This is a genomic window from Planctomonas deserti, assembly GCF_003067705.1.
GTDB lineage: Bacteria > Actinomycetota > Actinomycetes > Actinomycetales > Microbacteriaceae > Planctomonas > Planctomonas deserti.
The window spans coordinates 285,799-341,876 of record NZ_QANL01000002.1; the positions used below are offsets into that span (position 1 = coordinate 285,799).

Genomic DNA, 56,078 nt, shown 5'->3' on the forward strand with positions numbered 1-56,078 from the left:
CCGGCTCGAGTCCTGAAGCGCAGGAGTCACGAGGTGGCGGGCCACAGCTCCCAACGATTGGCGCGTCCGCGTTTCACCACGGCATCGGGATATTGCGCCTGAAGCTCGGAGAGACGCTCTATTACCTCAGCGATGGGGAGCGTGCCGGGAAGTGAGGCGAGCGGCTGAGGCGGGGGAGCCGGCACCGTCTTCGAGCCACCATCGATGCGCTCAGACGCGGAGCGCAGGATCTCCCACACCCGCTCCATCCGCGCGGCATGAAGGGGCCACCGTGGGCAGGGGCGGGACTCGTAGACGTCGCCGCCCGAGACATGCTGGTACTGCGGGGTGTAGCAGTCTGCGCACATGGCCTCTGCTTCGAGTCGGGGCACGGCGAGCAGCGCACTGAGACTACGCTCCTCCGACCCAAGGCGCCCCTGGAGCGTCCCGTTCTCTTTTCGATCCTTCGTTGCCTTGAGCTCGTCCCGCAGCTTCTCGGTCGACTCCATCAGCTCCTCGACCCGGCGCTTCCGCTCGATCCGATACCAGATCACGTTCCAGGTGCGTCGGTCGCGGGGGAGTTTGCCGTCCTCATCGACGACATCCTCGGGATCGCCCACACGTTCCGTCAGCTTCGCGATCGCCTCGGCGCCGCCGCCGAGATTGGCCCGCAGATCTGCGACTTCCTTAGCTCGTCGCTCCGGCGCCATCCCTGGGTAGCGTTCGTCGCTCTGATACTCCGCGAGCTCGCGCGTGGTGTGCCCGTGCATCGCCTGTCGTTCGAGCAGCGCGAAGCGGGCCATTTCGCGTTCCGGGTCGTACTGCTCCTTGTCGCGCTCCCAACGAGCTTCATCCGCCACGCGGGCGGTGCGCACCTTGCGGGTGATCGCGGATCTTCTCGCTCCAACTTGACGAGCCGTCAGCGGGCGGAAGTCCGGTTCCGCACGCTCCCACTCGTCGAGGACTTGCTCGCATCGGGCCTCCAGCGGCGCGAGCTCATCTTTGCGCCAGGGGTTCCAGTCCAGCTCCCAGAAGAGTTCGAGCCAGTGGCCGCGTTCGTAGATGTACTCGTCGAACGAGGATGACGCTCCCGGCTTCGCGCGCCAGAGAATCCCTTTGTGCTCGAATACCTGAGGTGCCCGATCCGTGACTGTCGCCATGAGTCCACGATCCGCTCACGGACGAGCGAGTGCCAGTGAACAGTGCATGACGAGCAACTCGATGGTCGTTTCGACGAGCTGCGGAAGGTCGATTTCGCTGACGAGATCGTCATCGCCCACCCCGAGATCTACTTCGAGGACGCCACCGACCACACGACTTTGCCTGTGGATAACTGAATCTTGACAACGCCTTCGCCTGTGGATAATGACACCGTTGTAGTTCGCGGGGTCTCCCTCACGCCGGAAATGGCCCGGAAAACGGCCTGTAAGCGCCTGTGACGCGTTTAAACGCAGGTAGGGCGCTGCTTTTATATAACTCGGATTCCGAGCGCTCACGCGGGCGTACAGCGTGCGCGATGTCGGTGGCATCGTCTAGACTCTGAATGCAAGCGAGCCCCGATCTGCCGAGAGGAAGCGAAAGGCTTACTTGCAGCAGATCAGGGCTCGAGGTGTCTTGGTAGGACCTCTCGACTCTAGAGGCTCAATGGCCTCTACGCGAGTTGGACACGTTGTCCGCTCGGGTGTATCTGCTTCCTCCACTGCGGAAGGAGCGCACCATGGCGAAGTCGTCGTCGCGGTCGTCCGGGAAGCCCTCGAAGGCCTCGCTGAGCAAGGCGGGTCGGACGCTCGCGTCCAACTCGTCGAGCAAGCCGGCCAAGTCGAAGGCTGGCTCGACGCTCGGTAAGGGCTAGTGAGCCGGGGAGGCCGATCGACCCGAAATCGGCCGGCCTTCCCTCCTCGCCAGCCTGACGACATCCGCCAGGTGTGCTCCTTGCTCCGCAGGTATCGACCCGAACGGGCGAGAAGGCAGTTCCAGCACCATGAAGCTCAACATCAAGTTCGACCAGGCCGCACTGCGGCGCGAAATCCAGGCAGGCCTCGACCGCGTAGCGCGTGAGCAGACGCGTGACCTCGACCGGCTGCGCCAGCAGTACACCGGGCATCCGGTGGCGGAGATCAAGCCCGCACTGCAGCGCCTGTTCGCCCGCTACGACGGAAAGATCACCGACCCCGAGCTGAGCGAGTGGGCACAGCTGATCAGCGACGGCACCCGCATCGAGATGAAGCCCGGAAGGATTCGGTGACGCCGGCCATGAGCGAGATCGATCCCGAGTACGTCAAGCATCAGTACCTCTACGTCCCGTGGACGGACAAATTCGACAGCTTCGGCGTCGGGAAGGCGCTCGCGCGTCACGTCGCGAACCACTTCCGCGCCCGGCTCACCGTCGTCTGCCCGCAGAAGTCGAACGCGCAGTGGCACGACGAACTCGCCAAGCTGCCAATCGTCACGGAACGCACCGGCACCGTCGTTGACGGCGGTGTCGTGCTGGCCTTCGTACCGACGCGCAAGGTGATGGCGAAGGTGCACCACCTCTCCGAGAGCATCGTCATCATGGTCGAAGATCCCTCGGAGCGGTTCGAAGCCTGGGCTCGGCTGGTCGGCGCCTACAACGTGCTGACGAGGAAGGTCATGTCCTCCGGACTCTCCGAGGCCGGCACGAAGGCACTCGACGGTGTCGTCTGGGAGGGCTACAACGGCTGGCACGACTCCATCGCCGAGACCATGACGATCAAGCACCTGCGTGACCTTGCCGAAAGCGACGGCTACGACCGCGCGATCGTCCTCGAGTACGTCGCGCAGCGGAAGGGTGAGTACGCCCTCAAGCGCCTCGAGAAGATCCTCGACACGTTCGAGCGCTCGGTTCCCGCCGTCGCGTAGTACCCAGACCGCGGCCGAGCGCGGTCAGTTCCGATTCAGCCCGAACCGTACTGAGTCCAGCGCCTGCTTGAAGTGGCTCTCCGCAGCGTAGATATCCGCCTTCGGCGTTGCCGGGTCGAAGACCCGGAGGAGCGAGAAGCGGAAGCTCGACGGGTCGAGACCGCGCAGCTCGACGTTCCCTCCGTGCCCGTTGGTCGCGTACGCGCTCCAGCGCTGCCGGATGCTCTCCTCGCCATCCGCCTTTCCAACGTAGTGTCGTCCGTCCCGGGTGTCCGTGATCAGGTAGACCCCAAAGACTGATGACAGCGCCGTACGCCACGACGCGTACCGGTGCTCGCGCATCACCGCCTGCAGCTGGACGTGGCTGAGCACGAGCCGGTCGAAGCCTGGGAACGGGATCGGCTCGGCGTCCGCAATACCCACGACCGGATAGCGCGCAGCGGTCGATGCGCTCATCTTCCAGGTGCGCGGCGACTTCCAGCCGATTACAAGGCGACTGCGGAGGTCTGCCATGAAGTCGGTCTCCGCAACCTCGAAGGTTCGAATGATCCCGTTGTTGGCGATCTCCCCACGGTTCTCCACCACCGACCACAGCCGCGCCTGATCGCCGCCCTCCTTGATGAAGACCACCCAAATGGGCGGGGGATCGGCCGGGAAGCTTCGCGTACTGGCCGACTGGTTCCGCGTGTACTCGAATATCTCCGCGTGGGTCGAGTTGGCGTGGAGGCCCGTCAAGCCGCTCTCTTCGGACTCCTGGGCGAAGGCGTGACGGATCACGAGCGCCTGGGCCGGGTCGATACCTGCATCGGTTAGCAGAGGGCCAAGCGTCAATGGCATGAGGTAGATCTCCTCCTTGGGTGCTGACTCACGTTATCGGCCGTCGACGACGAGGTGCTGCCCGCAAATGCAGGGGTCCATCTGAGTCCGGGATGTCGGCGCCGGGCAATACCCTGATCGCCATGGAGACACTCTTCCCCCGTGTTGCTGCATCGTGACTGCCGCGGAGGTTCGCGTGCTGAGCAACGAAGAAGTCCTACAGCTCCCTGTCGACCGCTTGGCGCTGCTCGTGCTCGCCGACGCGCTGCGCGTGAGTACATGGAACTGGCGGAACTGGGCGCTCGGCTTTGCGCAGGACCGTCCGCGTGCTGGCCTGGCGGAGGCGCAGAACGCGATCGCTGAGGCATGGGGCTGGCTGATGGCGAAGGCCCTCATCTCGACGAAGGGCACAGGCGGCTCCTACGACTTCCACGACTTCTTCGTGACGCGCGCCGGGCACCAGGCGCTCGAGCGGGGTCTTTCGTATGTCCGTGCGGCGATCCGCCTCGACGTCGAGCTCGTGGAACCTCTCGAACAGAAGGTGCGTCCCCAGTTCCTGCTGGGAGACTTCGAGCTTGCGGGGTTCGCCGCCATGCGCGAAGTGGAGATTGCGGTCCGAGAGCAAGGCGGTCTCGGGACGGAGCTGGTCGGTGTCGCCCTCATGCAGAACGCCTTCCGCGAGGGCGGGCCCCTTCACGATCCTGAGGTGCATCCGGCCGAGTCCGTCGCGCAGATGAACCTTTTCGCCGGCGCGATGGGACTGTTCAAGAATCCGGCATCACACCGCCGGGTGGACTATCAGGATCCGGGCGAAGCGAGCGAAGTCATCCTCCTCGCCGACCTCCTGCTCCGGATCCTGCGGCGCCAGGCGGAGTAGTTGCGATGCTGACGATGGAGCCCGAGCACCGCCAGGTCCTCACAGCGGCGCTCCTTCGGGTATTGAAGGCAGCCGACACGCTCACAAGGGACTGCGTCCATGGCCCTTTGACGGCGTGGAGCTGGTCGGCCGAGATCGCGGCTTCCAACCTCAATCTCGCCCCCGCATGGGACGGCAACGTGCTCCACACACGGCTTCGCGCCGACACCGCGCGCGGCGCCGAGGCTGCCCGTGAGCATGGGCTGGCCCTCTTCGAGTTGGCGCGTTCGCGTCGCGAACTTGCCGTGCCGCTGGCGACCGTCACACGGGCTGCCATCGAAGCGTATGGGCGCGTCTACTGGCTCCTAAGCGCCGAGACGGCCGAGGAATGCGTCAGTCGCCTTGCGTCGCTGGAGTACCTGGCGTTGTCATACCCGGAGCGGGTCGGTGCGCTCCTTCGGCGGCTGCCCTTCGAAGTCGAGGCGACGAAGCCGGTCGACGCACATCGACAGAACCTCGCCGCCTGGGCGAAGGCACGTGGCGTCACGCTTGGCGGCGGCGCGCCGGGCGTGCTCGCGATCGCACTCTTGGAGGTCTTGTATCCGGAGCATGGTGCCTATACGTACGCAGGCCTCTCTGGAGCCGCGCATGCAAACGAATGGGCGACGGCGAACTTCTTCGACTTCCAGTCGGGCCGAATCCGTCGCGACGACAAGATGCTCATGGAGTACTGCATGTACGTCATCGAGGCGACCAAGACGATCTGCGATCTGCTTGTGCAGCGGTTCGAGCCTGACGTCGCGGTGACCCAGCGCTGGTCGCAGGCGTATGAGGGAGCCCAGCGGAGCATCGCAGGGTTCATCAACCGCACGCCGGATGCCTGAGGTGTTGTCGCGAAGACGTAGGGCGTCGTTCGCATGTGATCTACGGAGGTAGCACGTTGTGAAATGAACAACGGGTATTGACTTTTCTGACCGTTCGTTCATAATCGCTCGTCCACTCCTCGTCGGGGTGCGGTGTAGAGGATCCCAACCGGGGATCATCCATCGCTTCCGATGAGGAGGCTCAGCATGGCTGAGAACGAACCCGAAGTGCCGGCCTCGGCACTCGGACCAGTCCGCCCGTTGTCCATCAGGATCACGGACGGCCTGCGGGCGCAGCTGGACGTGATCGCACAGCTGAACGACCGCAGCGTCACCGAGGAGATCCGTCTGGCCCTGGAGGCTTGGGTCGAGACCAGCAAGTCCGATCCGAAGGTGCTCCAGCGCGCCGAGACGGTGCGGGCCGAGATAGAGCGCGAGGCGAAGACCAAGCAGAGCGCGATCGAGGCCATCTTCGGCGGTGCCACCGGCCGCGGAGCGAAGACTCCTACGCCCCGCGGCACCAAGTCCGTCTGAGCTCCCATCCGGATCGCATGCGGTCGGTCGAGCTCGGCGACAACCTCCCTCCCTCGTTTCTGGGGGCTCGGGGAGCGGGGCGGCTGTCCCGGAGGTCGAGTGCGATGCGCACTCCCTCCGGGCGGTTGCCCTAATCACCCACCTCGTTGCTGCCTCGCGGCTTGTCAGGGAACCCCGCAGGGTTCCCGGTCGCGACAACAGTAAGGAGGTGGGAAGGATGGTGCGAAGCATCGTCATCCCGCATGACCAAGCACGGCCAGCGCACGTCTGCGAGCTGGCCGACCTCGGCGCCTTCCAGGCAGCCGTGGACGGCAGCCTAGAACCGCTGGAGATCCCTACCCTCGACGTCACGGTCTACATGAACGAGGACGCCCGTCGGGAGCGCCGACCGCTGAACGTCCGCGCGACGGCGCTGTGGTGGTACTACAGCGCCGTGCCGACCGAGTTCCCGCTCATCCTCGGCGACGTCGCCCTGGCCGGCAGCGCCCACGACCTCACGGGGGACAGCGGGGACATCCCGCCGTTGGTGGAGCAGCAGATCTTCGGATCCGATCTCTACCGCGTGCAGGGCACGCGTGGCTGTGATCGGCACACCTGGCTGGACACCTACGCCCGGTTCGACAACCTGTTCGATGCGGCCACCTGGTGCACCTTGTTCCGGGCCACCATGGGCCGGGCATCGCAGTTCCGACTCAGCTCGGAGCCCGCTCTTTTCGACAGCCGCTCCTTCGGGGGTGAGCAAGCATGGTGAAGGCACTGCGCATCCCGACCGACGCCGACGAGCCGATCACGGAGCTGGAAGTCTCCAAGCTCGAGGACTACCAGGCCGAGGTGGGTGGCTGGATCGAACCCGTCGACATCCCGGAACTCGGGGTGACGGTCTACGTCCACGAGGAAGGGCTCATTCTCAACCTGCCCTTGAACTCCCGCGCCACGTTCCTGTGGTGGTACTTCGTCCCCGGGGCTCGTCAGAAGGCGATGCTCGTCGGCCCGGCGCTCATCGTCGGGCTACCCGACCGAAACGGTGACAGCACGGACATCCCGGCGCACGCCGCCGAGATGTTCACGCAAGCCGGGATCTGGCGCGTCGAAGTGCAAGTGGTCGACGATCCGACGTGGTACCGCAACCAGGCCACCTACGACGACTACTTCGAAGCACTCGTCTGGGCCATGGTCACGCTCGAACGCTGGACAACCGCCGAAGACGTCCGCGTCGTTCCCGTGACGAGCGAAGAACTCGCCGGGGGAGCGGACCTCACCGAACCCGCCGCCTGACGGCATCAGGCACCAACACACGGCGGCGACTGCCCGGACTTTGAGAATCACGAGTTCTCGTCCGGTGCGGTCGCCGCCCTTTCATGTTCCGGAGTACTGCCTGCCAGGTTGACCCGCGTACATGGCAGGCACGGATCTCGCTCGGCGATGGGCTCCGGTCTTGAGCCCACGAAGTCGATCTGGACGCACACGAGTGTGGCGATGAGCGGCACGCGTCGGTGTACGCGGGTGCGGTGCGGCGACGCTGAGCCGAGTTCAGTGGGTTGTGGTCGGCTACACATCGAAGACGGCGTCCGGGTCCTCCATCGCCCGCTTGAGTTCGGCGATGTTGCCGATGCCGGAAAGCGGCGAGGTCTTTGCCACCTCAACGATGCCGCCGACGATCGACTGCAAGGCGTCGGTGTCTCCCGCCTCCAGAGCGATGTCGAGGCTCGCGAAGAGTCGAGCATGCGTTTCCTGGCGCTCGGCGAAGATGCGGTCGAAGTACTCCTTCAGCACTTTCTCGGACGACTTGATGCGTCGTACTTCGGTTTCGCGGTAGGTCTTGAGCTTCTCGCGCTTCGTGCTTTCGGTCTCGTGAATCTCGATTGATTCACGCGCTGCGTTCACCAGCTGCGTCAAGGCAGCGAGCGCATCAGGCCCGCTGATCTCTCCCACCATCCGCTTCACTACGCTCTTCTGCTGGTCAGCCATTTGCTTGCTCCTCGTACGTTTCTCGATAAGTGAACATCAGTTGTTCGGTCTTCATGTTGATGTTCCCGTCCTCGTCCGCGACGGGAGCGGTAGCGAGCTCGCGAACGCCTCTCACGAGCATGAGTGCCTTCTGGAGGCGCTCGGCGTGGATCGTGATGTCGAAGGGTTCGGACTCCAGCGCGTCGAGTGCGTCGGTGGCGCGCGACATCATGCGAGTGAGCAATGCGTAGAGTTCTCGTGTGCGCTCCTGCACGCCCCGGAGCAGTTCATCTCGGGTGTCGAAGGTCGCGATTGCGATCTCGACCTCGGTGCGATGCCGATCCGCTTCCGTGCGGGCTTTGGTGCCCTGGTTCTTGACCGCAAGCCCGGCTACGAGGATCGCTGGCCCGACGGCCGCCGCCCCGCCCGCAGCCTTGCCGAGCTTCATCCCGCCCCCGCCGCTCTTCAAGCTGCCTCCGCCGAGAAACGCGAGGCGCGCCTTCTCGGCTGCCGCGCCGCTGAGCTCCGAGATCGGGGTTCCGGTGCTTGCGCTCGCAAACTTGATCACCGCTGCACTGATCGTTAAGGGTGTGGCGACTCCTGTGCCCGCAGCCGAAACCACACCGCGCACCCAGCCAGCGACGTCGGGGTCGATCTTGCTGAGGCCCGTAACGTGGACGGCTCCGCCGTCGACGCCATCGAGGATGAGGTGCTCATGCGCGCGCACCTGCTTGGCATGGCGTACGAGGAAATCCCTCATGCGGAAGATGACGTCACGCTGCGCACGTTCTTGGATGCCACCGAGCTCCTGAAGCGCTTCGTTGGTTAAGCCCACCATTTCGAGGTGGGCGGCGTAGCGTTGGTCGTGGCGATCGCCCTGGTGCCGGATCCGCTTGCGTGCCTTGCCGATCTGAACGCCACCGGCCGTGCCAGCGACTGCGCCGCCGATGGCCGTTGCGCCGCCAACGATGAACAGGCCGACTGGCACGCTGCGGTTCGCCATTGCTCCATCCCCGGGCCTGCCGACGCTGCGGCGTTGACGCTGTACAGCGAGCCATTCTGGCATGGAGTCGTTGCGCTTCCGAGTCGAGAGCGCTCGAAGCGGAGCCGCCAGATTCGAGAGGCGGCTGCACTCGATCGATACGGTGCGAATGTGAGTGATGACTTCAGAGAGGTTGCCCGCCGTATCGAGGCGAACCCGCTCGGGCGTCTCATGTACGGGCAGCGTGAGCTGTTCCATTCCAACCTCGTCGGCTGGTTCTTCGATCAGCTGCCCGAAGCCGCCGACGCGACGTTCAGTCCGCTCGCCGGGGCGGGGGCCGACTCGCGCCGGTTCGTGGAGCGCGAGCGCGGCCACATGGATCTCGTGTTCCACTGGCCAGACCGTGCACCACTGGTGATCGAGAAAAAGGTCTTCTCGCTCCCGCACAGGGATCAGCTCGAGGAGTACCAGGCGGCATTGGCCCACTGGCCGCACGCGCCGGCCTCGTCCTACTCCCGGTCAGCGCACCGGACTTCGAACTGGGGGAGTGGAGCTACCTCAGCTACGCCGAGTTCGCCGCTCGGATCCTTGACGCGCTTCCCGCGGACTCGTCCTACGAAGTTGCGACGATGCGACGCTATGCCGCGCTTGTCACCGACCTCCATCATCTGGTGTCTGCGGTCGACCTGCAGTCTGACGATGAGCGGGTCTGGCTGCCGGACTCACTACTATCCGCGATTTCCAGCTCGCAGATGCGCGCCGCTCTCCACAAGGCGCGAGCCCAGCGCGTCGCCCGTGCGCTCAACAATTTCCTCCCCGACCTGGAGCAGCCCGCTGCGGGCGGGATGAGCAACGCCACCCCGTTGGTCGAATCATTCGAGTACGTCTACACCCGCGGCATGCATCTGCACCTCGGCTGGCAACTCCAAGGCAGTCAGTTCCGCCGCGCGGCGGTCTACCATGACCAGTCCATCTCCGGACGGAGCCAGGAGTCCCGGCGCCTGCGTGAAGACGTAAGCCGAGAGCACCCGGACTTCTATTCCTTCCCCGCTCCGCTGCCGCAGACGCTCGGCGGGCGGAAGGAGTTCAACCACTTCGCCCCCTCGTTCGTGTACAAGTACGTCAAGGCACCGAGCCTCACGATCTCCGAGCTGAAGGCTGCCGCGGCCGACGTGCACGCGGAGATCGAGGGGTTCCGGGCCGAGGGCGCCACCGAGGAGCGGGCGGGCGGGGCCGTGCGCAAAGCACCGTTACAGTCGTGCTTCAAGTGGCGCCCGCACCTCATCTCGGTGCGGGCGCTTGACAGCACTTTGCAATATCGCAAAGATAGCAAATATGACATCTTCGGCGACGGTACCGGAAGCGCTCCGGGCCATTAGGGCAAGTCTCGATCTCACACAGGCCGGGCTCGCGGAACGGCTCGGTGTGTCGTTTGCGACGGTGAACCGGTGGGAGGGCGGCGACGGTAGTACGAAGGTGCAGAGGGCCAAGTTGCAGAGCATCATCGCCCTCGCCGAGGAGGCTGGCGTGGACTTCGCCGACCCGGGCGACGCGCCCATCGTTACCACTGGGCGCCGCCGACGCACCGGTAAGGCTCATTCCAACACGACGAAGTCCATGGAGCAGATGCTCTGGGACGCCGCCTGTTCGATCCGCGGGGAGAAGGACGCGGCCAAGTTCAAGGACTACCTTCTGCCTCTGCTCTTCATGAAACGCCTGTCAGACGTATTCGACGACGAGATCTCCCGGCTGGCGGAGGAGTACGGCGACCGCGAGGTGGCCCTGGAGATTGCGGAATCCGACCACTCGTTGCTCCGCTTCTACCTGCCTCCTGAGGCCCGCTGGGCGATGATCTCTGAGCGGGAGACATACGAGTGGCCGTCGGACGAACGCGGTCGGTCGACAGCCCCGAAGGACATCGGGGAGCACTTGACCAAGGCCGTCCGTGCGATCGTCCGGCACAACCCGAGTCTGGCTGGTGTGATTGACATCGTCGACTTCGCTGAGGTGCGTAACGGCGAGCGCGACATCAACCCATCGAAGCTCAAAGACGTAGTCCAAGCCTTCTCAGACCCCCGCTATCGCCTCGGTTTGGCCGATGTACAGCCCGACTTCCTCGGCCGCGCCTACGAGTACCTGCTCCGGAAGTTCGCCGAAGGGTCAGGCCAGTCGGCCGGCGAGTTCTTCACGCCGACCGAGGTCGGATTCCTCATGGCTCGGATCCTGCGCGCCAAGCCGGGTGAGACCTGCTACGACTACGCCTGCGGCTCTGGCGGGCTCCTCATCAAGCTCCAGCTCATCTCTCGTGAACTCGACCCGACGAGCAAGGTGCCTCTCAAGCTGTTCGGCCAGGAGCTCCAGGCCGAGAGCTACGCCGTCGCCAAGATGAACGCGATCATCCACGACATGGACGTCGACATCCGTCGCGGCGACACGATGATCAACCCGAAGTTCCGCGACACTGCTGGCGGACTCCAGCGATTCGACGTTGTAGTCGCGAACCCGATGTGGAACCAGACCTTCTCACCTGAACTTTTCGACAACGACCCCTATGACCGCTTTACGAAGTCCGGTGGCGTCACGTCGGGCAAGGGTGACTGGGCCTGGCTCCAGCACACCCTCTCCTCAATGGGCGACGGAGGTCGGGCCGCGGTCGTTCTCGACACCGGCGCCGTGACGCGCGGTTCGGGCTCCAAGAACGAGGACAAAGAGCGCAACATCCGCAAGTGGTTCGTTGACCGTGACTACATCGAGGGCGTCATCCTGCTGCCGGACAATCTCTTCTACAACACCAGTGCCGCGGGGATCATCGTCGTCCTTAACAAGCGCAAGCCGGCGAGTCGCAAGGGCAAGATCGTGCTTCTGAACGCGTCCCGGCGAGCGCGCAAGGGCCGCCCCAAGAACTATCTCGTGGAAGACGAGCTCCAACAGATCTCTGACCTGTTCCGCTCCGACCATGTGGTGGAGGGCGAGGTGAACATCGTCTCGACCGAGCAGTTGCAAGACGCCGACTACAACCTCAGCCCTGCTCGTTGGGTCGCCCAGGCCAATGCTGCTGAGATGCGTCCCGTTAAGGAGATCTTCGCGGACCTCCTCACACTCGACGAGCGTGCGCGCCAGATCGACCAGACGCTCGCCGAGATGCTGGTGAAGCTGTGAGTACTGCCGACTGGCCGATGCGTCCTCTCGGCGAGATCTTCGACATCGCCGCGGGCAAGACTATGTCCGCGGCTGCGCGTGCTGGTGAGAACAAGCTGCCCTTCTTGCGTACCTCCAATGTGTTCTGGGACCGGCTGGACCTGGCCAGTCTCGATCAGATGGCCATGTCAGATGCGGAACTCGAAGAGAGGAATCTGCTACCGGGCGACTTGCTGGTCTGTGAGGGGGGCGAGATCGGTCGCGCAGCGATCTGGGACGGCAGCGTCGAACGCATCTCGTTCCAAAACCACCTGCACCGCTTGCGTCCGAAGCCGGAGATGATCGGGCGAGTCGATCCGCGGTTCTACGTCTTCTTCCTGCAGTCCGGCTTCACGCAGCAGGGAATCTTCGAGGGCGCCGGCAACAAGACGACGATCCCGAACCTCTCCCGTAGCCGGCTTGGCGCCCTGGACGTACCGTTCCCGTCGTTGGCTGAGCAGCAGGCCATCGTGACGGTGCTCGGACAGCTCCGAGAGGCGGTCGATGTCCAGGGCGTCTCGCTTGAGTTGGCCGAGGCGCTGCGCCACCGAGTGATGGCTGACGTCTTCTCCAAGGGGATCCGAGGCGAGGCCAGCAAGGATTCTGAAATCGGGGATGTACCAACCAGCTGGGACGTCGTCGAGTTTCAGACGATCCGTCAGGACCTGCGATACGGCACATCAGTGCGTTGTACGTTGGTGCCGGCGACCCACCCCGTCTTGCGTATCCCGAATATTCTGTCGGCTCGAATCGATGCCACCGAGCTGAAGTACTGCGATATGGACAGCCGGGAGGCTGAGCGGTACGCGCTCTCGGATGGAGACCTAATCTTCATCCGGACCAACGGTGTCATTGAGCGTCTCGGCCTGTGTGCCGTGTATCGGGGCACTCCCGAGAAGGCGCTGTTCGCGTCGTACCTGATTCGTGCTCGGTTGCTGCCGGGCGTCGACCCGGACTTCATCGCCTACTTCTTTGGGTCCGGCGTGGGCGTCAGCCTGATCTCGTCGCGGGCGACGCCGGCCGCGGATGGAAAGTACAACCTGAACACCGGCATCATCGATTCGCTTCTGGTCCCGATTCCGTCGTTGGACGAGCAGCGGGCGATTGCAGCAATCATCAGGGCATGCGACCAGAAGGTCGAACTTCACAGGAAGAAGGTCGCCATGCTGCATGAGTTCTACCTGCGCTTGCTCCGGGATCTCATGACGGGCGAGGTTAGGTCAGACCAACTCGCCGTTCCTGACGAAATGATTCGGAGTGCCGCATGACCACGCTCAAGATCGGCGAGGCGTACACCGTTCAGTTCCCCATGGTCGGGCACGCGGCGGAGGTGGGCTGGGCACCAGTGACGCCGTTCGAGTCCGAGTCTCTCCGCCACGGCCGCGAGAACATGCTCTTCACGGATGTGCTCGAGGAGAAGATCCTCGACTTCAATCCGTGGCTCAGCGAGGACCAGGCGCGCTCGATCATCGAGACGATTGAAGCGATCACGCCGAGCATCGAAGGTAACTGGGAGGTGCTCAAGTGGATGCGCGGCGAGCACATGTGGCGCGACGAGAACGAGAAGCGTGTGCGGCCCGTCCGCCTCATCGACTTCGATCACCCCGAAAACAACGCCCTGCATGTCACCTGGGAATGGCGTATCGACCCCGTCGTCCGAAAGGGCAACCGAGCTGACGTCATGTTTGTGGTCAACGGCATCCCCGTGACCATCGTCGAGCACAAGAATCCGAAGGACGGCGACGCCCTGACCCGGGCTATCAAGCAGTTGCGACGCTACGAGATCGAGACGCCGGAACTCGTTGCTCAGGCTCAGATGCACAACGCCACTCACCTGCTCGGCTACTGGTACGGCGTGACCTGGAACGTCAGTCGTCGCTTCATCTTCAAGTGGAAGCACACCGAGGACGAGGAGTACCGCTCGGCGGTTCAGGCGTTCTTCGAGCCGCATGACTTTCTGCGCACGCTCAAGGACTGGATCCTCTTCTACGTCGAAGACGGCGAGACCAAGAAGTCGGTCCTGCGCGAGCACCAGCGAGTGGCGGTCGACAAGATTGTCGCCCGCTGCGCAGACTCCGAGAAAGACCGCGGTCTGATCTGGCACACCCAGGGCTCCGGTAAGACCTTCACGCTGCTCACGGCCGCAAAGCAGATCCTCGAAGACCAGTCCCGCTTCGCGGGCTCCACGGTCGTGCTCGTCGTCGACCGCAACGAGCTGGAGGGGCAGCTCAACGGCTGGGTCGAGCGACTCGTCGGTGAGATGCAGTCAAGCGCCATCGCCTGGCGCCGAGCCGACAGCAAGGCCGACCTCCAGGACATCTTCGACTCGGACTTCCGCGGCCTGGTTGTCGCCATGATCCACAAGTTCGAGGACATCCGAAAGGACAGCTCGCTCCGCGACAACATCTACGTCTTTATCGACGAGGCGCACCGATCCGTGGCGGCAGACCTGGGCTCCTACCTGATGGGAGCCGTGCCGAACGCAACCATCATCGGCTTCACGGGAACGCCCGTCGGCAGCAGCCGGTCCGGCTCCGGTTCGTTCCAGATCTTCGGAGCGCAGGACGATGACGGCTACCTCGACAAGTACTCGATCATCGAGTCGATCACTGACGAGACGACGCTGCCGATCAAGTACATGTTGGCCCCGTCGGAGATGACTATGGCCACCGAGGATCTGGAGCAGCAGTTCTTCGCGCTGGCGGACGAAGACGACGTGACCGACATCGAGGAACTGAACAGGGTCCTCGACCGAGCCGTCGGTCTGCGGGCGTTCCTCGGCTCGGACGACCGCATCGACAAAGTCGCGAAGTTCGTGGCCGACCACTTCAAGGACAACGTGGATCCGCTCGGCTACAAGGCCTTTATGGTGGCGGTCGACCGCGAGGCATGCGCCAAGTACAAGCGAGCTCTGGACCGGTACCTGCCCAGCGAGTGGTCTGAGGTCGTCTACTCCAAAAACCCGAACGACATCGTCGACCGGCCCGACGTCCACGCCCTGCAGATCTCCGAGAGTCGCGAGGAGGACGTCCGTAAGCTGTTTAAGAAGGCTGACGAAGAGCCCAAGATCCTGATCGTCACCGACAAGCTTCTGACCGGTTACGACGCACCGGTGCTCTACACGATGTACCTCGACAAGCCGATGCGTAACCACGTTCTGCTACAGTCGCTGGCCCGAGTGAACCGGCCGTACATCGACTCCGACAACGTGATGAAGCGGGTCGGCTTGGTCGTCGATTTCGTCGGGATCCTGCGCAACATCACCGAGGCGCTCAGCTTCGACGCGGCCGACGTCAACGGTGCCCTCGAGGATCTCGATCTCCTGATGGTGAGCCTTCACGAGAAGATCGCGGCAGCCGCCTCCAACTATCTGGAGGTCGACGGCGCTCTCTCTCCCGATGCGCAGTTGGAGAGCGTCGTCTACGGGCGGTTCCTCGACCCCGAGGCGCGCAAGGTCTTCTACGACGACTACAAGGACGTGGAGGCGCTGTGGGAGATTCTGTCGCCCGACGCCCAGCTCCGTGACCACATCACGACTTACAAGCGGCTGAGTCAGCTATACGCCGCGGTGCGGGCGGCGTTCTCTGAGACCGGTTCCTTCCTTGGAGATCTTGAGCACAAGACCAAGCGCCTAATCGAGGAGGGTGCGATCCAGGAAGGTCTGGGTCGCTTCTCGAAGGTCGTCACGTTCGACATCGACGCGCTGGAGTCGCTCAAGACCGACGACAGCCCGGATGAGGGCAAGGTCTACAACCTCTTGCGCGGGCTGAAGAAGGAGATGGTAGACGACCCGGCTGGAGCCGTGGTGCTTCAGAGCATTCGGGTCAAGGCCGATCGCATCCTCCAGGACATGGAGACCCGAAAGATCGACGGACTCGCTGCAATGGACGAGCTGATGGCCCTTGCCCGTGAGAAGGCCGAGGCGAAGAAGCAGGCCGAGGCGAGCGGTCTGTCAGGCATGGGCTTCGCGGTGTTCTGGACGCTCAGCCACGAGAGCCACTCGGAAGCCGCAGGGTTCGACGCCATGACGGCGGCCAGGGAAATCGAGTCCGTGCTCGCGAAGTTCCCGACGTGGAAGGAGAACTCGGAGGAGCGTCGCCGGCTCCGAGCACAGCTCTACAAGCCGGTCCTGGCGCTACCCAAGGATGATCGTGCCGCGGCTATCGACAAGATCATGCAGGTGCTGGAGGAGACCAGCTGATGGTTGCAAAGTCGCCGCTCTATCCCGAGGACCAACTTCGACGCCGGGCCATGGGCTGGGCGATCACGCTCAAGGTCAACCCGGACCAGGTCCAGATCCGGCGCCTTCCAGGCAAGTGGGGCTCCTGTGCTCCTGATGGCATCGTGACATTCGCGGACGATCTTGCAGGTGAGGCCGAAGCCTTCCAGGACTGGGTCATCGTGCATGAGCTGTTGCATCTTCGCTACCGCGATCACGGCAAGCGGTTCAAGGCGCTAATGACCGCTCTCGTGCCGGACTGGCGCGAACTGGAAAAGCAGAGCAGGCACTCTGCCGACCGCGAGCCAGAGCGACGGGATGGTTGATCGATGCCGACGCTTGAAGGTCAGGTGCGTGCAGCCAGCGACGCCATCGAAACCAACATTTCCATGATCACCGCCGATCGTGGCTTCCTCTCAAAGAACGTCCTGCAGTACCTGCGCGATCTAATTGAGGCGATGATCGTGTGGGCGCACAGCGGCGATCCGTCCCAGCGCTTCACCTACCAGACGCAGTTCGACCCGGCACGCGACTTCGCGAAGTCGCAGGCGAAGTACCGGCCCCTGACGCGCTTCCACGCGATGCTGCAGGTCAGCGTGTCGCACTTCACGCTCGACGAGGACCCGTCCGAGCGACTGATGCTGAAGTACTACGAGTACCTGCTTCGCACTCGCCAGATCGCGAAGGATCACCTCGGCATCGAGATCCTGCGGAACCTCGAGAAGTTCCCGCTCGACCTCGACCCATTGCTGCGCGAGTACCACGAGAAGATCGCGGCCAAGATTGATGGGCCAGGGCTGATTCCGCCGGGCGGGCCGCGCCGCGACCGCTATTACGTTCTGAGTTCTCGACCGTTCTATGCGAGCGGGCGGATCTACTACGAGGTCACGTTCGCGCCGGCGCACAACCGGACAAGCAAGTTCGATCGCATCATCGGCTTCACCAACATCGAGGTCTCGGACTCCTACGCCGCGAACATGGAGCTGGAGAGTAGCTCGATCGACGTCTTCGGGCAGGCGATGCCGATCGTTCTGATTCGCTCTTGGGAAGTCTCGATCCGCCCCTGCGAGTTCAACAACTACGCACGCTTCTTCCGTCAGCAGACGAAGGTGGGCACTGGGCAGCTTGAGTACCGCAATCTCATGCAGTACCTCACCGCGACGAAGTTCAGTCTGCTCGACCTGATCGATATGCCGGATGCGGATTTCACGCGCATCCGGACCTGGGCGACGGACGGCATCAAGCGGGCCGACGAGATCTTCACGATGCTCCAGAGCTCGCGCGACATCATCCGACGGAACCGACCCGGCACGCGGATCCTGCGCTACCTGCTTCTCGGCATGAACAACAACGTGGTGCGTGCGCAGTACCAGCCCGACCGCTGCGGGTGGCTGTCGAACCTACACATCACGCCGATGTCGAGGCCGTTCGACACCATGCCGTTCTGCACCTACCCGCGCAAACACACACCCCGCTTCTACGACCTCGCAACGGCGATCGACTTCAAGGGGCGCGAGCACGAGTTCCTGGCCCGGCGCGTCATGAACAACGTCGAGCAGAACGGCATCATCTACACGCCCGATGCCGATCTCGAAGATCTCGGCGATCTGGACCAGCTGGTCGCTACCTACAACGGGCTGCTGCCACCTACCGAAAAGCACAAGCCGCGGATCATGGCCCACGACAAGGGGCATGTCTTCATCACCGGCTACGAGAACGACTCTGTCACGATTATCAACGAACTCCAGGGCATCGCTGCGAGCGGTCTCACCGACCACGAGACCGATGCGAAAGCCTGGCTCGACGCCAACCCATTCGAGATCGACGACGATCTGAAAGCCGACGCCCTCACCAGGCTATTCGCCGAGTCCAAGGTCGCTCTGATCTACGGCGCGGCCGGGACCGGGAAGACCCGGATGGTCGAGCACATCGCCGCGTACTTCGACGGATCTCGCCAGCTCTTCCTCGCCAAGACCAATACCGCTGTTGACAACCTCCGGAGCCGCGTCGAGACGAGTGATGCGTACTTCAGCACCATTGATAGCCACCTCGGCTCTGGACCGACGCGCTCACTGCGCTACGACATTCTCGTTATCGACGAGTGCAGCACGGTCAGCAACGCAGATCTGCTCAAGGTGCTCGACCAGACCTCATTCGACCTTCTAGTACTCGTGGGCGATGTCTACCAGATCGAGTCCATTGAGTTCGGCAACTGGTTCCGAACCATCCGCTCCTACATCACCCCGGATTCGGTGTTCGAGCTCACCGAGCCGTACCGCACCAAGGACGATGCGCTCCTAACCCTCTGGAACAGGGTGCGCACCCTCGACGACCGGATCGAGGAGTCCATCTCCGGGAGCGAGTACGCGGGCCCGCTCGACGCGTCCCTCTTCGCTCGCGCGGACCCCGACGAGATCGTTCTCTGCCTCAACTACGACGGCCTGTACGGCATCAACAACATCAATCGCTTCATGCAGACGAGCAACCCGGAGCCCGCTGTCGTGTGGGGCGACTCGATCTTCAAAGTCGGTGATCCCGTGCTCTTCAATGAGACGGATCGATTCCGGCCGGTGATCTTCAACAATATGAAGGGCACGATCACCAAGATCGACTACGCCCCCGGGCAGATCACGTTCGACGTCGACATCAAGCGCACCGTCACCACCGCGGATCTATGGGGAACGGACCTGCGTTGGGTCTCGGACACAGTCGTGCAGTTCGACGTCTTCGAGCGCGCGAACACCGACGACGACGACGATTCCGCGACGACGGTGCTGCCGTTCCAGATCGCATACGCCGTTTCAATCCATCGCGCGCAGGGACTCGAGTTCTCCAGCGTCAAGGTCGTCATCACCGACGCCAACGAGAAGCGGATCTCGCACAGCATCTTCTACACAGCCATCACCCGCGCCCGCCATTACCTCAAGATCTACTGGACGCCTGAAACGCAGAAGCGGATCCTCAGCCGCATGGTGGTGAGCGAGAACACGAAGGATGAGGCGCTGCTGCGTGCGCGGCGGGGGGTCGCCCCTGTTGCCGCAAGGCCGCGGATGCAACACGCACGGCAGGCACCCTGACGCGCAACCCCCCGCAACACCGAAAGGAGCGAAGCACACATGACCGCGAGCAAGGACCAGCAAGTGAAGGCCGTCGTGATCGGCATGGCGCTCGGCGTGCTCGCTCAAGGCGTGGACGCCGTGACAAGCAACAAGATGGCGCTCGAGTTCGCATTCAACTACGCATGGAGGCGCTGGTCGGAGGCGCGGCACTTCTCGAGTATCAAGGGCCACGATCCCGGCAATCTCTTCTGGATCGGGCTGCGTAAGTCCGAGCGCCGCGTTGGTGCATGTGCAGCGTGGGACAGCGGCCGATGGAGTGCGCCGTACATCACCCTCGACGATTGGACGGTGGAGGAAGCTCTCGACCTTCACGCCGACTCGGAAGTGACGGCCGATGACTGGATCGAGCTGGGCCGGCTTTTCGTGGAGTACTTCAAGCCCGAGGAGCTCCAGCGATCGTCTTGAGTGCCGTGACGCCGAGACTCGGTTTCCCGATGCTTGGCAGCTGCTCGGTGTCGGCGGTCTTGGCTAGCGTGATTAGCCCGTACCCGAGCCGAGGAGATGCGTGATGACGTCCGATGTGTACCAGTTCCCTGTCGCGATCTCGCGGCTCAGCGAGGGGGAGAGTTCGCGCGAACCGCAGAACATGCGGGCGATCAAATGGCTGCTTGATCAGCCCGGTCGATCCGTCGTCGTGGTCACGCCCCAGAAGCAGTTCCATGGCGACAGCTTGAAGCGGCTGCTGGCGCAGCCTGGCGTGTTGCACCTCAGCTGGAAGGGGTTCTCGACCGGTTCGCTCGCTGGACGTCGAGTGCTCTACGCCTGGCCAGATCGCCAGCACCTCAACGGGCTCTGGGGTGAGGAAGCCGACGCGCTCGTGGTGATCGAGTGGAATGAGAGCGAGACGGCCGAGTGGATCGAAGACGCCAACCCAGCTCAACTCTTGCGAGGCGAGACAGTCCCACCGGCCGCTGCAGCTTCCGTGCCCGAGCCGCGTGAACCGCTTCCGAATGGGGTCGACGGGATTCTTGAGCACATCGCCGCGATGGCGGCCGGCTACTCATCGGGCCTCAAGTGGAACGAGGAAGACAAGCTCAAGGCCGACATGATGAATCGGCCCGACCGCTGGTTGCCGATCACGCCGGAGCAGGTCCGCGCAAAGTGTCGAGAGTTGGGGATGCGGCCGAACGACATCGATACGGTCGTCGGATTCTTGCAGCGGCGTAAGGACGGTGGGAGGTTCAACGTGCAAAGCTCCTACCGAACGTTCCATTTCAACTGACCGTTGGCTCCGGCGGACTCGGGCCCCTAGCCGGTTTGCTCCGCGGGCGACGGGTCACGGCTCAGACGAGTTGGGAATCGGCGAACGCCGTTCTATGGACATACCAACGCGTCGCTAACTCCCCGGCGGTCTGTCCCGACTACTTTGTGAAGCGACGACCATCGGCGCTGATGGAGGGTGACGAGATGAGTGCACGAGGTGAGGAGCCAGCCCATGGCTGATCCCTCCTACGACTGGGCGGCTCTGTATCAGAAGCATCGCGATGCGATGTACGGAGTCGCCTACGAAGTGGTGCGCGGGAGCGGGCGTTGGGATCTCGCCGCAGACGCAGTCCAGGAGGCGATGCTGTCGCTCATGAAGGCGCCTCCGGCTGAGCCTCCACGTAATTGGGAAGCGTTGCTGGTGGCGACGTCGAAGCGGCGGGCGCTCGACATCGTGCGATCCGCCGCGGTCGTGCGGAGTGTGGAGTACTCCGAGGAGTACGTGCCCGGAGTGGCGGCGCCAGATGAAGATGATGCCGCGGAGTGGCTCGAGAAGATGGCCCGCGTGCGGCCGGCGGTTGCACTCCTCGACCCTCAGGAGCAGCAGGTGCTGGCGCACTACATCGTGCTGGACCGTCCGCGTGATGAAGTTGCGGCGGAACTCGGCGTCAGCGCTGGTCGCATCAGCCAGATCAGTACGAAAGTCTTGTCCAAGATCAAAGCCGCAGCGGAGGAAGGAGGGTGACCATGCACTCAGATGACCGAGACCAGGAGATTGCGGACATCCTTGACGCCCGCGCCGGTCGGTCGGCCGTAGTCTCAGGAGCGGACCACACATCGAACCAGCCCGAGCTTCAGGGGCTACTCGAGGCGGCCGATGTCGCCTGGGTTAGCCAGCAGAGCGCTCCGCCGCTTGCCGATGATCCGGTCGCGGCCATGCTCGGGCTCGTTCCTGACGCTGAGCTTGAGCTGGATGGCAAAGCACTGTCAACCGCTCGCAAACGCGCCGGGCTAACAGTCAGCGCGCTAGCGCAGCGCCTCGCCGCGCGTGGCTGGGACGTCACGAGCAAGGACGTCTTCGCTTGGGAGAGCGGCAAGAATCTGACTCACACCCCCGCGTTGATCAATGCGCTCGCGGAGGAGGCCGGCGTCGGCGCGGATCGGCTGCGCCGGAGCGCAGGAGTCGACCCTGAGCGTGCACGTCTGGCCGCTGTCGTTGGATCAGAAGCATTCAAGGCGCTGGCGCAGCGGTGGGCGCGGATCCAGGGAACCACCGTCGCGCTGGCGGCTTCCGCGTTGGAGTCGCGGATGCTGGTCGCGGTGCACCGAGGCGGCGCTCCTGAAGCCGATGTTCTGCTCGAGACGCTTGAGACGCTGGTCGAGTCCGTTGAAGGTGCCGAGGGTTCGTGAAGCTCGGACCGTGGATCGAGCGCGCCGTGAAGATCCTCGACCCCGCGGTGCAGGAGCAGTTTGTCCTGGACCCAAGCGAAGCACTCACCGCAGGTCTGCATCTGACGGTCCGTGCGGTGGACTCGCTGTCAAGCAGTCGTGGTGATGGTGGCTTCTGCGATGGCATGTCGTTTCTCGATGACGGGGTCATTCTGTACGCGCCAACACCGAACAGCCGGCGCCAGAACTTCACCCTCGCGCACGAGCTTGGCCATTGGATCGTGGAGCGAGACCAGGGCCTGTTTGACTGGATCGCTGACCAGTCGGATCCGCCCGCGCTACTCGAGACGGTGTGCGACCAGATCGCCCAGCGGCTCCTGCTGCCCGACGCGCTTGTTGCCGAAGTGGTTGGCGCGGATCTGGTGCGTGCCCACCACGTGCAGGATCTCTTCGGCAACAGTCAGGCCAGCTATCAGGCCTGCGCGATCGCGATCTCACGACGCATCCGAGGACTGGGCGCCGTCGTGCTTATCGACCACTTCGACGGTCAGGTCGCGCACGCGAGTATCCAACCGGAGCCTGATGATGGGTGGCCCGTCGTCTACCCATGGCGCGGACAGACTCTGCCGGACGCCCATGCCCTCCGGCAGATCGCTCCAGGAACGGCGTTCACCCGTCGGATCACGTGGCGTGACTCGTGGGGGAGGACCGCCGACTTCTACGCCGACGCTATCGCCGATGACCGGCGAATCATTGCGGTACTGGCCGGACATGACATCTGGAGGGTCGACCTCGGCTACATGATCCAGCCGCGCGAGTTCGACACGCGCCCGCTACTGACCGTCTTCTGCTGCGGCCAGAGTCGATCATTCCGCGGCTACCCCTGCCCCAAGTGTGGCCAGGGATTCTGCCCTGTCTGCAAGAGCTGTCAGTGTGACCGGGCTGCCAAGACCGAGGATGCGTGCACCGGCTGCTACATGCTCTTCCAGCGCCACCTGCTCGTCGATGGTCTCTGCGAAAGCTGCCGCTAACTCGATCGCCTCCTGCTCCGACTACTTGGTGAGGGGCTGACCGTCAGCCCCAGAGATGGAGCCGGAAATGGCGAAGAACACGGGACAGGGTCACCGCGTCGGTGCGGTCAAGGGGCGCAGCGAGTTCCAGGTCGGCAAGACCTGGTTCAAGCGAGACACCTCGACGGGCCGCATCATGAACGGCAGCCCCAACCAGCACAAGGGCGTCCGCAACGAGAAGTGATCGAAGCGGGGCCGGCCCGTGGTCGGCTCCGCTCGTCACCGCTTCATCTCACCCTCATCAAGAGAGCAAGGAACCATGGCAGATCGACGAGTGACCCATTCCCGCAAGAACCGCGACGGTGACATCACCGCCATCGGCACGCCCGGCCAGTACTGGTCGCCGCGTGCGAAGGCAGACGCCATCAGCGACATCGAGCTCCGCATCCACACGTATTATGTGCAGTGGCCTGAGAAGCGCACGGAGATCCGTGTCGTCAACGGCGCGACTGGCAAGTATCTCCGCACCGATCGGGACAACACGACCCGCAACAACCTGGACGACCTCCCGGACCTGTGACGGCGGCGCCGAACAAGTGAAGGACCGCCCCGTCTGTGGGGGTGCGGTCCTTCATCTGTCGGACGGTCGAACGGCAGCGCTACGAGGTCTTTGTTTTCGTCGGTTCACGCAGCACGACATCAGCCTCCAGGATGACTGTGCGTATCATCTTCTGGTTCAACTGGGGCATCGACGGTGTCCGCGACCGTCGCGTCCGCGTGCGGGACGCGCTTCTAGAGTTCACGGCAGATAGGACTCAGATCTGAGGTGTGCTGTCACTTCACCCTGGCAGGCCTGGCGGGCACTTAGCGCTTTCGTCTTGGCGCGCTCGCCCGCATTGCGACGCCGGATCGGTGGAGTGACCGCAGCACCGCGCCGTGCGACATGTTGTGCGATTGTTCCAGCTCCGCCATCGTGGCGCCGGCCGCGTATTCGGCAGCCATCGCCGCGGCCTCCTCGTCACTCACCTTCCGCTTTGAGATCTCAACGCCCTGCTCGCGCAGCATCCTGGTGAGCGCTGAGTTGGCTACGCCCAGTTCCCGAGCAAGGGACCGAACGCTCTCGCCTGCTCCGGCTCGACGAACGAGCTCCTCGACTTTGGTACTGCCCAGCCGCTTCGACAGTTCGTGGCTTCGGTACTCTTTTCGCTCGCTCAAACCCCCGCTGCGGTCGCCAGGAATCGCCAGTTTGCGCAGTTCCTCAGGGGTGAACGGCAGCCCTAAAGGGTTTGAGTAGAGGTCCGTAATGTCAGAGCGGACTGCGCCTCAAATGCTTTCGATCGATTCGTGGTCGGGCCGATCGGCGTGATCGACCGCCGTCTCGTCTGTCGAGGGATGAGTAGGCTTCACCCGGACGAGCCCGCATCGGTGCGGGGCCGCGCGATCGAGAAGGCGAAGAAGCCATGGAACAGTCATTCGCCGGGAAGGTCGCCCTTATCACCGGGGCCGCCAGTGGGATCGGGTACACCGTCGCGGCGCATCTCGCCGAGCGCGGGGCGCGCGTTGTCGGGGTGGACCTCAACGAGCGGGTGCATGAACTCGTCGCGGGGCTGCCGGGTGGCGGACACCACGGCATCGTGAAGAACCTCACCGATCCCGCCGCTGCCGGGGAGGCCATCGCGGAGACCGTCGATGTCGTGGGCGTGCCGCAAATCCTCGTGAACTCGGCGGGCATCGCGCTTCTGGATCCCGCCGTCGATGTTCCCGCCGATCGGTGGCAGCTCACGCTCGACGTGAATCTCAGCGGGACGTTCTACATGTCGCAGGCCGCGGGGCGGGTCATGCTCGAGGCCGGATACGGGCGCATCATCAACCTTGCTTCACAGGCCGCCGTGGTCGGGCTCGATCAGCACGCCGCCTACTGCGCCAGCAAGGCCGCCGTCGTCGGACTCACGCACGTGCTCTCCCTCGAGTGGGCGCGCCGCGGCGTGACCGTCAACGCGGTCTCGCCGACCGTCGTCGAGACCCCGCTCGGCAAGGCGGCCTGGGCGGGGGAGAAGGGCGAGAAGGCGAAGAGCGAGATTCCGGTGGGCCGCTTCGCGCAGCCGGAGGAGGTCGCCGCGCTCATCGCGTTCCTCGCCGGCGACGAGGCCGCCATGATCACCGGCAGCAATTACCTGATGGACGGTGGCTTCACCACCGTCTGACCGCGCTTCGTCGGCTAGGAACACCCGGAGCGACGAACGCGAAGCAGGATGACCCGCGTGGATGCGCGACCGCCCCGGCCCGAGTGATCGGGCCGGGGCGGAACGCGTCGGTCAGGGGCGACGAGCGCTGATCACTTCGGGTGGCGCCCCAGCAGGCTCAGGTCCGCCGCGCTCGCGCGGCCGTCGCCCGTGTTGCGCTGGTGCCAGTAGGGGTACGCGAGCGGGGTCGCGCTCGCCGCGTCGAGGCGGGCAATCTCCTCGTCGGTCAGCGTGACCTCGGCGGCGCCGAGGCTGTCGGTGAGCTGCTCCTCGGTGCGGGCTCCGACGATCGTGGAAGTGATGCCGGGCTGCGCGAGGGTCCAGGCCAGGCCGACCTGGGTCGCGGATGCGCCCCGCTGCTCGGCGATCTCGACGAGCACCTCGATGGTGTTGTAGAGGCGGTCCTCGTCGTAGATGGGCGGCTCGCTCCAGCCCTCGAAGCGGCGCGAGCCCTCCGGGGCATCCTGGCCGCGGCGGTACTTGCCGGTCAGCAGTCCGCCGGCCAGCGGGCTCCAGACGAGGATCCCGAGGCCCTGGTCGAGCGTGATCGGCACGAGCTCGTTCTCCGCGTCGCGCGACTGCAGCGAGTAGTAGATCTGCTGGCTGGCGAAGCGCTCGGTGCCGTTCTTGTCGGACGACCACAGCGCCTTCATCAGGTGCCAGCCGGAGTAGTTGGAGGCGCCGATGTAGCGGACCTTGCCGGAGCGGACGAGGTCGTCGAGCGCGGAGAGCGTCTCCTCGAGGGGGGTGCGGCCGTCCCAGCCGTGAAGCTGGTAGAGGTCGATGTAGTCGGTGCCGAGGCGCCGCAGGCTGTCCTCGGCGGCGCGGACAATGTGGTGGCGGGAGAGCCCCGCGTCGTTCGGCCCGTCGCCCATGCCGCCGCGCACCTTCGTCGCGATGAGCATCTGGTCGCGCTTCGAGCCGAGGGCCTGCCCGAGGATTTCCTCGGATGCGCCGTCCGAGTACACGTCGGCGGTGTCGATGAGGTTCACGCCCGCGGCCTGGGCGATGTCGATCTGCCGGCGGGCGCCGTCGACGTCGATCTGCCCGACGGCGCTTGCCCAGCCCGAGCCTCCGAAGCCCATCGTTCCGAGGCTCATCGTGGAGACCTGCAGGCCTGTGTTTCCGAGATAGCGGTAGTCCATGATCCGACCCTACTCAGGGCGCGAGAGCGTGCCGCGGCCGCTGTCGTCGGTTGACCGGATGCCGCCGGAACTACTCCGCCGTCGTCTCCTCGATCGCGGCGGCGACCACCTGGCGGCAGTCGCCGCGCTCGGCCATCACCGCCCGCTGACGGGCGGCGCCCGTTCCGGTGCGGAGGATCGACCCCACGCCGGCCAGCGCGAGCGCGTGCTCCTCCATGCTGGTGAAGTGGCCGTGCACGTGGTCGAGAAGCGCGAGCACGGCCGCCGCGGCGGGGACCGGCTTCATCGTGCGCGGGTGAAGAAGCGTGTCGCCGAGGCCGGACTTGCTCGCCCGCCACGACGCGAGGCGCAGCAGGGTCGTCGGCACGGGATCCGGCGGCGAACCGGCGGCCCACTCGCACGCGGCGGTGTCCACGAGCGCGCGGACCAGCACGGCAAGGACGGCGGCGTCGGCCGGGCGCAGGCAGACGTCCGCGATGCGCGTCTCCACCGTCGGCGCGTGCCGGGACAGGCGGGCGTCGAAGTAGAGCATCCCGGTGTCGAACGAGACGTCGGCATCGAGGATCGCGGCGCTCTGCGCGAAGTACGCCTCCGCCGAGCCGAACACGTCGTAGGACCCGACGGAGGGCCAGCGGCTCCAGGCCTGATACCGGTAGCTTGCGAAGCCGGTGTCGGTCCCGCGCCAGAAAGGCGAGTTGGCGCTCAGTGCGAGCAGCACCGGCAGCCAGGGCCGGATGCGGTCGAGGACTCCGACGCCCTCCTCGTCGGAGTCGACCGCCACGTGCACGTGGAAGCCGCAGGTCAGCTGCTCGTCGAACGTGAGCCCGAAGCGCTCCTGCATCCGGCGGTAGCGCGGCGCCGGCACGAGGTGGGGGTCGCAGGGGAGCGTCCCGGTGGCGAGCGCGACCGCCCGGGCGCCGACGGCCCGGGCCGCGGCATCCGCCTGGCGCCGCCCCTCGAGGATGGTGGCGAGCAGCTCCTCCGCGGTCTCCCGCGGCGGGCTGACGACCTCGATCTGCTCGTGCTTCACCTCGAGCTCGAGTGCGGGCCCCAGCATGTCGCGGGCGACGCCGGTGGACTGGAGCCCCTCCAGGATCGTCCCGGCCGCCGGGGTCGGATGCATGGTCGCGGCGTCGACGAGAAGCAACTCCTCCTCGACGCCGACGGTGCGCACGCGCCGCCGCGGGGGAGCGGCGGCACCGGTCATCGCGCGCCGTCCTCGGCCGGGGGAAGCTCCCCGAGCTCGGACCACAGGTGCGCGATCGTCACGGCGCTTCGGAGCAGCATGTCGACCTCGATGCTCTCGTCACTGGCGTGCCAGTGGTCCTCCGGCAGGCCCGTGCCGACGAAGATCACGGGCGCCTCCAGCACCCGTCCGAGCAGCTCGGCCGGACCGCCGCCGGCGTTGCCCATGCGTCCCGACACCGGCCCGCCGTGGCTCCGGGTCGCGGCTCGTTCCAGCGCCTGCAGCTCCTCGCCGTCCGGAGTGACGTACGGCTCCTGACCGCTCTCCTCCGCGACCTCGAGCGTGTAGTCGACGCCGTCGGGCATCGCCTCTGCAAAGTACGCGCGGATCTGCTCGGCGACCGCGGCGACGCGCTGCCCGGGGACGGTGCGAATGTTGAATTCCGCTTTCGCCTGCGACGGGATCACCGCGCGCGGGATCCCCTCCGGGTCGCCCGCCAGCACCGAGAGGACCTCGAGCGACGGCCGGGCCCAGAGCCGCTCCGTGCTCGTGTAGCCCTCCTCGCCGCTGATGCTCCGGGTCTCGGTCCTCTCGATCCACGTCTCGTCGTCGAAGGTGAGGGCGGCCAGCTCCTCCGCGCGCTCCTCGGTGATCTCCTCGACGTCGTCGTAGAAGCCGGGGAGCGCGATCCGCCCGTCCTCCTCGTGTAGGCGGCTCAGCACGTCGACGAGCACGTGGATCGGGTTCGGGCTCAGCCCCGACACGGCGCCGCTGTGCACGTCGCGCTTCGGTCCCGAGATGCTCAGGGTGGCGCTGACCATGCCGCGCATCGAGGTGACGAGCGCCGGCTGGCCCTCCTTCCACTGCAGGGTGTCGGAGAACACGATGACGTCGCAGGCGAACCTGTCGGGCTGCTCGGCGAGCAGTTCCTCGAAGTGCGGGGAGCCCATCTCCTCTTCGCCCTCGATGAGGAACTTCAGGTTCACCGCCGGTGCCTCCGACCCGGTGGCGAGCTGGTGCGCGCGGAGTCCCCAGAGGTGCGCCATGATCTGGCCCTTCGCGTCGGACGCGCCGCGTCCGTAGAGGCGGCCGTCCCGCAGCACCGGCTCGAACGGGCTCGTCTCCACCCACTCCTCCGGCTTGGCGTGGCGCACGTCGTGATGGCTGTAGATCAGCACGGTCGGCGCGTCGGCGCTCGCGGCCTTCAGCTCGCCGAACACGGCGACGGCGTCACCCGTCTCGATCAGCTCCATGCTGACGCCGAGCTCCCGCAGCGCACCCGCCAGCCAGTGGGCTGATCGCGCGACGTCGACGGCGTGCTCGGGCTGAGCGGCGATCGAGGGGATGCGCACCCAGGCACTCAGCTGCTCGAGGATCGTGTCGTAGTTCTCGCGCAGAAAGGCGTCGAGGCGCTCGGTTCCGGAGTCGTTCCCCGCGTCGGTGGCGATGTAGGCGGCGGTATCGGTGTCGGTGTCGGTGGAAACGGGCGTCGTTGTGCTGCTCATCAGATCCCCTTCGGCGAGCCACGGTGGTCGTGAACTCAGTCAACGTCGCACGGTTTGCGCGGGCGCGGGGGTTGACACCGGACCAGCGCGACCTTGGCGCGGCACCGGGCACGGTGGCCGTGCTCGCATTCACCAACCAACCGACCGACCGCCCGCCAGCGTGCTGAGGACGCGGCGCGGCTCAGGTCGCGGGAGCGCGGCCTAGGATCGGGGCAACGTTGGGAACCCACATGTCGAAGAAGAACCGCACGAAGTCGGCGGGCAACCGCGTGCCGAAGGACCTCTACGAGGCGGAGCTGAAGCGGCTGCAGATCGAGCTCGTGGAGATGCAGCAGTGGGTGACCTCCGTCGGCGCCCGGGTGCTGGTCATCTTCGAGGGGCGCGACGCGGCGGGCAAGGGCGGGGCGATCAAGCGCGTCATGCAGTACCTGAACCCGCGGCACGCCCGGGTGGTCGCGTTGCCGCAGCCCACCGAGCGCGAGCGCGGCCAGTGGTACTACCAGCGCTACCTCGAGCGGCTGCCCACCGCCGGGGAGATCGTGCTGATGGACCGCTCCTGGTACAACCGGGCCGGCGTCGAGCGGGTGATGGGGTACTCATCGGAGGAGGAGTACCAGCGGTTCCTGCGCCAGACGCCGACCGTGGAGCGGCTGCTCGTGGAGGACGGCATCCTCGTGATCAAGTACTGGTTCTCCGTCTCCGACGAGGAGCAGCAGGCCCGGTTCGCGTCGCGGCTGAACGACCCCATGCGGCGGTGGAAGCTGTCGCCCACCGACCTGGAGTCGATCGTGCGCTGGGAGGAGTACTCGCGGGCGAAGGACGACATGTTCGCCGTCACGGATATCGACGAGGCGCCCTGGTGGACCATCGAGAGCGACGACAAGCGCGCCGCGCGCCTCAACGCGATCAGCCACCTCCTCAGCGCCGTTCCTTACGAGCGGCTCGACCCGGAGGACGTGACCATCCCGGATCGGCCGGACGCTACCGACTACGAGCGGCCCCCGCGCGAGCGGTCCCGGTACGTGCCGGACATCGCGGCCGAGCTGGGGACCAAGAAGAGCGGCAAGAAGAGCAGCAAGAACCAGCCGGCGAAGGCAGCCTGAGCCGCCGTCTCTGACGCGGCCGTCGCGCGGGAGCTGAGCGTCAGCGCGCGAGCCGGCCGCAGTCGAACCCGAGACCCGCGTCGATCACCTCGCGATGTTGGCGACAAGCTCCGCCATGTGGACGGCACGCTCCTCGCGCGTCGCGGGGCGGCCCAGGATGCCGGGTCGCGTCTGCCAGGGCCGCGGCCCGTCCGCGTGGCGGTACTCCACGCCGACGGCGTCGAGGCGGGCGAGGTGCGGATCCAGGCGCTCGGTGAACGCGGCGAACGAGCGCTCGCCGCTCGACCAGAGCGCCTCGGCCACGGCGCACAGGCGTGGGAACGCGAAGTAGTCGATGGTGCGCGGGTTGTCCATGTGCTCGGTCCAGATGTTCGCCTGGCCGCCGAGCACGTGCGTCGCCTCCTCCTCGGTGATGCCCGCGGGCACCGGGTCGAAGGCGTAGACGTCCTCCAGGGTCAGCGAGATGCTCACCGGGATGGGCTCGTCGGGCAGCTCCGACTGCCGGTAGTCGAGGTACACGACGTCGTCCGGGCACGCCACGACGTCGTGGCCGCGGCGGAGAGCGACCCGCGCGCCGGTCATGCCCCGCCACGACGCCACCGTGGCGCTCGGCGCCAGCTCGCCCTCGAGGATCTCGTCCCAGCCGTAGAGGCGGCGGCCGCGGGCGGAGATGTGGTCGTCGAGCCGGCGGATGAACCAGGTCTGCAGCTCCTCCTCGTCGGCGAGGCCGCGCTCGCGCATGAGCTCCTGGGTGCGCGCGTCGGCCGCCCACTGCTCCTTCGGGCACTCGTCGCCGCCCACGCCGATGAACGGGCTCGGAAACAGGTCCATCACCTCGTCGAACACGTCCAGATAGAACTGGACGGTCGACTCCTCCGTGTTGAGCACGTTGTAGTTGATGCCGAATCGCGTGAACACCTCGAGGGGTTCGCCGCTCACGCCGAGCTCGGGATAGGCGGCTATCGCCGCCTGGGAGTGGCCGGGCACGTCGATCTCGGGCACGACGGTGATGGCCCGGGCGGACGCGTAGGCGACGATCTCGCGGATGTCGTCCTGCGTGTAGAAGCCGCCGTGCGGGCGTCCGTCGGTCGGGGAGTCGGGCGCGCCGCCCACTTGCGTCTCGCGTCGCCAGGACCCGACCTCGGTGAGCCGGGGGTAACGCTTGATCTCGATGCGCCAGCCCTGGTCCTCGGTGAGATGCAGGTGCAGGGTGTTGAACCGGTGCATCGCCATCAGGTCGAGGAAGCGCAGCACGTCGTGCTTGGGCAGGAAGTGCCGGGCGACGTCGAGCATCACGCCGCGCCAGGCGAACCGGGGCGAGTCCTCGATGGTGACCGAGGGCACCGCCCAGCGGACGCCCCCGACGAGCGCCTTCCGGTACACCGCGGGCGGGAGCAGCTGCAGCAGCACCTGCGCGCCGTAGAACGCGCCGGACTCATCCCCGCCCTCGATGCGGACGCCGGCGGGGCTGCTCTCCAGGCGGTATCCCTCCGGGTCGAGCTCGCTCGACAGGGTGAGCGTGATGCCGCTGCCGTCGCCGTTCCCCTCGCGGAGGGGAAGCCCGGTCGCGGGGCGCAGGGCGCCGACGAGCCAGGCGGCCACCCCGGCGAGCTCATCTGGCGCCGTGACGCGCGTCGACGCGTCGAGCGGGTACTCACCCGATCCGCGGGTCAGCGAGTTCGGGCGGGGGAGAAGGGCGGTCATGGCGGTTGTCCCTTCGCGGCCGCCGGCGGCATGCCGGAAGGCCGGGTTGTGTGGATCCGAGGAGCGACGGGGCGGCGGATGTGCGGCACACGTCGTTCCTCATCCCTACCCGGTCCGCCGGGCTGTCGCGAGCCGACGCGCGGCGGCTCCGGTGATGAGGAACGACGCGAACCGCCACCGGGCCGTGCCCGCCAGTCCGCTGCCGCCGCAGAGCAGGGGCCGGCCATGCGGCAGAATGCGATCCGTGGCCAAGAAGTCCGCTCGCGCATCCGCAGGTACCCCCGCCCTCGCCCTGCTCGAGCGCGAGGGCGTCCCGCACACCCTGCACCCCTACGACCACAACGCGACGGCGGGCCTGAGCTTCGGCATGGAGGCCGCCGAAGCCCTCGGCCTCGACCCAGCGCGGGTGTTCAAGACGCTCGTCGCGGACGTCGACGGCGCGCTCACCGTCGCCATCGTCCCCGTCGACCGCCAGCTGGACCTCAAGGCGCTCGCCCGGGCGGTGGGCGGCAAGCGGGCGGCGCTGGCCGATCCGCCCGCCGCCGAACGGGCAACCGGGTACGTCGTCGGCGGCATCTCGCCCCTCGGGCAGAAGCAGCGGCTGGCCACCGTCGTCGACGACTCGGCGCTCGCCTTCGACGTCGTCTACGTCTCGGGCGGCCGGCGCGGCCTCGACGTCGGGCTGGCGCCCGCGGACCTGGTCCGGCTCACGGCCGCCACGACGGCGCCGCTGGCGCGCTAAACGTAGACAAATCCGTGGCAGGCGCGCAGGGAGGCCGGTCAGGGGCGTTGCCGCGCCTTGAGGCGCCGACGCAGGTCGGCGGCGGCGAGCGTCGAGGCTTCGACGGCGCCGGCAAGGTAACCCGCCTCGGTCGGGCTGACCTCGCTGCCCGCTAGAAGGAGCCGCCTCGACCACGGGCCGTGCACCCAGGAGGGTGCGGGCATTGGATGGCCGCTGGAAACTTCGTCGTCATCCGTGGCGGTGAGTGGATCCGCGGCCCAGTCCTTGATGAGCGTGGACGTCGGCGCTCCGGCCTGCGGACCGAAGATGCGCTCGAACTGCGCGAGGCAGGCGGCCGTTAGCGCGTCATCACCCATAAGCCGCCGTTGACCCGGGCTCATCCCCAGGAAGCCGAAGAGAGCCGGCCTCCCTGACGAGGTGGTGGCGTCGTGCATCTCGAGCATGGGGCCGACCATGCTTTGCGCGGTTCCCGACAATCCGGCGTCCCGCCAGAACGGTGTGTCGTAGAGGGCGAAGAACTTCGCCTGGTTCCCCATCCACGTGGGGGTCCTCCGCCAGAGCTCGGTCGTCTCCGCCTCCAATGCGGGAGAGAGGGCAACGGACGCGTGGAGCAGTCGAGGCGGCACGGCGGCGACCACGAATTCGGCGTCGATGTGTCGATCGGCTGTCGACTCATCGCGGTAGGTCACCCGCACGCCGTCCTCGAGCAGGGCGAGTCCGACCACGCGGCAGCCCAGGCGGATGCTGCCGGTGGGCACGGCCGCGGTCAGTGCCCGGACGAGCGCGCTCGATCCTCCGGCGAGTCGCATCGACTCCGGCTCCCGCTGGGCGCCCGAATAGCGCTGCGCGGACTCGCGGGACATGCGCTCGAAGATGACGTCGCCGTCACTGCTCTGCGGAAATGTGGCGAGGCCCAGATCCGCTATGAGTGCGGCAATCGCGGGCTGCAATCGGGGCCACACCCAGGAGGGGCCGAGGTCGTAGCCGTCCTCGCCGGGGGAGCCCGTGCCGTCGTCCGTCAGGACGCGTCCCCCCAGCAGATCCCGTGCGTCCAGCAATGCGACCGGGATGTTCGCGGCTGAGAGCAGACGTGCGGCATTCAGGCCCGACACTCCTCCGCCGATGATGACGACCCGTGTGTCCATGACTTTCGCCTCCCCGAGCCGCACCCGTCATCGACCCTCCGGGCACCCTAACCCCATCCTGTCCGCCGGCCGGCCGATGACGAGGCGTGCGGCGGAAGGGCGTTACGCGGCGGCCGCTTCCGCGGTGTCCGGGGCCGGGGTGCCCGCCGTCCGGGCCAGGTGCGCGGCGAGGACGTCGGTGACCGTTGTCCAGTCCCGGTCGCCGTAGCGGGCGTTGTTCACGTGCCGCAGCTGCGCCTGCCCGCTGAACATGCTCACGAAGTACTGCATCCCCTGCCAGGCGGGGAACGGCGTGCCGTCGTCCTTCGAGAGGCGCCGCATCACCCGGCTCATCGCGGAGAGCGAGCCGGTCGTGCCGGCCCACTGCAGCCGGAAGGGAGTTCCGGTCAGCTCGGTCAGGATGCGGGCGACATCGCGGGCCGAGACCCGGTCGCCGGCGACCTCGACCACGCGCGGGGCGTCCCGGTCGAGGGCGACCTCGGCGGTGACGCTCGCGACGTCGTCCTTGGTCGTGAAGTCGAGGATCTGGTCGGGGGAGGACCAGTAGAGCACCCGCCGCCCGGTGAACGAGATCATGGGCGCCTCGCCGGTGAGCATGTCGGTGAAGGCGCCGTTGAGGATGGAGGTGGCACGGATGGGCGCGGCGTCGAGCGCGGCCGCGAACTCGCGGCGGAGCTCGAAGTTCCGGTTGCTGCCGATGGCGATCCGGCGGTAGTCCGAGGAGTAGTCCGACGGGACGAACCGGGCGACGCCCGCGCCGACGGCGGCGGCGAGGAGGGCCCGCTGCGCGTCCACGATCACGGGGCGAGTGCCGCTGACCGCGGACACGACCGTCTCGACGCCGGCCATCGCCGACGCGAGGGCGTCGCGGTCGGTGTACACCGCCTCCACGATCTCGACCCCGCTCTCCGTGCCGTACTGCTTCCGGGCGGCGTCGCTGCCGGGACGGGTCAGGACCCGCACGCGGGCGTTCCGGAGGAGGAGCTCGCGCACGATGCGGCCGCCGAGGTCGCCGGTGGCGCCTGCGACGAGGATGGTGGGGGTCACGGCGGGGATCTCGATTCCGGTCGGTAGTGGAGTGACTGCCGCGGGTGGCGGCGCAGCGAGGCGACCGGAGAAGCCGGCCCAGCCCCGCGTCAGGATGACACGCCCCGCCTGTGCCTTCGCTCACCGTGCCTTCCGCATCCGGCTCCTGTTCCCCAGCCCCGACGTTGTGGAACGCCGCAGGCGGGAGCACGATCGACAGGACGGATGGAGAGCACATGGAGCAGCGGTTCGAGGGCAGGGTCGTCATCGTGACGGGCGCGGGGTCGGGCATCGGGGAGGCGACCGCGCGGCGCTCGTCGCGGAGGGCGCGACGGTGGTACTCACCGACTCGGTGGCGGACAAGATCGACGACGTGGTGGCATCCCTGCCCGAGGGGCGCGCCGTCGCCATCCCGGCGGACTCCTCCGACTTCGAGCAGGTGTCAGCCATGGTGACGGACACCCTCGAGCGCTTCGGCCGCCTCGACGTGCTCGTCAACAACGCGGGCACCATCACGCAGGGCACCGTGCAGGACACGAGCGTCGAGGACTGGCATCGGGTGATCGAGACCGACCTCTCCGGCGTGTTCTACGGCACGAAGGCCGCGCTCGGCGCCCTGCTGGAGGCGAAGGGGAACATCGTTAACGTCTCCTCGGTCTCCGGGCTGGCCGGGGACTGGCGGATGAGCGCCTACAACGCGGCCAAGGGCGGGGTCAGCAACTTCACCCGCGCCGTCGCCCTCGACCACGGCGCGGACGGCGTGCGGGTGAACGCCGTCGCGCCCGGGTTCATCTGGACCGACCTCACCACCGAGGACGGCGAACCGCACGAGCTCGACGACGAGTTCGCGAAGCGCATCGCCCTCGGTCGCGGTGGGCTGCCCGAGGAGGTCGCCGCCGCCATCCTCTTCCTCGCCAGTGACGACGCGCGCTTCATCACCGGGGTGGTGCTGCCGGTGGACGGCGGCACGATGGCGAGCAACGGGCAACCGGCCCAGGCCTGACCCGCCGCCTGCACTACACGAGCGACGGAGCGAGGAGCAGATCGATGACCGCGGACGACCTGAGCCCGCGCGACGCCCTCGCCCAGCGGGTTCGCGAGGTGATAGCCCGGCACGGCAGCGTGCGCGAGGTGCGCATGTTCGGCGGGCTGTCGTTCCTGGTCGACGAGCGGCTGGCGGTCGCCGCGGGCCGGGACGGCGACCTGCTCGTCCGCACCGATCCCGCGGAGTACGACGCCCTGCTCCAGCGCGGCGGGCAACCGGCGTTCATGGGAAAGGACCGCCCGATGGGTCCGGGCTGGCTCACCGTGCCGTCGGACCTGATCCGGGGCGAGGACGAGCTCGCCCGCTGGATCTCGGTCGGCGTAGACAGCCGGAACGCCACGGGCTGACGGCCGGGCGGCCGCTAGCCGATGGCGCGCACGTGCCGGATGATCTCGTCGACGACCCGGCCGATCGGCGCCGTGGAATCGATGGGGATGCCGCCCGGCGGGACGTCCTCCCCGCTCTCGTGCCACCGCACGATGCGCTCGCGCTCGGTCGGCCGTCCGCCGCCCCACTCCTCGTCCGGGCGCGCGTCGAGCCGTCGGTTCAGGGTGTCGAGGTCGACCTCGAGCACGAAGACGGCGTCGAACAGGTCGAGGAAGGACGTGACGTTGCGAGAGCCGCCGCAGAAGAACGTCTCCGGCGTGCTGCCGTCGGCACACAGGGCGCGCACCCTCTCGACGGGCCAGATGTGGTGCTCGTGCGCGTGATCCTCCCGCGGCTCGCCGGACACCGGGTCGCCCTGATAGGCCAGCTCCCGGTCGCCGTGCACGACGTGGTAGCCGCGGCGCTGCAGTTCCTCGGCGACCGTGGTCTTGCCCGTGCCGGAGAGGCCCTCGACGAGGTAGTTCCGCACGCCCATCGGTCGAGGATACGCCCGCCCTCAGCGCCGTCCGGGGGGCCTACCGGTCCTGTCCGGCCCCGCCCCTTGAGAGCGCGCCACTCTAACGGGTGGCTGGGCCCGCGGCGAGGCCAGGCCCGCGGCCGCGGCCTCTGGAAGGCTGGAGCCATGACCGATATCGCCGACGCCGCCTCCCGACTCGACCTCGATGCGCTGCGCCTCCGCCTGCTGGAGCGCGACGAGGGAAAGGTGAATGAGAGCATCCCCGAGCTCGCGAACGCGGACCCCGGGGTGTGCGGCATCGCGCTCGCGCTCCGGGACGGCCAGGTGCTGTCCTCGGAAGACACCGACGTCGAGTACTCAATCCAGTCGGCCGTGAAGCCGTTCGTCTACGCGCTGGCGCTCGCCGACGATGCCGACCGCGTGCATGACGCCGTCGGCATCGAGCCCACAGGCGAGGCCTTCGATGCCATCCGGCTCGAGAGCGGATCCGGGCGGGCGCCCAACCCCATGGTCAACGCCGGCGCGCTGCTCACCGCAAGCTTCGTGCGCGGGTCCTCCATCGAGGAGCGCGCCCAGCGCATCCTCGACGGGCTCGGCCTGTTCGCGGGCCAGGACCTGCGGATTGACGACTCCGTCGTGGAGTCCGAGCAGAAGCACGGCGACCGCAACCACGCCCTGGCGCACCTGATGCGCTCGGAGGGCACCCTGCAGATCCCCGTCGACGACGCGGTGGCCGGGTACGCGAGAAGCTGTTCGGTGCTCGTGACGACCAAGCAGCTCGCCGTGATGGGAGCGACGCTGGCCTTCGGTGGCGTCAACCCGATGACCGGCCGGCGCGCCGTGTCCGAGGACATCGCGCGGGACGTGATGTCGGTCATGGCCACCTGCGGCGTGTACGACGGATCGGGAACGTGGTTCCGTCGCGTCGGGGTGCCGGCGAAGTCGAGCGTCTCGGGCGCGATCGTGCTGTCCGCGCCGCAGCTGCTCGGCGCCGCCGTGCACAGTCCTCCCCTCGACCCGCAGGGCACGAGCGCCCGCGGCGCGGTGGGCGCGGAGGTGCTGAGTGACGAGCTCGATCTGCACGTGCTCTCCACCTCCCGTTCCTGACGGACGGAAGCGGCGGGCCGCACCGGGAACGCCGAAGGGCCCCTTCCCCCACGGGTGCGGTGGGGGAAGGGGCCCTTCACAGGTGAGTCCCTCAGCGGATCAGGACTCCGCGCCCTCCTGCTGCTCCACGCCCGCGCCCTTGCCCTGGAGGAGACGGTCCTCGCCCGGGCCGCCGATCAGGCGGTCGTCGCCGTTGCCGCCGTCGAGCACGTCGTCGCCGAAGCCGCCGAGCAGCGTGTCCGCTCCGTTCGCCCCGCTGATGCGATCGTTCCCCGCGCCGCCGCAGATCACATCGTCGCCGTTGCCGCCCACGATCGTGTCGTTTCCGCCCAGGCCCATAATCACGTCGTTGCCGCTCGTGCCGGTGAGCACGTCGTCGCCCGTCGTGCCGACGATCGTCGGCACGAGCCCGGCGCAGCGCTCGTCGAGGTCGATGCCGAACACCAGCGGGTCGTGGTCGCTGGAGCGGTACGGGTTGGGCGCGTACAGGGCGGGGTCGCCCGTGTACTGGTAGGCGAACGACTCGACCGCGTTGATGTTCCAGTGCGTGAGGTCGGTCACCTTGGCGGTCAGCTCCGCCGTGGCGAGCGCGTGGTCGAGCGAGCCGGACGCGTCGTCGAAGACGTAGCTGTACCGGCCCTCGTCGAACGCGGTGCCGAGGTCGACGAGGCCCGCGCCGCGGAGCTTCTCGATCGGGTCCTCCCGCGTGTAGGCGTTGAAGTCGCCCAGCGCGACGACGTCGGGGTCGCCGGTCGTCTCGCGGAGGGTGCCGATGAAGCCGGCGAGCGACTCCGCCTGACGCACCCGGTCGCCGTTCCAGGCGCCCTGGCCGTCGCCCGAGTCGACGTTGTCACCGGTGGCCGCTCCCGCGCTCTTCGACTTGAAGTGGTTCGCGACGACGGTGACGAGGTCGCCGTCCTTCACGAAGCTCTGCGCGAGGGGCTCGCGGGCGTTGTACCAGACGGTCTCGTCCACGAGCGCGACGGAGTCGCCCACCGGCTGCACGACGCCGTTCTGGTAGATGATCGCGTTGCGGATGACGTCGCGGTCGACCGCGTACAGCTCCTGCGGAAGCGGCACGTAGCTCCACCTGTCGTAGCCGGCCGCCGCATTGAGCCGGCGGACGAGGTCCGCGAGCGCCGCATCCGCGTTGCCCGGCGCGTACCCGGTGGAGTCCGTGTCCTCGATCTCCATCAGGGTCACGACGTCGGCGTCGAGCGCCTCGATCGCGGGGACGATCTTCCCCGCCTGACGCTCGAATGCGGCGGGTGTGGTCGCGCCGCGGGCGTCGGAGCCGGTGAGGGTGACGAAGTAGTTCAGCACGTTGAACGCGCCGATCTTCAGGTCGCCGCCCACCTCGTCCGGGGTCGCCGTGCGCGTATTCTGCGCGGCGAACACGCCGTCGGCGGTGCCGTCCGCGGGCTGCAGGCGCCACTGGTCGAAGCCGTAGCCGAGCACGATCGGCTCCGTGAAGTCGAGCACGTCTCCCACGCGCACCGGGGTGGTGGGGGAGAGGTACGGGCGGGTCGTGGTGGTCACGCGGCTGCTGAGGGCGTCGTCGAGCACGATGCGCCGGGCGGTGTTCGCCGCCTCGATGGCCTCGGCCCCGGCGCCCGGGCGGGCGAGCTCGGTCGGCTGCACGAGCACGCCGCCCTCGGAGAGGGTCAGCTCGCCGTAGCTGGTGAGGTCGAAGACCTCGCTCACGGTCAGCGCGTCGACCGGGGCGACGAGCATGCCCTCGAGCGCCTCGCGGGCCGCGTCGTCGGCCGGGAGGTCGAGCGGGGCGGCCTCGGGGAGGTCCGCGGGGGTGCCGTCGGCACAGACCTCGACGCTCGAGCGCGAGCTGATCTGGGTCTGCCCGAAGTACTCCTGGGCCTCGCCGGTGACGGCGACCGAGTCACCGAGGTCCACGGCCGCGTCGCTGAAGACGAAGATGCCGTCGGACGTCGCGGCGGATCCGTCGCCGTCTTGGTCCTGCAGGGAGAAGCCGTCGAGGCCCGGGGTGTCGCCGACCACGATGCCCCGCACGGTGACCTGGCGGCCGGCGAGCGGGGTTTCGGCCCCGGCTCCCTGCACGGCGCCGATCTCGTGGGTGACCGGCACGTCGCAGACCGCGACCGGGTCGGGGTCCGGCTCTGCGACGGCGCCGGCGTTGACGGCACCCCGGGTTGCGGCGGCCGGGCCGCTCCACACGAGGGCGTCCGCGGCGGCGCTGTAGGTGCGCGAGAGGGACTGGCCGGCGGGCTCGGTGCCCGCCTCGGACACGCCGATGTCCGTGCTGGTGCGGCCGGCGGCCGGGCCGGCGGTCGCGGTGAGCGGGCCCTCGTAGGAGAGGAACTCGATCACGGCGCCGTCCGCGCCGACGAGCGCGATTGCGTCAGGGGAGCCGTTCTGCAGCGTCCCCGCGTAGTCGACGACCGCGACGGCGGGAGCGTCGGCCGGAGCCGTGACGAGGGGCAGGGCGTCCGTGTCATAGACGGCGCCGTTGCTGCCGTTGTAGAGCACGACTGAGAGCCCGGCCGAGGTGCCACCCGCGGGGATCTGCACCTCGACGAACTCGCCGATGTCGGTGCCGGCGTTGTCGTAGTGCAGCTCGGAGATGAACGGGCCGGTAGGCGGCGCCGCGAAGGCGGCGGATGCCGGAACGGCGGCCAGGGCGAGCGACGCCGCGGCGACACAGGCGACGGCGCCGCGCCCGGAGCGGAAGGGCGGGGAGACAGAGTGCAGCACAGGCATCCTTCTTCATGGTGGTGGACGGTGCTCCCACCGTAGGCAGGCCCCGTTAACGCCATGTGTCGTGCCGGTGGACTGCCCGGCGCGGCTACAGCCGGTCGCTGCGCCACTCCGTCGGGATCTCCTCGCCCCGGCGGTACGCCTCCTCCTCGCGCTCCCGCAGCTCGACCCGGCGGATCTTGCCCGAGATGGTCTTCGGCAGCGGGAAGAACTCGATGCGGCGCACCCGCTCGAACGCCGAGAGGAGGGACCGGGTGTGGTCGAAGATGGCGGCCGCGGTCTCGGCCGTGGGCTCCCAGCCCTCGGCGAGCGTGACGTACGCCTTCACGATGTTGTGGCGGGTCGCATCCGGGGCGGGCACGACCGCCGACTCGGCGACGGCGGGGTGCTGCAGGAGCACGCTCTCGACCTCGAACGGCGAGATTTTGAAGTCGGAGGACTTGAAGACGTCGTCCGTGCGACCGACGAAGGTGATGGTGCCGTCGTCGGCACGCACCGCGACGTCGCCCGTGTGGAAGTAGCCGTCGGCGCGGGCGCGGTCGGTGCGCTCCTCGTCGCCGAGGTAGCCCGACATGAGGTTCACGGGCTCCACCGAGAGGGCGAGGCAGATCTCGCCGGAGGAGGCGGGCTCGCCCGTGACCGGGTCCACGATGGCGATGGCGACGCCGGGGAGCGGCCTGCCCATGGCTCCGGGCACGATGGTGCTGCCCGGAGGGTTGGCGATGATCGCCGTGGTCTCGGTCTGCCCGTAGCCGTCGCGGATGGTCAGGCCCCAGTCGCGCTCGACCGTCGCGATGACCTCGGGGTTGAGCGGCTCGCCGGCCGACAGGATCTCGGTCAGCGCGCGCGGCTTCGCGCCCAGGTCGGACTGGATGAGCATGCGCCACACGGTCGGCGGCGCGCAGAACGTGTTCACGCCGGCCCGGTCGAGCTGGTGCCGCAGGGCCGCGGGCGAGAACCGGGAGTAGTTGTAGACGAAGACGGTCGCCTCCGCGTTCCACGGGGCGAAGAAGCAGCTCCAGGCGTGCTTCCCCCAGCCGGGCGAGCTGATCGCCATGTGCACGTCGCCGGGCCGCACGCCGAGCCAGTACATCGTGCTCAGGTGGCCCACTGGGTAGGACTCGTGGGTGTGTACGACCATCTTCGGCTTGGACGTCGTGCCCGAGGTGAAGTAGATGAGGCAGGGATCCGTGCTCCCGACGACCACCGTGGGGCTGATGCCCACCGCCTCGAGCGAGTCGTCGTAATCGAGCCAGCCGTCGACGTGCCCGCCCACGGCGATGCGGCCGAAGTCGCCCGTCAGGCCCTCGAACTTCGCGGTCTCGGTGGCGTCGGCGATCACGTGGGCGACCTCGCCCCGGTCGAGGCGGTCGGCGAGGTCGGACGGGGACAGGAGGGTCGTGGTGGGCAGGATGACCGCGCCGAGCTTCATGATGGCGAGCATCGACTCCCACAGCTCCACCCGGTTGCCGAGCATGAGCATCACGTGGTCGCCCTGCTCGACGCCGGTCGAGTGCAGCCAGGCCGCGACCTCGTCCGAGCGCCAGCGCATGCGGTCGAAGGACACCGTGGTCTCGGTGCCGTCCTCCTCGACGATCCAGAGGGCGGTCTTCTCATTCCCGATCGCGATCTCGTCGAACCAGTCGACGGCCCAGTTGAAGTGCGGGCCGACGTCGGGCCAGCGGAAGTCCTCCGTGGCGGCGGCCGCGTCGGTGCGGTGCTGCAACAGGATGTCGCGGGCGGCGCGAAGGGTCCCGGTGGGGTTCATGGCTCGGTGTCTCCAATGCGTGGCAGGGTGTCCGCCGTCGCGGACGCGCAGGAGAACGCTCCTCATTCTTCCCCCCTGCGCCGCTTCCCGTGCATGCTTGTGCCGGCCCGGACGAAGCCGGGGCCGAGGGAGGAACGCATGTCCGCGAACGAGACGGCGCCTGGCGAGCTCGAGCGGAGCCGCTTCGAGCTCGAGTTCGAGGACCGGTTCGATCAGCCGGCGCTCGACGGCAGCCGCTGGGTCGACCACTACCTGCCGCAGTGGACGACGCCGGAGCGGTCGGTGGCGCGCTACGACCTCGGCGAGTCGGGACTCCGGCTGCGCATCGACGCGGACCAGCCCGCGTGGCGCGACGAGGACGGGGAGCTGCGGGTCTCCAACCTCCAGACGGGGGTGTTCTCCGGGCCGCTCGGGTCGGGCATCGGCACCCACCGCCACGCGCCGGGCATGACGGTGCGGACCGAGGTGCCGACGCGCCGCCTGTACACGCCGGCCGGGGGGCTCGTCGAGGCGACCCTGCAGGCGACCGCGGACCCGACCTGCATGCTCGCGATCTGGCTGGTCGGCCTCGAGGAGTCCTCGCCGGAGGACTCGGGCGAGATCTGCGTCGCCGAGCTGTTCGGCCACGCGATCGGGCCAGGTCATTCCCGCGTGCGCCTCGGGGTGAAGGCCATCAACGATCCGCGCCTGCGCACCGATGTCGAGGACGTCGTGCTGCCCATCGACGCCACCCAGCCGCACACCTACGGCGCCGAGTGGGACTTCCGCGGCGTGCGCTTCTGGATCGACGGGCGCCTCGTGCGGACCGTCGAGCAGCGGATCGACTACCCCCTGCAGGTGATGGTCGACCTGTTCGAGTTCCCGGCCGGACCCGAGCGGGACCCGCGGCACTATCCGAAGTCGGCCTACGTCACCGCCGTGCGGGGGTACCGCCACCGGCGTCAGCGCGGCACGGCCTGAGCGGCGCGTCCCGCGGTTGTCCCCGTAAGCGCCGACTGTGCTCGGCGGCGCGGTCACCTATCGTGAGGATGCAGGCGTTCGGGGGACGTTCGCACGGGGGAGCAACCGGTTCCGGCGCTCAACCACCTCTGGATCACTCCGGAGGGCTGGTGGGCGCCGGGGGGCGCCGTGACCAGCACCCATCCTTCCCGCGTGGGCTCGTCCCGTGCGGGTGGCCGAGATCAGTGCGTCTTGACGCCCTCGCACTGCGGGCACACCCAGTACGGCCTGTCGCTCGGGCCGGCAGCCGAGAGCGGGACGACGCACCGGGGGCACGTGGTGGCATCGGCCGCTGCGGAGGTCTCGGGCACTGCGTGCACCGCAGGAGCCGTGGGAGCGTCGGACACGCGTCGGAGGCGCGCGCGAAGACCGGAAGCGGGGCGCTGCTCGCGGCCGAACAGGGGGCGGGTGAGTGCCAAAAGAGTCAGTATCTCCGTAGAAGGGGGAGCGGCGTTCTCGGGTGGGGGAGGGGAGTCCCGGAAGGGGCGGAAGAGACGCGATGCGTGTGCGGCAGCGTGGAGACGATCATCCGGCGACGGCATCGATGCGGCTGGACGTCGTACTGAATCCCCCGGGCTGTGAAACCCACACTAGGGCGTGGGAGCGGACCGCTCGGAGGGCTTGACTTTCGTCAGAACCCGTGGGTGTGGTGCGGCCGGAACAGGGCCTCGCGTTGCCGGGGAGATCCCGAGCCCGCCGAGTCGGCTCAGCTCATCCAGCGCCACCAGCGCGACGGCTCGGTCTCGGGCTTCGGGCCCTCGCCGAGGGCGCGCGCGGCCTCGAGCAGGTCGTCACCGGTCAGCGTCATCACGTCATCGCGGTCGAGCGCGTCAAGGCTGCGGTGCTCGTCCCGCGACAGCCTCAGGGCCTGCCGGTTGAGCGCCTGCTCGAACAGCGTCCGGGCGAAGCGCGCGTTGCCGGAGTCCTCCCCGGCGTGCAGGCCGGAGAGGATGCGGCGCAGCGTCTGCTCGGCGCCGGGCTCCAGCGTGTACTGGTGCTGGGCGACCATCTGGTTGAAGATCGCCTCGAGCGCGTCGACGGAGTAGTCGGGGAACGTGATCTCGCGCGCGAAGCGGGAGCGCAGGCCCGGGTTGGAGAGCAGGAACGCCTCCATCAGGCGGGGGTAGCCGGCCACGATCACCACGAGCCGGTGCCGGTGATCCTCCATGCGCTTGAGCAGCACCTCGATCGCCTCCGGGCCGAAGTCCATCCGGCCGTCCTCCGGGTTGAGGGCGTACGCCTCGTCGATGAAGAGGACGCCGTCGAGGGCCTTGCGGATCACGCGGTCGGTCTTGAGCGCAGTCGCACCGACGTACTGCCCCACCAGGCCGGACCGGTCAACCTCGACCAGATGGCCCTTCTGCAGCAGCCCGACCGCGCGGTACATCTCGGCCAGGAGCCGGGCGACCGTGGTCTTGCCCGTGCCCGGGTTCCCGAGGAACACCAGGTGCTGCGAGGTCGCGACCTCCGGCAGGCCGTGCGCCTTGCGGCGGGCCTGCACCTGCAGCATGGCGACGAGCGCCCGCACCTGCTCCTTCACGGTCTCGAGGCCGACCAGCGAGTCGAGCTCGGCCTGCACCTCGGCGAGCGGCCGGGCGGGACCGGGGCGGCCGCCGAAGAGGTCGCCCACAAGGTCGTCCACCCGCTCGGAGCCGGGCAGCTTCAGCTGCTCGGCCAGATGGCTGATGGTCTCGCGCAGGTCGTCGAGAGGATTGCGGCTGGCAGCCATGGGAGCTCCTGGGGCGGTGGTTCAGGGGATGTCCACGGTAGTCCCCCTCCCCGTGCGGGTGAGGCGGCCGCCCGCGGCGGGCGGGCGGTCCGGGCTCAGCAGGGGAGCACGGGCCGTGCCAGGATGGCGCGCATGAGCGCAGTCGCAGCGGACGGCCGGGGCGAGGAACGCTCCGAGCAGGGGACCCCGGTCAACCGCTACCCGTCGGAGCCCGCGTGGCGCGCCGTCGACGAGTACTTCACCGAGGCGCTCGTGCGCGAGGATGCCGCGCTGATCGCCGCCCGCGACTCGGGCAGCGAGACGACCATGCCCAACGCGGAGGTGGCACCGAATCAGGGCGCGTTCCTCGGGCTCCTCGCCCAGATCGCCGGGGCCCGGCGCGTGCTCGAGTTCGGCACCCTGGCCGGCTACTCCACGCTCTGGTGCGCGCGCGCGGTGGGGGCGGACGGGCGCGTGGTGACCTTCGAGCTCGAGGAGACGAACGCCGCCGTGGCCCGCCGCAACCTGGAGCGCGCCGGGGTCGCCGATCGGGTGGACGTCGTCGTGGGGGCTGCCGCCGCGTCCGCCCAGCGGCTCATCGACGAGGGCGCGGAGCCGTTCGACCTCGTCTTCATCGACGCCGACAAGCCGAGCAATCCGGTGTACCTCGCGGCCGCGCTGCAGCTCACCCGATCGGGCGCGGTCCTCGTGATCGACAACGTCGTCCGCCAGGGCGCGGTCGTGCGGGCGGACACGGGGGACCCGCGCGTCGAGGGCGTGCGGCGCCTCGTCGACGACATCGTCGCCCACCCGGACCTCGATGCCACGGCGATCCAGACCGTGGGCATCAAGGGCTGGGACGGGCTGATCCTCGCCCGGCGCCGCTAGTCGCGAAGACGCGGCGGCGATCGGGACGGTGGTCCTCCCGATGGCACGGCGAGCTTCTTGCGCCGCACGGTCCTTGTGTTATTGTTAGGACAAAGACCACCGACGCGGCGTTCCTGCCGCAGAGAGTTGTACAGCGGAGTATGACTGCCTCTTCCCCCTTCGATGTCCTGGCGATCGGCCGGCTGGGCGTGGACATCTACCCCCTGCAGGACGCCGTCGGCCTCGAGGACGTCGACACCTTCGGCAAGTACCTCGGCGGCAGCGCGGCCAACGTCTCGGTCGCCGCCGCGCGTTACGGTCGCCGCTCCGCCCTCATCGCCCGCGTGGGCGACGACCCCTTCGGCCGCTACCTGCTTCGGGAGCTCGACCGGCTCGGCGTCGACAACCGCTTCGTGCCCGTCGACCCGACGCTGAAGACGCCCATCACGTTCTGCGAGATCTTCCCGCCGGACGACTTCCCGCTCTACTTCTACCGCGAGCCGAAGGCGCCCGACCTCAACGTCGAGCCCTCGGAGCTCGACCTCGACGCCGTGCGCGCGGCCCGCATCTTCTGGTTCACCGCAACGGGGCTCAGCCAGGAGCCCAGCCGATCGGCGCACTTCACGGCCCTCGAGGCCCGCGGTCGCACCCCGTACACCGTGTTCGACCTCGACTACCGCCCGATGTTCTGGGCGGACCCGGCCGAGGCAGCCGTGCAGGTCTCCGCGGCACTCGAGCACGCCACGGTCGCGGTGGGGAATCGCGAGGAGTGTGAGGTCGCCGTCGGGGAGGTCGAGCCGCTCCGCGCGGCCGACGCGCTGCTCGAGCGCGGGGTCAGCCTCGCCATCGTGAAGCAGGGACCGAAGGGCGTGCTGGCCAGGACCCGCACCGAGACCGTCGAGGTCCCGCCGTACTTCGTCGACGTCGTCAACGGGCTCGGCGCGGGCGACGCCTTCGGCGGCGCGCTCTGCCACGGCCTGCTCGAGGGCTGGGACCTCGAGCGCATCCTCCGCTTCGCCAACGTCGCCGGCGCGATCGTCGCCTCGCGGCGCGAGTGCTCCACCGCCATGCCGACCGAGTCCGAGGTGGCCGGCATCCTCACCGAAGGAGGGCGCTGATGCCCGAGCGATTTCTCAGCCCCGCCCGGTTCGAGCGCCTGCGCGAGATCCGGGCGACCGAGCCCGCGACCATCCGGGCGACGCTGCTTGACCGCAGGCGGCGCGAGGTCCTGCGCGGCGACGGCCGGCTGTTCATCGTCGCGGCCGACCACCCGGCGCGGGGAGCGCTCGCCGTGGGCGCCAACCCCACTGCCATGGCGGACCGCTACGACCTCCTCGACCGGCTCGCCACCGCGCTCAGCCGGCCCGGGGTGGACGGCGTCCTCGGCACGCCCGACATCATCGACGATCTCGCGGCCCTCGGCCTGCTGCACGACAAGATCATCGTCGGCTCGATGAACCGCGGCGGGCTGCGCGGCGCTTCCTTCGAGATGGACGACCGCTTCACCGGCTACGACGTGAGGAGCATGGTCGACGCCGGCATCGACTTCGCCAAGACGCTCCTGCGCGTGAACCTCGACGACCGCGCGACGGCACCGACCCTCACCGCGACGGCCGCGGCCGTGACCGAGGCGTCGGCCGCGGGGCTCCCGATCATGCTCGAGCCCTTCATGAGCCGGTGGGTGGACGGCCGCGTGGTCAACGACCTGTCGACGGACGCCGTCATCCTCTCCGTCGCCATCGCGTCCGGCCTGGGCGCGTCGAGCGCCTACACCTGGATGAAGCTGCCCGTCGTGCCGGAGATGGAGCGCGTGATGGCCGCCACGACGATGCCGACGCTGCTCCTCGGCGGCGACTCCGGCGCCGATCCCGACGAGACCTTCGCGGCCTGGCAGAACGCCCTCGCCCTCCCCGGCGTCCGCGGTCTCACCGTCGGCCGCACCCTTCTCTACCCACCCGACGACGACGTCGCCGCAGCCGTGGACATCGCGGCCGGTCTCGTCCACACCGGCCTCTAGCCGACCGGTTCCCCCAGCCGCACCCGAGCTTTCGCACCACCTTCGGAGGAAGAACACCATGAGCACCATCGAAACCGCCTCGCACGCCGAGGCTCCCGCGGACGGCGTCCGCGTGATCTCGCACTGGATCGACGGCGCCGTGCGCGCCTCGTCGAGCGGCCGCACCGCCCCGGTCTACAACCCCGCCACCGGCGCCGTCCGCGCCGAGGTCGCCCTCGCCGATCAGGCCGAGATCGACGAGGCGATCCTCTCGGCGCAGCGCGGCTTCGAGGTGTGGTCGCGACTGTCGATGGCGAGGCGGCAGACCGTGATGTTCGCCTTCCGCGAGCTGCTCAACGCGAGGAAGAAGGAGCTCGCGGAGATCATCACCGCGGAGCACGGCAAGGTCGTCTCGGACGCGATGGGCGAGATCCTGCGCGGCCAGGAGGTCGTGGAGCTGGCCACCGGCTTCCCACACCTGATCAAGGGCGCCTTCAGCGAGAACGCCTCCACCGGCATCGACGTCTACTCGCTGAAGCAGCCGCTGGGTGTCGTGGGGATCATCTCCCCGTTCAACTTCCCGGCGATGGTGCCGATGTGGTTCTTCCCGATCGCGATCGCCGCCGGCAACGCGGTCATCGTGAAGCCGAGCGAGAAGGACCCGTCCGCGTCGATGTGGCTCGCGGAGCTGTGGAAGGAGGCCGGTCTTCCCGACGGCGTCTTCACCGTGCTGCAGGGCGACAAGCTCGCGGTCGACGGGCTCCTCAACTCCCCGATCGTCCAGTCGATCTCGTTCGTGGGCTCCACCCCGATCGCCCAGTACATTTACGAGACGGCGTCCCGGAACGGCAAGCGCGTGCAGGCCCTCGGCGGGGCGAAGAACCACATGCTGGTCCTCCCCGACGCCGACCTCGACCTCGTCGCCGACCAGGCCGTGAATGCCGGCTACGGCGCGGCGGGGGAGCGCTGCATGGCGATCTCCGTCGTCCTCGCCGTCGAGCCCGTCGCGGACGAGCTGATCACCAAGATCGCGGACCGCATCAAGGGCCTCCGCATCGGCAACGGTGCCGGCGACGACCAGGGCGAGCCCGACATGGGACCCCTGATCACCGACGTGCACCGCGACAAGGTGTCCTCCTACGTCGACATCGCCGAGGCGGACGGCGCGAAGATCGTCGTCGACGGCCGCGGCTTCACGGTCGAGGGCCACGAGGAGGGCTTCTTCTTCGGCCCCACCCTGATCGACGAGATCCCCACCACCTCCCGCGCCTATCAGGAGGAGATCTTCGGGCCCGTGCTCTCCGTCGTCCGGGTGAAGACCTTCGCCGAGGGGGTCGAGCTCATCAACTCGGGCCAGTTCGGCAACGGCACGGCGATCTTCACCAACGACGGCGGCGCCGCCCGGCGCTTCCAGAACGAGGTGCAGGTGGGGATGATCGGCATCAACGTGCCGATCCCCGTTCCGGTGGCCTACCACTCCTTCGGCGGCTGGAAGCAGTCCCTGTTCGGCGACGCGAAGGCGTACGGCGTGCACGGCTTCGACTTCTTCACGCGGGAGAAGGCGATTACGAGCCGCTGGCTCGACCCCGCCACGCACGGCGGCATCAACCTCGGCTTCCCGCAGAACACCTAGGCCGGCACACGTGAGCACAACGGACCAGCGCTGGTTCCACCGCCGGGGCGGACTCGCCCGCGACGGCTGGGAGAGCGTCGTGGATGAGTCGACCCCCGGCTGGCAGCACACGGGCATCCGCGTGGCCGACCTCTCCGGCGGCGACGAACTCGGCCTGGACGAGACGGGAGTCGAGCGCATCGTCGTGCCGCTCGCCGGGTCGTTCACGGTGATCGCCGAGGAGGGCGGGGAGCGCACCACGACCGAGCTCGCCGGGCGCGCATCCGTGTTCGCCGGACCGACCGACGTGCTCTACCTGTCCGCCGCCGCGACCGCGCGGATCACCGGCAGCGGTCGCGTCGCCGTGGCGACGTCGCCCACGACCGACGTCCGCCCGACGCGACACATCCCCGCCGCCGATACGCCCGTGGAGCTCCGCGGCGCGGGGGCGTCCAGCCGGCAGGTGCACAACTTCGGCACCCCGCAGGCCCTCGACGCCGCCCGGCTCATCGTGTGCGAGGTGATCACGCCGGCCGAGAACTGGTCGTCCTACCCGCCGCACAAGCACGACGAGCAGGTGCCCGGCCACGAGTCGCGGCTCGAGGAGATCTACTACTTCGAGACCGCGCCCGTCGCGGGAAGCGACGCGTCGCAGACGGCCGCGTTCGGCATGTTCAGCACCTACTCCTCGCCCGCGGGCGAGATCGACATCAACGCGATGGTGCGGACCGGCGACATCGCCCTCGTGCCCTACGGGTACCACGGGCCCGCCGTCGCCGCCCCCGGCTACGACCTGTACTACCTGAACGTCATGGCGGGCCCGGATCCCGAGCGGGTCTGGCTCATCAGCGACGACCCCGACCACGCGTGGGTGCGCGACACCTGGACCGGCCAGGACGTCGACCCCCGACTCCCATTCCCCGCCAACACGGAAGGCCAGAACGAATGACAGCGACGAAGCGGATGACGGTCAGCCAGGCGCTGGTGGAGTTCCTCGCCCACCAGTGGACCGTCGACGGCGACATCCGCGAGCGCACGATCCCCGGCATGCTCGGCATCTTCGGCCACGGGAACGTCGCCGGCATCGGCCAGGCGCTCAAGCAGTCCAACGTCGAGCAGCCGGACCTGATGCCGTACTACCAGGCGCGCAACGAGCAGGCCATGGTGCACCAGGCCGTGGGCTTCGCCCGCATGCACCGCCGGCGCGCGACGCTGGCGTCGGCGGCATCCGTCGGACCGGGCGCCGCCAACATGCTCACCGGAGCCGCCCTCGCCACGACCAACCGGCTGCCGGCGCTCCTGCTGCCGAGCGACACCTTCGCGACGCGCGTCGCCGATCCGGTGCTGCAGCAGCTCGAGCAGCCGTGGGACATCGGGCTCACCGTGAACGACGCGTTCCGCCCGCTCTCGCGGTTCTTCGACCGCGTGCAGCGCCCGGAGCAGCTGTACTCCATCGCTCTCGCGGCGATGCGCGTGCTGACCGACCCCGCCGAGACCGGTGCGGTGACCATCGCGCTGCCCGAGGACGTGCAGGCCGAGGCGCTCGACGTGCCGGTGGAGTTCCTGCAGGACCGCGAGTGGCACATCCGCCGGCCGCTGCCCGAGCGCGGTCCGCTCGCCCGGGCGGTCGCGGCCATCCGCGGCGCGAAGAAGCCCTTCCTCGTCGCGGGCGGCGGCGTGCTCTACTCCGACGCGGAGGACCAGCTGCGCGCGCTCGTCGAGGCCACCGGCATCCCGGTCGGCACCTCGCAGGCCGGCGGCGGCTCCCTGAACTGGGACCACCCGCAGTACCTCGGCGGCGTCGGCGCCACCGGCACGCTCGCCGCCAACCGGCTCGCCGCGGAGGCGGACGTCGTGATCGGCGTGGGCACGCGCTACAGCGACTTCACCACCGCGTCCCGCACGGCGTTCCAGAACCCGGACGTGGTGTTCGTCAACATCAACGTCGCGGCGTTCGACGCGTACAAGCACGGCTCGCAGATCCCGCTGATCGCGGACGCCCGGGAGGCGCTGACCGCGCTCGCTGCCGAGCTCGGGGGCCTCGCGGTGACGCCGGACTACGCCGAGCGTATCGCCCGCGAGAAGGCGGAGTGGGATCGCACGGTCGACGACGCGTTCGCGCCGTCCGGCCTCGCCCTGCCCGGCCAGACCGAGATCATCAACGCCGTGCAGTCCTCGAGCGCCCCGGAGGACGTCGTCGTGCAGGCGGCCGGCTCGCTGCCCGGCGACCTGCACAAGCTGTGGCGCGTGCGGAACCCGCTCGGCTACCACGTCGAGTACGCCTTCTCCTGCATGGGCTACGAGATCGCGGGCGGCCTCGGCGCGAAGCGCGGGCTGCTGGCGAACGGCGACGACCGCGACGTCATCGTCATGGTCGGCGACGGCTCGTACCTCATGCTCAACACCGAGCTGGTCACGGCGGTCGCCGAGGGCATCAAGATCATCGTCGTGCTGATCCAGAACCACGGCTACGCGTCGATCGGCCACCTCTCCGAGACGGTCGGCTCCGAGCGCTTCGGCACGCTGTACCGCAGCTACGACCCGGAGGCCCGCAACTTCCAGGGGGACGACATCCTCCCGGTGGACCTGGCCATGAACGCCCGCAGCTACGGCATCGACGTGATCGAGGTTGCGGAGAGACCGGGCGCCATCGACGACCTCAAGGCCGCCGTCGCCACCGCGAAGGCGTCCGACCGGTCGACGTTCATCCACGTCAACAGCGACCCGCGCATCTACTCGCCCGACGGCGGGGGCTGGTGGGACGTGCCGGTGCCCGAGGTCTCGACGCTCGAGTCCACCCAGCGGGCCCGCGATGAGTACCTCGTCGAGCAGGCCAACCAGAAGCCCCTGCTCGGCTGACCACCGCCCCGACCAACTTCCGGAGAAGACATGACTGACAGCATTCCCGACGACGCAGACGTCGCCATCGAGACGGCGCCCGGCCTCCGCATCGGCACCGCCCCCGACTCCTGGGGGGTGTGGTTCCCGGACGACCCGAAGCAGGTCCCGTGGCAGCGGTTCCTCGACGAGGTCGTGCAGGCGGGCTACACCTGGATCGAGCTGGGACCCTACGGGTACCTGCCGACCGACCCGCACCAGCTCGAGGACGAGCTCGGCTCCCGCGGCCTCAAGCTCTCGGCCGGCACCGTCTTCACCGGCTTCCACAAGGGCGACGACCAGTGGCAGCGCGCCTGGGACCAGGCGCTCGCCGTCGCCGGCCTGGCCTCGAAGCTCGGCGCGGAGCACCTCGTCGTCATCCCCGACCTGTGGCGCAGCGACGCCACGAGCGAGGTGCTGGAGTCGCGCACGCTCACGGACGAGCAGTGGACGAAGCTCGCCGCCGGGCACGACCGGCTGGGCAAGGCCCTGCTCGAGGAGTTCGGCGTGCGCCAGCAGTTCCACTCCCACGCCGACAGCCACGTGGGCACGACCCGCGAGGTCGTGCGCTTCCTCGACGAGACCGACTCGCGATACACGAATCTGTGCCTCGACACCGGTCACTTCGCCTACTACGGCGGCGACAACGTCAAGCTCATCGAGGACAGGCCCGACCGGATCGGCTACCTGCACCTCAAGCAGGTCGACACGTCGCTGCTGTTCGACGTGCTGAAGAACGACGTGCCGTTCGCCGAGGCGGTGGGCCAGGGCATCATGATCGAGCCGCCGCACGGCGTGCCCGACCTCGCGCCGATCATCGAGGCCGTCGCCGCGATCGACTCCGAGATCTTCGCGATCGTGGAGCAGGACATGTACGGATGCGAGATCGACCGCCCGTTCCCGATCGCCAAGCGCACCCGCGAGCACATCTTCGGCTGCACGCACCTCGCCCGGGTGCACTGAGACACACGCCTCACCCCGACCACGACACCAGGAGAAGCACACACATGACCACTGACCTTCGCATCGGCGTCGTCGGAGCCGGAGCCATGGGATCCGACCACATCGCCCGGATCACCCGGCGCATCAGCGGCGCCGTCGTCTCGGCCGTCGTCGAGCCGGACCGCGGCCGCGCCGAGGCCGCCGCGGTGAACGCGCCCGGCGCCCAGGCGTTCTCGCGAATTGAAGACGCCATCTCGTCGGACGCGGTGGACGCGGTGCTCATCGCCGTGCCGGGCCAGTTCCACGAGCCGGTGCTGGTGCCGGCGCTCGAGGCGGGCCTGCCGATCCTCTGCGAGAAGCCGCTCACCCCGGACCCGGAGTCGTCGTGGTCGATCCTCGAGCGCGAGCAGAAGCTCGACCGGCCGCACATCCAGGTGGGCTTCATGCGCCGCTTCGACGCCGAGTACGCGGCGTTGCGGGAGCTCGTCGAGTCGGGCGACTCCGGCGAACTCATGATGCTCCGCTGTGCCCACCGCAACCCCTCGGTGCCGGCGAGCTACACGCAGACGATGCTCATCACCGACTCGGTGGTGCACGAGTTCGACGTCGTGCCGTGGCTGGCCGGCTCGCCCGTGAAGACCGTCGAGGTGAAGTACCCGCGGCGCAACTCGCTCTCGCCCGAGGGCCTGCGCGAGCCGATCCTCGTGATCATGGAGCTCGAGAACGGCGTGCTCGTGGACGTCGAGATGAACGTCAGCGTGCAGTTCGGCTACCAGGTCGCCACCGAGGCGGTCTTCGAGCAGGGGCTCGCCCGCATCGGGCAGCCGGCCGGCCTGCAGACCTGGCGCGGTGGCGCGTTCTCGGTCGCGGACCACATGAGCTTCACCACCCGGTTCGCGGCGGCGTACGACACGCAGATCCAGCGCTGGGTCGACGCCGTGCACAACGGCACGCTCGTGGACGGGCCCAATGCGTGGGACGGCTACCTCGTCGCCCTCTCCTGCGAGGCGGGCGTCAAGGCGCTCGACGGTGGCGTCATCCCCATCGAGGCGCCGGAGCGTCCCGCCTTCTACGCGTAGCCGGGTCGCGGTCCCGCCCTACCGCCGACACCGCCGATACCGGCGACACCGGCGGGCCGGCACCGGCGGGCGTCCCGTCGACCGGCTCGGCCGCTGAGCGTCGCTTCTTCGCTCCCGTGGCACGCGTCCTGCATCCCGCATCCCGCTGCCACATCCCGCTGTCACTTTCCGCTGTCACCTTCCGACTGGAGCCGTCATGGTCCGCATCGCCCTCGACCCCACGCCGTACCACCACAGCCACTCGCTGCTGGAGTTCCCGGACGTCGCAGCACGGCTCGGCTACGAGCACCTGCAGCTGACGCCGCACGTGGACTTCGCGCCGTTCTTCCGTCACCCGAAGGCGGACGACGAGCTCGTGGCGAAGCTGAAGAAGGCGGCGGTGGACGCCGGGGTCTCGATCCCGGCGCTGCTGCCGGTGCAGCGCATCTCCTGGCCCGACGAACCGCAGCGGCTTGCGGCGGTGCGGAACTTCCGCCGGGTTATCCAGCTCGCGGTGGAGCTCGGCGTGACCGTCCTCAACACGGAGTTCTCCGGACGGCCGGAGCGCTCCGAGGAGTCCGAGGACGCGTTCTACCGGTCGATGGAGGAGCTGCTGCCGGTGCTCGAGTCGGAGGGCGTCCGCGTCAACTTCGACCCGCATCCGGACGACTTCGTCGAGGACGGGCTCGAGGCGTGGCGCGTGCTGCGCGGCCTCAACTCGCGCGCGGTCGGCTTCGTGTACGTGGCGTCGCACACGTTCCACTACGGCAACCGGGCGACGACCCTGCTGCCGGAGATCGGTGGCCGCCTCGGCGCGGTGTACACGGCCGACACCTTCGATCACCACCGGTCGCACGGGCTCCGCTACATCTCGAACCCGCCCGGCAACGCGGCGCGCGTGCACCAGCACCTCCGCATCGGTGACGGCGACGTGGACTGGGCCGAGCTGTTCTCGACCCTCCGGGCCACGGGCTACCTGGACCGGGAGGACGCCCTCCTCGTCTCTAACGTCTTCGCCGAGGACGAGACGGCGGACGAGACCTCGCGCTACCAGCTCCAGAAGCTCCGCGACCTGGTGGGCTGAGGGCCGGCGGCCTCGCTTCCGTCGCGTCCCTTCGACGGGCTCAGGAACCGAGGTGGTGCCGTTGGTGCCGCGCTGGTCGTTCCCGAGAGCTTCGCGAGCAGCGACGGAGTGCGCATGGTGGCGTGATCGAGATTCACGTGCGTTCCGTGCACGGTCGCTGAGCTTGTCGCAGCGACATGAGGTGCGTTGCGTCCCTTCGACGGGCTCAGGGTCCGAGGTGGTGCCGTGGGTGCCGCGCTGGTCGTTCTCGAGAACTTCGCGAGCACCGGCGGAATGCGGGCGGTACGGCTGGCGGGACTCGTGCGCGATTGGGAGGCGGTCACCACGGTCGCTGAGCTTGTCGAAGCGACGTGAGGTGCGTCGCGTCCCTTCGACGGGCTCGGGGACCGGGGTGGTGCCGTCGGTCGGCGCTGGTCGTTTCCGAGAGCTTCGCGAGCAGCGACGGAACGCGGGCGGTACCGCTGCCGGCACTCGTGCGCGATTCGCAGGCCGTCACCACGGTCGCTGAGCTTGTCGAAGCGACCGTGGTGCGTCGTGTCCCTTCGACAGGCTCAAGGACCGAGGTGGTGCCGTCGGTAGGCGCTGGTCGTTCCCAAGAGCTTCGCGAGCAGCGACGGAATGCGGATGGTGCGACCGAGATTCGCGGTCGTCCCGTAGACGGTCGC

The 56,078-nt window shown here is 68.0% G+C and carries 55 protein-coding genes (1 of these 55 running past the window's edge); 40 read left to right on the forward strand and 15 right to left on the reverse strand.

Annotation, left to right across the window (positions count from 1 at the left end):
- Positions 1-16 carry the final stretch of a hypothetical protein gene (locus tag DAI20_RS07590; protein ID WP_159084966.1) on the forward strand. Its footprint begins 857 nt before the window's first position, so only the last 16 of its 873 coding nucleotides appear in the window; its start codon lies off the left edge, out of view; it ends in the stop codon at positions 14-16.
- Positions 17-26: 10 nt separating this feature from the next.
- On the opposite strand, the gene DAI20_RS07595 is transcribed toward DAI20_RS07590, so the two are convergent.
- Entirely contained in the window at positions 27-1,139 is a 1,113-nt protein-coding gene (locus DAI20_RS07595) for a hypothetical protein (protein WP_108249985.1), read from the reverse strand.
- A 42-nt stretch (positions 1,140-1,181) separates the two neighbouring features.
- Between DAI20_RS07595 and DAI20_RS19065 the strand changes: the two genes are divergently transcribed.
- From DAI20_RS19065 to DAI20_RS07605, 4 genes are all read left to right on the forward strand, one after another.
- Complete coding sequence (locus DAI20_RS19065; RefSeq protein WP_306766465.1) at positions 1,182-1,316, forward strand: hypothetical protein; 135 nt, start codon at positions 1,182-1,184, stop codon at positions 1,314-1,316.
- Between the two features lie 380 nt (positions 1,317-1,696).
- Positions 1,697-1,831: a hypothetical protein gene (locus DAI20_RS19070; RefSeq protein ID WP_306766466.1), complete on the forward strand. Its 135-nt coding sequence runs from the start codon at positions 1,697-1,699 to the stop codon at positions 1,829-1,831.
- Between the two features lie 129 nt (positions 1,832-1,960).
- A complete protein-coding gene (locus DAI20_RS07600) occupies positions 1,961-2,224 on the forward strand; it encodes a hypothetical protein (protein WP_108249986.1) in 264 nt (87 codons plus the stop codon).
- A gap of 8 nt (positions 2,225-2,232) precedes the next feature.
- Complete coding sequence (locus DAI20_RS07605) at positions 2,233-2,859, forward strand: hypothetical protein (protein ID WP_205781386.1); 627 nt, start codon at positions 2,233-2,235, stop codon at positions 2,857-2,859.
- Between the two features lie 24 nt (positions 2,860-2,883).
- On the opposite strand, the gene DAI20_RS07610 is transcribed toward DAI20_RS07605, so the two are convergent.
- On the reverse strand, positions 2,884-3,696 hold the full coding sequence (locus tag DAI20_RS07610; RefSeq protein ID WP_108249987.1) for a GIY-YIG nuclease family protein: 813 nt from the start codon (positions 3,694-3,696) through the stop codon (positions 2,884-2,886).
- A 175-nt stretch (positions 3,697-3,871) separates the two neighbouring features.
- Between DAI20_RS07610 and DAI20_RS07615 the strand changes: the two genes are divergently transcribed.
- From DAI20_RS07615 to DAI20_RS07635, 5 genes are all read left to right on the forward strand, one after another.
- Positions 3,872-4,552, forward strand: coding sequence for a TIGR02391 family protein (locus DAI20_RS07615; RefSeq protein ID WP_159084967.1), 681 nt, complete (start codon positions 3,872-3,874; stop codon positions 4,550-4,552).
- Between the two features lie 5 nt (positions 4,553-4,557).
- Positions 4,558-5,415, forward strand: coding sequence for a hypothetical protein (locus tag DAI20_RS07620; RefSeq protein ID WP_108249989.1), 858 nt, complete (start codon positions 4,558-4,560; stop codon positions 5,413-5,415).
- Positions 5,416-5,601: 186 nt separating this feature from the next.
- Positions 5,602-5,928 carry a ribbon-helix-helix domain-containing protein gene (locus DAI20_RS07625; RefSeq protein ID WP_159084968.1) on the forward strand — a complete coding sequence of 109 codons (327 nt, stop codon included), beginning with the start codon at positions 5,602-5,604 and terminating at the stop codon, positions 5,926-5,928.
- A 217-nt stretch (positions 5,929-6,145) separates the two neighbouring features.
- Complete coding sequence (locus tag DAI20_RS07630; protein ID WP_108249991.1) at positions 6,146-6,679, forward strand: DUF3846 domain-containing protein; 534 nt, start codon at positions 6,146-6,148, stop codon at positions 6,677-6,679.
- Positions 6,676-7,203 carry a DUF3846 domain-containing protein gene (locus tag DAI20_RS07635; RefSeq protein WP_205781387.1) on the forward strand — a complete coding sequence of 176 codons (528 nt, stop codon included), beginning with the start codon at positions 6,676-6,678 and terminating at the stop codon, positions 7,201-7,203. The genes DAI20_RS07630 and DAI20_RS07635 overlap by 4 nt, the downstream gene beginning before the upstream one ends.
- Before the next feature lie 273 nt (positions 7,204-7,476).
- On the opposite strand, the gene DAI20_RS07640 is transcribed toward DAI20_RS07635, so the two are convergent.
- Positions 7,477-7,896 carry a hypothetical protein gene (locus DAI20_RS07640; protein ID WP_205781388.1) on the reverse strand — a complete coding sequence of 140 codons (420 nt, stop codon included), beginning with the start codon at positions 7,894-7,896 and terminating at the stop codon, positions 7,477-7,479.
- Complete coding sequence (locus tag DAI20_RS07645) at positions 7,889-9,250, reverse strand: hypothetical protein (protein ID WP_159084969.1); 1,362 nt, start codon at positions 9,248-9,250, stop codon at positions 7,889-7,891. The genes DAI20_RS07640 and DAI20_RS07645 overlap by 8 nt, the downstream gene beginning before the upstream one ends.
- Positions 9,251-9,486: 236 nt before the next feature.
- Between DAI20_RS07645 and DAI20_RS07650 the strand changes: the two genes are divergently transcribed.
- The 13 genes from DAI20_RS07650 (at position 9,487) to DAI20_RS07705 (ending at position 23,554) form a co-directional block, all read left to right on the forward strand.
- A complete protein-coding gene (locus DAI20_RS07650; protein ID WP_108249994.1) occupies positions 9,487-10,236 on the forward strand; it encodes a hypothetical protein in 750 nt (249 codons plus the stop codon).
- Positions 10,193-12,016 carry an N-6 DNA methylase gene (locus DAI20_RS07655; protein WP_108249995.1) on the forward strand — a complete coding sequence of 608 codons (1,824 nt, stop codon included), beginning with the start codon at positions 10,193-10,195 and terminating at the stop codon, positions 12,014-12,016. Before DAI20_RS07650 ends, DAI20_RS07655 begins: the two co-directional genes overlap by 44 nt.
- On the forward strand, positions 12,013-13,302 hold the full coding sequence (locus tag DAI20_RS07660; RefSeq protein ID WP_108249996.1) for a restriction endonuclease subunit S: 1,290 nt from the start codon (positions 12,013-12,015) through the stop codon (positions 13,300-13,302). The genes DAI20_RS07655 and DAI20_RS07660 overlap by 4 nt, the downstream gene beginning before the upstream one ends.
- Entirely contained in the window at positions 13,299-16,235 is a 2,937-nt protein-coding gene (locus DAI20_RS07665; RefSeq protein WP_108249997.1) for a type I restriction endonuclease subunit R, read from the forward strand. Before DAI20_RS07660 ends, DAI20_RS07665 begins: the two co-directional genes overlap by 4 nt.
- On the forward strand, positions 16,235-16,579 hold the full coding sequence (locus DAI20_RS07670; protein ID WP_108249998.1) for a M48 metallopeptidase family protein: 345 nt from the start codon (positions 16,235-16,237) through the stop codon (positions 16,577-16,579). Before DAI20_RS07665 ends, DAI20_RS07670 begins: the two co-directional genes overlap by 1 nt.
- Positions 16,580-16,582: 3 nt before the next feature.
- The gene (locus DAI20_RS07675; protein WP_108249999.1) at positions 16,583-19,330 is read left to right on the forward strand and encodes an ATP-dependent DNA helicase; all 2,748 of its coding nucleotides are present in this window, start codon (positions 16,583-16,585) and stop codon (positions 19,328-19,330) included.
- Between the two features lie 39 nt (positions 19,331-19,369).
- Positions 19,370-19,777 (forward strand): hypothetical protein, encoded by a 408-nt coding sequence (locus tag DAI20_RS07680; protein WP_108250000.1) that lies wholly within the window; start codon positions 19,370-19,372, stop codon positions 19,775-19,777.
- 103 nt (positions 19,778-19,880) lie between these two features.
- Entirely contained in the window at positions 19,881-20,594 is a 714-nt protein-coding gene (locus tag DAI20_RS07685) for a hypothetical protein (RefSeq protein ID WP_108250001.1), read from the forward strand.
- Positions 20,595-20,807: 213 nt separating this feature from the next.
- The gene (locus DAI20_RS07690) at positions 20,808-21,320 is read left to right on the forward strand and encodes a sigma-70 family RNA polymerase sigma factor (protein WP_159084970.1); all 513 of its coding nucleotides are present in this window, start codon (positions 20,808-20,810) and stop codon (positions 21,318-21,320) included.
- A 2-nt stretch (positions 21,321-21,322) separates the two neighbouring features.
- Positions 21,323-21,985, forward strand: coding sequence for a helix-turn-helix domain-containing protein (locus tag DAI20_RS07695; protein ID WP_108250003.1), 663 nt, complete (start codon positions 21,323-21,325; stop codon positions 21,983-21,985).
- Complete coding sequence (locus tag DAI20_RS07700; protein ID WP_108250004.1) at positions 21,982-22,995, forward strand: ImmA/IrrE family metallo-endopeptidase; 1,014 nt, start codon at positions 21,982-21,984, stop codon at positions 22,993-22,995. The genes DAI20_RS07695 and DAI20_RS07700 overlap by 4 nt, the downstream gene beginning before the upstream one ends.
- A gap of 67 nt (positions 22,996-23,062) precedes the next feature.
- Entirely contained in the window at positions 23,063-23,218 is a 156-nt protein-coding gene (locus tag DAI20_RS18695) for a hypothetical protein (protein ID WP_168927678.1), read from the forward strand.
- 75 nt (positions 23,219-23,293) lie between these two features.
- A complete protein-coding gene (locus DAI20_RS07705) occupies positions 23,294-23,554 on the forward strand; it encodes a DUF3892 domain-containing protein (protein ID WP_108250005.1) in 261 nt (86 codons plus the stop codon).
- 284 nt (positions 23,555-23,838) lie between these two features.
- On the opposite strand, the gene DAI20_RS07715 is transcribed toward DAI20_RS07705, so the two are convergent.
- Complete coding sequence (locus tag DAI20_RS07715) at positions 23,839-24,039, reverse strand: hypothetical protein (RefSeq protein WP_108250007.1); 201 nt, start codon at positions 24,037-24,039, stop codon at positions 23,839-23,841.
- Positions 24,040-24,434: 395 nt separating this feature from the next.
- Here DAI20_RS07715 and DAI20_RS07720 point away from each other — a divergent pair, with 395 nt between their 5' ends.
- On the forward strand, positions 24,435-25,178 hold the full coding sequence (locus DAI20_RS07720; RefSeq protein ID WP_108250008.1) for a GolD/DthD family dehydrogenase: 744 nt from the start codon (positions 24,435-24,437) through the stop codon (positions 25,176-25,178).
- Between the two features lie 131 nt (positions 25,179-25,309).
- On the opposite strand, the gene DAI20_RS07725 is transcribed toward DAI20_RS07720, so the two are convergent.
- The 3 genes from DAI20_RS07725 to DAI20_RS07735 all read right to left on the reverse strand — a co-directional run bounded on the left by DAI20_RS07725 (position 25,310) and on the right by DAI20_RS07735 (position 29,053).
- Positions 25,310-26,362: an aldo/keto reductase gene (locus DAI20_RS07725; protein ID WP_108250009.1), complete on the reverse strand. Its 1,053-nt coding sequence runs from the start codon at positions 26,360-26,362 to the stop codon at positions 25,310-25,312.
- 70 nt (positions 26,363-26,432) lie between these two features.
- Entirely contained in the window at positions 26,433-27,569 is a 1,137-nt protein-coding gene (locus tag DAI20_RS07730; protein ID WP_205781389.1) for a glutamate--cysteine ligase, read from the reverse strand.
- Positions 27,566-29,053: a M20/M25/M40 family metallo-hydrolase gene (locus tag DAI20_RS07735; protein ID WP_108250010.1), complete on the reverse strand. Its 1,488-nt coding sequence runs from the start codon at positions 29,051-29,053 to the stop codon at positions 27,566-27,568. Before DAI20_RS07735 ends, DAI20_RS07730 begins: the two co-directional genes overlap by 4 nt.
- A 230-nt stretch (positions 29,054-29,283) precedes the next feature.
- Here DAI20_RS07735 and ppk2 point away from each other — a divergent pair, with 230 nt between their 5' ends.
- Positions 29,284-30,156: a polyphosphate kinase 2 gene (gene ppk2, locus DAI20_RS07740; RefSeq protein ID WP_108250011.1), complete on the forward strand. Its 873-nt coding sequence runs from the start codon at positions 29,284-29,286 to the stop codon at positions 30,154-30,156.
- A gap of 84 nt (positions 30,157-30,240) precedes the next feature.
- On the opposite strand, the gene DAI20_RS07745 is transcribed toward ppk2, so the two are convergent.
- Positions 30,241-31,860: a beta-N-acetylhexosaminidase gene (locus tag DAI20_RS07745; RefSeq protein WP_108250012.1), complete on the reverse strand. Its 1,620-nt coding sequence runs from the start codon at positions 31,858-31,860 to the stop codon at positions 30,241-30,243.
- A gap of 235 nt (positions 31,861-32,095) precedes the next feature.
- Between DAI20_RS07745 and ybaK the strand changes: the two genes are divergently transcribed.
- Positions 32,096-32,602 carry a Cys-tRNA(Pro) deacylase gene (ybaK, locus tag DAI20_RS07750; RefSeq protein WP_168927679.1) on the forward strand — a complete coding sequence of 169 codons (507 nt, stop codon included), beginning with the start codon at positions 32,096-32,098 and terminating at the stop codon, positions 32,600-32,602.
- Positions 32,603-32,640: 38 nt separating this feature from the next.
- Here the strand turns inward: ybaK and DAI20_RS07755 are convergent, their stop codons facing one another.
- Positions 32,641-33,747 (reverse strand): flavin monoamine oxidase family protein, encoded by a 1,107-nt coding sequence (locus DAI20_RS07755; RefSeq protein WP_108250564.1) that lies wholly within the window; start codon positions 33,745-33,747, stop codon positions 32,641-32,643.
- 102 nt (positions 33,748-33,849) lie between these two features.
- Positions 33,850-34,794, reverse strand: a complete 945-nt coding sequence (locus DAI20_RS07760; RefSeq protein ID WP_108250014.1) for an NmrA family NAD(P)-binding protein — start codon at positions 34,792-34,794, stop codon at positions 33,850-33,852.
- A gap of 313 nt (positions 34,795-35,107) precedes the next feature.
- Here DAI20_RS07760 and budC point away from each other — a divergent pair, with 313 nt between their 5' ends.
- Together budC and DAI20_RS07770 are read left to right on the forward strand one after the other, a co-directional pair.
- Positions 35,108-35,776: a meso-2,3-butanediol dehydrogenase gene (budC, locus tag DAI20_RS07765; protein WP_240605967.1), complete on the forward strand. Its 669-nt coding sequence runs from the start codon at positions 35,108-35,110 to the stop codon at positions 35,774-35,776.
- 44 nt (positions 35,777-35,820) lie between these two features.
- Complete coding sequence (locus tag DAI20_RS07770) at positions 35,821-36,165, forward strand: TfoX/Sxy family protein (RefSeq protein ID WP_108250015.1); 345 nt, start codon at positions 35,821-35,823, stop codon at positions 36,163-36,165.
- Positions 36,166-36,179: 14 nt separating this feature from the next.
- Here the strand turns inward: DAI20_RS07770 and DAI20_RS07775 are convergent, their stop codons facing one another.
- On the reverse strand, positions 36,180-36,680 hold the full coding sequence (locus DAI20_RS07775; RefSeq protein WP_108250016.1) for an AAA family ATPase: 501 nt from the start codon (positions 36,678-36,680) through the stop codon (positions 36,180-36,182).
- A 147-nt stretch (positions 36,681-36,827) separates the two neighbouring features.
- Between DAI20_RS07775 and glsA the strand changes: the two genes are divergently transcribed.
- Positions 36,828-37,769: a glutaminase A gene (gene glsA / locus DAI20_RS07780; RefSeq protein ID WP_108250017.1), complete on the forward strand. Its 942-nt coding sequence runs from the start codon at positions 36,828-36,830 to the stop codon at positions 37,767-37,769.
- Positions 37,770-37,868: 99 nt separating this feature from the next.
- Here glsA and DAI20_RS07785 read toward each other — a convergent pair whose 3' ends face one another.
- On the reverse strand, positions 37,869-40,499 hold the full coding sequence (locus DAI20_RS07785; protein ID WP_205781390.1) for an ExeM/NucH family extracellular endonuclease: 2,631 nt from the start codon (positions 40,497-40,499) through the stop codon (positions 37,869-37,871).
- 91 nt (positions 40,500-40,590) lie between these two features.
- Complete coding sequence (locus DAI20_RS07790) at positions 40,591-42,270, reverse strand: AMP-binding protein (RefSeq protein WP_108250019.1); 1,680 nt, start codon at positions 42,268-42,270, stop codon at positions 40,591-40,593.
- A 138-nt stretch (positions 42,271-42,408) separates the two neighbouring features.
- Here DAI20_RS07790 and DAI20_RS07795 point away from each other — a divergent pair, with 138 nt between their 5' ends.
- Positions 42,409-43,230 carry a glycoside hydrolase family 16 protein gene (locus DAI20_RS07795; protein ID WP_108250020.1) on the forward strand — a complete coding sequence of 274 codons (822 nt, stop codon included), beginning with the start codon at positions 42,409-42,411 and terminating at the stop codon, positions 43,228-43,230.
- Positions 43,231-43,975: 745 nt separating this feature from the next.
- Here DAI20_RS07795 and DAI20_RS07800 read toward each other — a convergent pair.
- Positions 43,976-44,998 (reverse strand): AAA family ATPase, encoded by a 1,023-nt coding sequence (locus DAI20_RS07800; RefSeq protein ID WP_108250021.1) that lies wholly within the window; start codon positions 44,996-44,998, stop codon positions 43,976-43,978.
- Positions 44,999-45,130: 132 nt separating this feature from the next.
- Between DAI20_RS07800 and DAI20_RS07805 the strand changes: the two genes are divergently transcribed.
- The 10 genes from DAI20_RS07805 (at position 45,131) to DAI20_RS19075 (ending at position 55,767) form a co-directional block, all read left to right on the forward strand.
- Positions 45,131-45,865 carry an O-methyltransferase gene (locus DAI20_RS07805; protein WP_108250022.1) on the forward strand — a complete coding sequence of 245 codons (735 nt, stop codon included), beginning with the start codon at positions 45,131-45,133 and terminating at the stop codon, positions 45,863-45,865.
- Between the two features lie 140 nt (positions 45,866-46,005).
- Positions 46,006-46,962, forward strand: coding sequence for a 5-dehydro-2-deoxygluconokinase (gene iolC / locus DAI20_RS07810; RefSeq protein ID WP_108250023.1), 957 nt, complete (start codon positions 46,006-46,008; stop codon positions 46,960-46,962).
- Positions 46,962-47,861: a class I fructose-bisphosphate aldolase gene (locus DAI20_RS07815; RefSeq protein WP_168927680.1), complete on the forward strand. Its 900-nt coding sequence runs from the start codon at positions 46,962-46,964 to the stop codon at positions 47,859-47,861. Before iolC ends, DAI20_RS07815 begins: the two co-directional genes overlap by 1 nt.
- 58 nt (positions 47,862-47,919) lie before the next feature.
- Complete coding sequence (locus tag DAI20_RS07820) at positions 47,920-49,473, forward strand: CoA-acylating methylmalonate-semialdehyde dehydrogenase (RefSeq protein ID WP_108250024.1); 1,554 nt, start codon at positions 47,920-47,922, stop codon at positions 49,471-49,473.
- A gap of 10 nt (positions 49,474-49,483) precedes the next feature.
- Entirely contained in the window at positions 49,484-50,401 is a 918-nt protein-coding gene (gene iolB / locus DAI20_RS07825) for a 5-deoxy-glucuronate isomerase (protein ID WP_108250025.1), read from the forward strand.
- The gene (gene iolD / locus DAI20_RS07830) at positions 50,398-52,311 is read left to right on the forward strand and encodes a 3D-(3,5/4)-trihydroxycyclohexane-1,2-dione acylhydrolase (decyclizing) (protein WP_108250026.1); all 1,914 of its coding nucleotides are present in this window, start codon (positions 50,398-50,400) and stop codon (positions 52,309-52,311) included. The genes iolB and iolD overlap by 4 nt, the downstream gene beginning before the upstream one ends.
- Positions 52,312-52,341: 30 nt before the next feature.
- Positions 52,342-53,292, forward strand: coding sequence for a sugar phosphate isomerase/epimerase family protein (locus DAI20_RS07835; protein ID WP_108250027.1), 951 nt, complete (start codon positions 52,342-52,344; stop codon positions 53,290-53,292).
- 44 nt (positions 53,293-53,336) lie between these two features.
- Positions 53,337-54,350 carry a Gfo/Idh/MocA family protein gene (locus tag DAI20_RS07840; protein WP_108250028.1) on the forward strand — a complete coding sequence of 338 codons (1,014 nt, stop codon included), beginning with the start codon at positions 53,337-53,339 and terminating at the stop codon, positions 54,348-54,350.
- A 196-nt stretch (positions 54,351-54,546) separates the two neighbouring features.
- Positions 54,547-55,413, forward strand: coding sequence for a sugar phosphate isomerase/epimerase family protein (locus DAI20_RS07845; RefSeq protein ID WP_108250029.1), 867 nt, complete (start codon positions 54,547-54,549; stop codon positions 55,411-55,413).
- Between the two features lie 225 nt (positions 55,414-55,638).
- Positions 55,639-55,767 carry a hypothetical protein gene (locus tag DAI20_RS19075; RefSeq protein ID WP_306766467.1) on the forward strand — a complete coding sequence of 43 codons (129 nt, stop codon included), beginning with the start codon at positions 55,639-55,641 and terminating at the stop codon, positions 55,765-55,767.
- Positions 55,768-56,078 lie beyond the last annotated feature (311 nt).

What these genes read in the sequence shown, in the direction of transcription:
- DAI20_RS07665 (WP_108249997.1), top strand. Translation starts at nt 13,299, where the DNA reads ATGACCACGCTCAAGATCGGCGAGGCGTACACCGTTCAGTTCCCCATG.
- DAI20_RS07790 (WP_108250019.1), bottom strand. Translation starts at nt 42,270, where the DNA reads ATGAACCCCACCGGGACCCTTCGCGCCGCCCGCGACATCCTGTTGCAG.
- DAI20_RS07640 (WP_205781388.1), bottom strand. Translation starts at nt 7,896, where the DNA reads ATGGCTGACCAGCAGAAGAGCGTAGTGAAGCGGATGGTGGGAGAGATC.
- DAI20_RS07735 (WP_108250010.1), bottom strand. Translation starts at nt 29,053, where the DNA reads ATGAGCAGCACAACGACGCCCGTTTCCACCGACACCGACACCGATACC.
- DAI20_RS07670 (WP_108249998.1), top strand. Translation starts at nt 16,235, where the DNA reads ATGGTTGCAAAGTCGCCGCTCTATCCCGAGGACCAACTTCGACGCCGG.
- DAI20_RS07840 (WP_108250028.1), top strand. Translation starts at nt 53,337, where the DNA reads ATGACCACTGACCTTCGCATCGGCGTCGTCGGAGCCGGAGCCATGGGA.
- DAI20_RS07685 (WP_108250001.1), top strand. Translation starts at nt 19,881, where the DNA reads ATGACGTCCGATGTGTACCAGTTCCCTGTCGCGATCTCGCGGCTCAGC.
- DAI20_RS07730 (WP_205781389.1), bottom strand. Translation starts at nt 27,569, where the DNA reads ATGACCGGTGCCGCCGCTCCCCCGCGGCGGCGCGTGCGCACCGTCGGC.
- DAI20_RS07725 (WP_108250009.1), bottom strand. Translation starts at nt 26,362, where the DNA reads ATGGACTACCGCTATCTCGGAAACACAGGCCTGCAGGTCTCCACGATG.
- DAI20_RS07680 (WP_108250000.1), top strand. Translation starts at nt 19,370, where the DNA reads ATGACCGCGAGCAAGGACCAGCAAGTGAAGGCCGTCGTGATCGGCATG.
- DAI20_RS07715 (WP_108250007.1), bottom strand. Translation starts at nt 24,039, where the DNA reads ATGCTGCGCGAGCAGGGCGTTGAGATCTCAAAGCGGAAGGTGAGTGAC.
- DAI20_RS07630 (WP_108249991.1), top strand. Translation starts at nt 6,146, where the DNA reads ATGGTGCGAAGCATCGTCATCCCGCATGACCAAGCACGGCCAGCGCAC.
- DAI20_RS07835 (WP_108250027.1), top strand. Translation starts at nt 52,342, where the DNA reads ATGACTGACAGCATTCCCGACGACGCAGACGTCGCCATCGAGACGGCG.
- DAI20_RS07620 (WP_108249989.1), top strand. Translation starts at nt 4,558, where the DNA reads ATGCTGACGATGGAGCCCGAGCACCGCCAGGTCCTCACAGCGGCGCTC.
- DAI20_RS07600 (WP_108249986.1), top strand. Translation starts at nt 1,961, where the DNA reads ATGAAGCTCAACATCAAGTTCGACCAGGCCGCACTGCGGCGCGAAATC.
- DAI20_RS07820 (WP_108250024.1), top strand. Translation starts at nt 47,920, where the DNA reads ATGAGCACCATCGAAACCGCCTCGCACGCCGAGGCTCCCGCGGACGGC.
- DAI20_RS07610 (WP_108249987.1), bottom strand. Translation starts at nt 3,696, where the DNA reads ATGCCATTGACGCTTGGCCCTCTGCTAACCGATGCAGGTATCGACCCG.
- DAI20_RS07770 (WP_108250015.1), top strand. Translation starts at nt 35,821, where the DNA reads ATGACCGCGGACGACCTGAGCCCGCGCGACGCCCTCGCCCAGCGGGTT.
- glsA (WP_108250017.1), top strand. Translation starts at nt 36,828, where the DNA reads ATGACCGATATCGCCGACGCCGCCTCCCGACTCGACCTCGATGCGCTG.
- DAI20_RS18695 (WP_168927678.1), top strand. Translation starts at nt 23,063, where the DNA reads ATGGCGAAGAACACGGGACAGGGTCACCGCGTCGGTGCGGTCAAGGGG.
- DAI20_RS07650 (WP_108249994.1), top strand. Translation starts at nt 9,487, where the DNA reads ATGCGACGCTATGCCGCGCTTGTCACCGACCTCCATCATCTGGTGTCT.
- DAI20_RS07745 (WP_108250012.1), bottom strand. Translation starts at nt 31,860, where the DNA reads ATGACCGCCCTTCTCCCCCGCCCGAACTCGCTGACCCGCGGATCGGGT.
- ppk2 (WP_108250011.1), top strand. Translation starts at nt 29,284, where the DNA reads ATGTCGAAGAAGAACCGCACGAAGTCGGCGGGCAACCGCGTGCCGAAG.
- iolC (WP_108250023.1), top strand. Translation starts at nt 46,006, where the DNA reads ATGACTGCCTCTTCCCCCTTCGATGTCCTGGCGATCGGCCGGCTGGGC.
- DAI20_RS07690 (WP_159084970.1), top strand. Translation starts at nt 20,808, where the DNA reads ATGGCTGATCCCTCCTACGACTGGGCGGCTCTGTATCAGAAGCATCGC.
- DAI20_RS07795 (WP_108250020.1), top strand. Translation starts at nt 42,409, where the DNA reads ATGTCCGCGAACGAGACGGCGCCTGGCGAGCTCGAGCGGAGCCGCTTC.
- DAI20_RS07625 (WP_159084968.1), top strand. Translation starts at nt 5,602, where the DNA reads ATGGCTGAGAACGAACCCGAAGTGCCGGCCTCGGCACTCGGACCAGTC.
- ybaK (WP_168927679.1), top strand. Translation starts at nt 32,096, where the DNA reads ATGCGATCCGTGGCCAAGAAGTCCGCTCGCGCATCCGCAGGTACCCCC.
- DAI20_RS07605 (WP_205781386.1), top strand. Translation starts at nt 2,233, where the DNA reads ATGAGCGAGATCGATCCCGAGTACGTCAAGCATCAGTACCTCTACGTC.
- DAI20_RS07695 (WP_108250003.1), top strand. Translation starts at nt 21,323, where the DNA reads ATGCACTCAGATGACCGAGACCAGGAGATTGCGGACATCCTTGACGCC.
- DAI20_RS07775 (WP_108250016.1), bottom strand. Translation starts at nt 36,680, where the DNA reads ATGGGCGTGCGGAACTACCTCGTCGAGGGCCTCTCCGGCACGGGCAAG.
- DAI20_RS07595 (WP_108249985.1), bottom strand. Translation starts at nt 1,139, where the DNA reads ATGGCGACAGTCACGGATCGGGCACCTCAGGTATTCGAGCACAAAGGG.
- DAI20_RS07815 (WP_168927680.1), top strand. Translation starts at nt 46,962, where the DNA reads ATGCCCGAGCGATTTCTCAGCCCCGCCCGGTTCGAGCGCCTGCGCGAG.
- DAI20_RS07675 (WP_108249999.1), top strand. Translation starts at nt 16,583, where the DNA reads ATGCCGACGCTTGAAGGTCAGGTGCGTGCAGCCAGCGACGCCATCGAA.
- iolD (WP_108250026.1), top strand. Translation starts at nt 50,398, where the DNA reads ATGACAGCGACGAAGCGGATGACGGTCAGCCAGGCGCTGGTGGAGTTC.
- DAI20_RS07845 (WP_108250029.1), top strand. Translation starts at nt 54,547, where the DNA reads ATGGTCCGCATCGCCCTCGACCCCACGCCGTACCACCACAGCCACTCG.
- DAI20_RS07755 (WP_108250564.1), bottom strand. Translation starts at nt 33,747, where the DNA reads ATGGACACACGGGTCGTCATCATCGGCGGAGGAGTGTCGGGCCTGAAT.
- DAI20_RS07655 (WP_108249995.1), top strand. Translation starts at nt 10,193, where the DNA reads ATGACATCTTCGGCGACGGTACCGGAAGCGCTCCGGGCCATTAGGGCA.
- DAI20_RS07800 (WP_108250021.1), bottom strand. Translation starts at nt 44,998, where the DNA reads ATGGCTGCCAGCCGCAATCCTCTCGACGACCTGCGCGAGACCATCAGC.
- DAI20_RS19070 (WP_306766466.1), top strand. Translation starts at nt 1,697, where the DNA reads ATGGCGAAGTCGTCGTCGCGGTCGTCCGGGAAGCCCTCGAAGGCCTCG.
- DAI20_RS07805 (WP_108250022.1), top strand. Translation starts at nt 45,131, where the DNA reads ATGAGCGCAGTCGCAGCGGACGGCCGGGGCGAGGAACGCTCCGAGCAG.
- DAI20_RS07705 (WP_108250005.1), top strand. Translation starts at nt 23,294, where the DNA reads ATGGCAGATCGACGAGTGACCCATTCCCGCAAGAACCGCGACGGTGAC.
- DAI20_RS07720 (WP_108250008.1), top strand. Translation starts at nt 24,435, where the DNA reads ATGGAACAGTCATTCGCCGGGAAGGTCGCCCTTATCACCGGGGCCGCC.